51 protein-coding genes and 1 riboswitch (2 of these 52 cut by a window edge) are annotated in these 57671 nt (G+C 59.3%); of the genes, 27 read left to right on the top strand and 24 right to left on the bottom strand.

What is annotated here, in order from left to right; translation table 11 throughout:
• Positions 1–1246: the 5' portion of a transglutaminase domain-containing protein gene (locus H9X86_RS04195; RefSeq protein WP_204900322.1), read on the bottom strand. It extends 989 nt beyond the left edge of the window; the window shows 1246 of its 2235 coding nt (coding positions 1–1246); it begins with the start codon at positions 1244–1246; its stop codon lies beyond the left edge, outside the window.
• Positions 1247–1566: 320 nt separating this feature from the next.
• Here H9X86_RS04195 and rpsU point away from each other — a divergent pair, with 320 nt between their 5' ends.
• Positions 1567–1749, top strand: coding sequence for a 30S ribosomal protein S21 (gene rpsU, locus H9X86_RS04190; protein ID WP_087253080.1), 183 nt, complete (start codon positions 1567–1569; stop codon positions 1747–1749).
• A gap of 43 nt (positions 1750–1792) precedes the next feature.
• On the opposite strand, the gene H9X86_RS04185 is transcribed toward rpsU, so the two are convergent.
• A complete protein-coding gene (locus H9X86_RS04185) occupies positions 1793–2554 on the bottom strand; it encodes a hypothetical protein (RefSeq protein ID WP_204900321.1) in 762 nt (253 codons plus the stop codon).
• Between the two features lie 91 nt (positions 2555–2645).
• Here H9X86_RS04185 and H9X86_RS04180 point away from each other — a divergent pair, with 91 nt between their 5' ends.
• The 5 genes from H9X86_RS04180 to H9X86_RS04160 all read left to right on the top strand — a co-directional run bounded on the left by H9X86_RS04180 (position 2646) and on the right by H9X86_RS04160 (position 6301).
• Positions 2646–3149, top strand: a complete 504-nt coding sequence (locus H9X86_RS04180; protein WP_204900320.1) for a YqeG family HAD IIIA-type phosphatase — start codon at positions 2646–2648, stop codon at positions 3147–3149.
• Positions 3146–3994, top strand: a complete 849-nt coding sequence (locus tag H9X86_RS04175; RefSeq protein ID WP_204900319.1) for a TIM barrel protein — start codon at positions 3146–3148, stop codon at positions 3992–3994. Before H9X86_RS04180 ends, H9X86_RS04175 begins: the two co-directional genes overlap by 4 nt.
• A gap of 16 nt (positions 3995–4010) precedes the next feature.
• Positions 4011–5078, top strand: a complete 1068-nt coding sequence (locus H9X86_RS04170) for a M24 family metallopeptidase (protein WP_204900318.1) — start codon at positions 4011–4013, stop codon at positions 5076–5078.
• 147 nt (positions 5079–5225) lie between these two features.
• Complete coding sequence (gene efp, locus H9X86_RS04165; RefSeq protein ID WP_087253368.1) at positions 5226–5789, top strand: elongation factor P; 564 nt, start codon at positions 5226–5228, stop codon at positions 5787–5789.
• Between the two features lie 50 nt (positions 5790–5839).
• Positions 5840–6301 carry a CD1247 N-terminal domain-containing protein gene (locus H9X86_RS04160; protein WP_204900317.1) on the top strand — a complete coding sequence of 154 codons (462 nt, stop codon included), beginning with the start codon at positions 5840–5842 and terminating at the stop codon, positions 6299–6301.
• Between the two features lie 101 nt (positions 6302–6402).
• On the opposite strand, the gene H9X86_RS04155 is transcribed toward H9X86_RS04160, so the two are convergent.
• Genes H9X86_RS04155 through H9X86_RS04145 form a run of 3 tightly spaced genes read right to left on the bottom strand, consistent with a single transcriptional unit; the run spans position 6403 to position 10888 of the window.
• Positions 6403–9384, bottom strand: coding sequence for an ABC transporter ATP-binding protein/permease (locus tag H9X86_RS04155; protein WP_204900316.1), 2982 nt, complete (start codon positions 9382–9384; stop codon positions 6403–6405).
• Positions 9385–9399: 15 nt separating this feature from the next.
• Positions 9400–9978, bottom strand: coding sequence for a rhomboid family intramembrane serine protease (locus tag H9X86_RS04150; protein WP_204900315.1), 579 nt, complete (start codon positions 9976–9978; stop codon positions 9400–9402).
• Positions 9979–9988: 10 nt separating this feature from the next.
• Entirely contained in the window at positions 9989–10888 is a 900-nt protein-coding gene (locus tag H9X86_RS04145) for an RluA family pseudouridine synthase (RefSeq protein ID WP_204900314.1), read from the bottom strand.
• 274 nt (positions 10889–11162) lie between these two features.
• On the opposite strand from H9X86_RS04145, the gene gdhA reads away from it, so the two are divergent.
• Both gdhA and H9X86_RS04135 read left to right on the top strand, forming a co-directional pair.
• A complete protein-coding gene (gene gdhA, locus H9X86_RS04140) occupies positions 11163–12509 on the top strand; it encodes an NADP-specific glutamate dehydrogenase (RefSeq protein ID WP_204900313.1) in 1347 nt (448 codons plus the stop codon).
• 114 nt (positions 12510–12623) lie between these two features.
• Positions 12624–13433: a hypothetical protein gene (locus tag H9X86_RS04135; RefSeq protein WP_204900312.1), complete on the top strand. Its 810-nt coding sequence runs from the start codon at positions 12624–12626 to the stop codon at positions 13431–13433.
• A 58-nt stretch (positions 13434–13491) separates the two neighbouring features.
• On the opposite strand, the gene H9X86_RS04130 is transcribed toward H9X86_RS04135, so the two are convergent.
• A complete protein-coding gene (locus H9X86_RS04130; protein ID WP_207752598.1) occupies positions 13492–14685 on the bottom strand; it encodes an acetate/propionate family kinase in 1194 nt (397 codons plus the stop codon).
• 171 nt (positions 14686–14856) lie between these two features.
• Here H9X86_RS04130 and H9X86_RS04125 point away from each other — a divergent pair, with 171 nt between their 5' ends.
• The 6 genes from H9X86_RS04125 (at position 14857) to feoB (ending at position 22478) form a co-directional block, all read left to right on the top strand.
• Positions 14857–15978, top strand: a complete 1122-nt coding sequence (locus tag H9X86_RS04125) for a tRNA(Met) cytidine acetate ligase (RefSeq protein ID WP_204900311.1) — start codon at positions 14857–14859, stop codon at positions 15976–15978.
• A gap of 52 nt (positions 15979–16030) precedes the next feature.
• Positions 16031–17266 carry a peptidase T gene (gene pepT / locus H9X86_RS04120; RefSeq protein WP_204900310.1) on the top strand — a complete coding sequence of 412 codons (1236 nt, stop codon included), beginning with the start codon at positions 16031–16033 and terminating at the stop codon, positions 17264–17266.
• Between the two features lie 90 nt (positions 17267–17356).
• The gene (locus tag H9X86_RS04115) at positions 17357–18244 is read left to right on the top strand and encodes a rhomboid family intramembrane serine protease (RefSeq protein WP_243416822.1); all 888 of its coding nucleotides are present in this window, start codon (positions 17357–17359) and stop codon (positions 18242–18244) included.
• 125 nt (positions 18245–18369) lie between these two features.
• Positions 18370–20283, top strand: coding sequence for a bifunctional metallophosphatase/5'-nucleotidase (locus tag H9X86_RS04110; RefSeq protein WP_346011435.1), 1914 nt, complete (start codon positions 18370–18372; stop codon positions 20281–20283).
• A 128-nt stretch (positions 20284–20411) separates the two neighbouring features.
• Entirely contained in the window at positions 20412–20663 is a 252-nt protein-coding gene (locus tag H9X86_RS04105) for a FeoA family protein (RefSeq protein ID WP_204900309.1), read from the top strand.
• A gap of 3 nt (positions 20664–20666) precedes the next feature.
• Positions 20667–22478, top strand: coding sequence for a ferrous iron transporter B (feoB, locus tag H9X86_RS04100; protein ID WP_204900308.1), 1812 nt, complete (start codon positions 20667–20669; stop codon positions 22476–22478).
• 37 nt (positions 22479–22515) lie between these two features.
• On the opposite strand, the gene H9X86_RS04095 is transcribed toward feoB, so the two are convergent.
• A complete protein-coding gene (locus H9X86_RS04095) occupies positions 22516–22992 on the bottom strand; it encodes a hypothetical protein (protein ID WP_204900307.1) in 477 nt (158 codons plus the stop codon).
• A 157-nt stretch (positions 22993–23149) separates the two neighbouring features.
• Between H9X86_RS04095 and H9X86_RS04090 the strand changes: the two genes are divergently transcribed.
• The gene (locus tag H9X86_RS04090; protein ID WP_204900306.1) at positions 23150–23401 is read left to right on the top strand and encodes a helix-turn-helix domain-containing protein; all 252 of its coding nucleotides are present in this window, start codon (positions 23150–23152) and stop codon (positions 23399–23401) included.
• Between the two features lie 151 nt (positions 23402–23552).
• Here H9X86_RS04090 and metK read toward each other — a convergent pair whose 3' ends face one another.
• The 3 genes from metK to spoVAD form a co-directional block, all read right to left on the bottom strand.
• Positions 23553–24740 (bottom strand): methionine adenosyltransferase, encoded by a 1188-nt coding sequence (gene metK / locus H9X86_RS04085; protein WP_204900305.1) that lies wholly within the window; start codon positions 24738–24740, stop codon positions 23553–23555.
• 67 nt (positions 24741–24807) lie between these two features.
• A riboswitch (SAM riboswitch) is annotated at positions 24808–24922 on the bottom strand.
• 66 nt (positions 24923–24988) lie between these two features.
• Positions 24989–25345, bottom strand: coding sequence for a stage V sporulation protein AE (gene spoVAE / locus H9X86_RS04080; protein WP_204900304.1), 357 nt, complete (start codon positions 25343–25345; stop codon positions 24989–24991).
• Positions 25345–26355, bottom strand: coding sequence for a stage V sporulation protein AD (gene spoVAD / locus H9X86_RS04075; protein ID WP_204900303.1), 1011 nt, complete (start codon positions 26353–26355; stop codon positions 25345–25347). The genes spoVAE and spoVAD overlap by 1 nt, the downstream gene beginning before the upstream one ends.
• Positions 26356–26512: 157 nt before the next feature.
• Between spoVAD and H9X86_RS04070 the strand changes: the two genes are divergently transcribed.
• The 3 genes from H9X86_RS04070 to H9X86_RS04060 are packed head-to-tail and all read left to right on the top strand — an operon-like array spanning position 26513 to position 30343.
• Positions 26513–27133 carry a hypothetical protein gene (locus tag H9X86_RS04070; RefSeq protein WP_204900302.1) on the top strand — a complete coding sequence of 207 codons (621 nt, stop codon included), beginning with the start codon at positions 26513–26515 and terminating at the stop codon, positions 27131–27133.
• Complete coding sequence (locus tag H9X86_RS04065) at positions 27130–27870, top strand: acyl-[acyl-carrier-protein] thioesterase (protein ID WP_204900301.1); 741 nt, start codon at positions 27130–27132, stop codon at positions 27868–27870. Before H9X86_RS04070 ends, H9X86_RS04065 begins: the two co-directional genes overlap by 4 nt.
• 28 nt (positions 27871–27898) lie before the next feature.
• Entirely contained in the window at positions 27899–30343 is a 2445-nt protein-coding gene (locus H9X86_RS04060) for a cation-translocating P-type ATPase (protein WP_204900300.1), read from the top strand.
• A gap of 36 nt (positions 30344–30379) precedes the next feature.
• Here the strand turns inward: H9X86_RS04060 and H9X86_RS04055 are convergent, their stop codons facing one another.
• Positions 30380–31027, bottom strand: a complete 648-nt coding sequence (locus tag H9X86_RS04055; RefSeq protein ID WP_204900299.1) for an HAD family hydrolase — start codon at positions 31025–31027, stop codon at positions 30380–30382.
• 177 nt (positions 31028–31204) lie between these two features.
• On the opposite strand from H9X86_RS04055, the gene H9X86_RS04050 reads away from it, so the two are divergent.
• Positions 31205–32593: a sodium-dependent transporter gene (locus tag H9X86_RS04050; RefSeq protein WP_204900298.1), complete on the top strand. Its 1389-nt coding sequence runs from the start codon at positions 31205–31207 to the stop codon at positions 32591–32593.
• Between the two features lie 141 nt (positions 32594–32734).
• On the top strand, positions 32735–33934 hold the full coding sequence (locus H9X86_RS04045) for an NADP-dependent isocitrate dehydrogenase (RefSeq protein ID WP_204900297.1): 1200 nt from the start codon (positions 32735–32737) through the stop codon (positions 33932–33934).
• 312 nt (positions 33935–34246) lie between these two features.
• On the opposite strand, the gene H9X86_RS04040 is transcribed toward H9X86_RS04045, so the two are convergent.
• The 11 genes from H9X86_RS04040 to pheS all read right to left on the bottom strand — a co-directional run bounded on the left by H9X86_RS04040 (position 34247) and on the right by pheS (position 48148).
• Positions 34247–36787 carry an ATP-dependent Clp protease ATP-binding subunit gene (locus tag H9X86_RS04040; protein WP_204900296.1) on the bottom strand — a complete coding sequence of 847 codons (2541 nt, stop codon included), beginning with the start codon at positions 36785–36787 and terminating at the stop codon, positions 34247–34249.
• Between the two features lie 90 nt (positions 36788–36877).
• Entirely contained in the window at positions 36878–37603 is a 726-nt protein-coding gene (locus tag H9X86_RS04035) for a CvpA family protein (protein ID WP_204900295.1), read from the bottom strand.
• Positions 37604–37665: 62 nt separating this feature from the next.
• Entirely contained in the window at positions 37666–38844 is a 1179-nt protein-coding gene (locus H9X86_RS04030; protein WP_204900294.1) for a DUF5711 family protein, read from the bottom strand.
• 51 nt (positions 38845–38895) lie between these two features.
• Entirely contained in the window at positions 38896–39651 is a 756-nt protein-coding gene (gene truA / locus H9X86_RS04025) for a tRNA pseudouridine(38-40) synthase TruA (RefSeq protein ID WP_204900293.1), read from the bottom strand.
• Between the two features lie 25 nt (positions 39652–39676).
• Positions 39677–40483 carry an energy-coupling factor transporter transmembrane component T family protein gene (locus H9X86_RS04020; protein ID WP_204900292.1) on the bottom strand — a complete coding sequence of 269 codons (807 nt, stop codon included), beginning with the start codon at positions 40481–40483 and terminating at the stop codon, positions 39677–39679.
• Entirely contained in the window at positions 40480–41343 is an 864-nt protein-coding gene (locus tag H9X86_RS04015) for an energy-coupling factor transporter ATPase (RefSeq protein WP_204900291.1), read from the bottom strand. Before H9X86_RS04015 ends, H9X86_RS04020 begins: the two co-directional genes overlap by 4 nt.
• A 16-nt stretch (positions 41344–41359) precedes the next feature.
• Entirely contained in the window at positions 41360–42208 is an 849-nt protein-coding gene (locus H9X86_RS04010; protein WP_204900290.1) for an energy-coupling factor transporter ATPase, read from the bottom strand.
• Positions 42201–43088 (bottom strand): class I SAM-dependent methyltransferase, encoded by an 888-nt coding sequence (locus H9X86_RS04005; protein ID WP_204900289.1) that lies wholly within the window; start codon positions 43086–43088, stop codon positions 42201–42203. Before H9X86_RS04005 ends, H9X86_RS04010 begins: the two co-directional genes overlap by 8 nt.
• 115 nt (positions 43089–43203) lie before the next feature.
• The gene (gene purF / locus H9X86_RS04000; protein WP_204900288.1) at positions 43204–44568 is read right to left on the bottom strand and encodes an amidophosphoribosyltransferase; all 1365 of its coding nucleotides are present in this window, start codon (positions 44566–44568) and stop codon (positions 43204–43206) included.
• A 133-nt stretch (positions 44569–44701) separates the two neighbouring features.
• On the bottom strand, positions 44702–47101 hold the full coding sequence (gene pheT, locus H9X86_RS03995; protein WP_204900287.1) for a phenylalanine--tRNA ligase subunit beta: 2400 nt from the start codon (positions 47099–47101) through the stop codon (positions 44702–44704).
• 21 nt (positions 47102–47122) lie between these two features.
• Complete coding sequence (gene pheS / locus H9X86_RS03990) at positions 47123–48148, bottom strand: phenylalanine--tRNA ligase subunit alpha (protein ID WP_204900286.1); 1026 nt, start codon at positions 48146–48148, stop codon at positions 47123–47125.
• Positions 48149–48563: 415 nt separating this feature from the next.
• Between pheS and H9X86_RS03985 the strand changes: the two genes are divergently transcribed.
• The 6 genes from H9X86_RS03985 to H9X86_RS03960 all read left to right on the top strand — a co-directional run bounded on the left by H9X86_RS03985 (position 48564) and on the right by H9X86_RS03960 (position 54365).
• Positions 48564–49220, top strand: coding sequence for a hypothetical protein (locus tag H9X86_RS03985; RefSeq protein WP_204900285.1), 657 nt, complete (start codon positions 48564–48566; stop codon positions 49218–49220).
• Positions 49162–50292 (top strand): alanine racemase, encoded by a 1131-nt coding sequence (alr, locus tag H9X86_RS03980; protein WP_204900284.1) that lies wholly within the window; start codon positions 49162–49164, stop codon positions 50290–50292. The genes H9X86_RS03985 and alr overlap by 59 nt, the downstream gene beginning before the upstream one ends.
• 166 nt (positions 50293–50458) lie before the next feature.
• Positions 50459–50824, top strand: coding sequence for a type II toxin-antitoxin system PemK/MazF family toxin (locus H9X86_RS03975; RefSeq protein ID WP_204900283.1), 366 nt, complete (start codon positions 50459–50461; stop codon positions 50822–50824).
• 389 nt (positions 50825–51213) lie between these two features.
• Entirely contained in the window at positions 51214–51615 is a 402-nt protein-coding gene (locus H9X86_RS03970; protein ID WP_204900282.1) for a Mini-ribonuclease 3, read from the top strand.
• Between the two features lie 3 nt (positions 51616–51618).
• Entirely contained in the window at positions 51619–53358 is a 1740-nt protein-coding gene (locus H9X86_RS03965; RefSeq protein ID WP_204900281.1) for an Rqc2 family fibronectin-binding protein, read from the top strand.
• Positions 53359–53372: 14 nt separating this feature from the next.
• Positions 53373–54365, top strand: a complete 993-nt coding sequence (locus H9X86_RS03960) for an amino acid kinase family protein (RefSeq protein ID WP_204900280.1) — start codon at positions 53373–53375, stop codon at positions 54363–54365.
• 183 nt (positions 54366–54548) lie between these two features.
• Here H9X86_RS03960 and H9X86_RS03955 read toward each other — a convergent pair whose 3' ends face one another.
• Positions 54549–55532 carry a transglutaminase domain-containing protein gene (locus tag H9X86_RS03955; protein ID WP_204900279.1) on the bottom strand — a complete coding sequence of 328 codons (984 nt, stop codon included), beginning with the start codon at positions 55530–55532 and terminating at the stop codon, positions 54549–54551.
• Positions 55533–55795: 263 nt separating this feature from the next.
• Positions 55796–57304: a glutamate--tRNA ligase gene (gene gltX / locus H9X86_RS03950; protein WP_204900278.1), complete on the bottom strand. Its 1509-nt coding sequence runs from the start codon at positions 57302–57304 to the stop codon at positions 55796–55798.
• A 206-nt stretch (positions 57305–57510) separates the two neighbouring features.
• Between gltX and H9X86_RS03945 the strand changes: the two genes are divergently transcribed.
• Positions 57511–57671: the 5' portion of a ribosomal L7Ae/L30e/S12e/Gadd45 family protein gene (locus H9X86_RS03945; RefSeq protein WP_204900277.1), read on the top strand. Its footprint extends 79 nt past the window's final position; the window shows 161 of its 240 coding nt (coding positions 1–161); its start codon is at positions 57511–57513; its stop codon lies beyond the right edge, outside the window.

The following is a 57671-nucleotide window of genomic DNA, read 5'->3' as shown; positions in this document are numbered from 1 at the left end:
TGCAGTACCAGTAGTCAATGTTGCCCTTGACGGTGCAGGTGGAATCCTTTTTGGGTACTGCGGTGAGGTTGTGAATGTGCGTGGGGAATGCATCAGGATCTTTCAAGGTGATGTTGTTGTTCGTCGCATACTGACCGGCGGGGCTAGTAGCAGAAGCGTATACCGTGATGGTGTTATTGTCGTAGAACAACCCACCCTTGGCAGGTACAGCCACCTTGTCGGAAATGAGAACGTGCTTGAGGTTGGCATTTTTCTGGAACACACACTCGCCCAAGGTGGTGACGGTGTCAGGCACCTGGAAGGCTTTGTCTGTCTTTCCAGCGGGATAGACCAACAGCTGAGTCTGATCGCGGTTGTAGAGTACGCCATCCTCAGAGGTGAAGAAGGGGTTGTCTTCGGCCACCTGGAACTCCTCCAGGCTGGTAAAGCTGTTGAAGGCATAGTCAATTTGGTCGATGTTTTTCAGGGTGGCGGGGAAGGAGATGCTTTTGAAAGTGTCGGCATTGGCCCAATTACGTACATCGACATCCAGCGCAGTGGTGGAAACGTCCCGGAACTTGTCGGGAATGTCCAACGTGGTATCGTTACCCAGATAGTCGCGGACAGCCACGCCATTGAAGTAGGTGAAAATGTAGTCTCCCTCTTTTTCCTGGATGCTGTCACAATAATACGGCTGATGACTCTTGCTAAACTCTGCTACATCGGTGCTCACTATATCCCAGCTGTAGGTGGAGTCCACAAAGATCCATCCTTCATTTTCTGTATAGGCCATGTTCCAGGCGTGGCCGCCGCCGGAGGAATTTCCGTTGACCAGGACACAGGGGATGCCCAGATAGGAGAGCATGGCCTTGGTCAGGTTGGAATAGGCCTGGCAGATTCCTTTTTTCTCCGTAAAGGCAGTGTAGGCGTTTTGATCTGCAACATTGGTAGAATACGTGATGTGCCTGTTGACAAAGTCCTCAATAGCGACCACTTTCTGGAAGTCATCAGTAATGCCGTCGGTGACCTCCCGGGCTTTTGCACCGATCTCCTCAAACTGCGGTTGAGTGATGATGATGTCATCGTGGGCCACATAGGTCTTAGGGTTGGTCTGCTCCAGCATAGCCACCAGCTCCTGGTTGGTGCCCAAGGCGTTCACGGGTGGTAACGTTCCGGGCTCGGCATATGCCACACCGGACACGCCAATGGACAGGACCAGTGCACCTGCCAGGGAGAGCGCGATCATGCGTAAGCTGATTGGTTTCATGTGTGTCTCCATTCCTTTCCATAAGAGTGGCTCTATTATATCATAGGCAGATGGTGAGATACAATGGGGAATGAGAAAATTTCACCAAAAATTTGAAGAATATATGCGAATTTTCTGGTTGTGGAACAAAAGATACGGGATGAGGGGATGACTGAGGTTTTTGAGGGAAAAACATACCAAAACAGACCCGTTTTATAAAATAAGAAATAGTGGTTGACAAGTGGAGTTGTTTTTCATATAATACCACTGTTAAAGCCATATCGAATGGCCCTTAAAGCATCCTGGATCAAGCCGGATGCCTCGGAGGGAGGGAAATATAGATGTCCGAAATTCATGTCCGTGAGGGCGAGTCTCTGGAGAACGCTCTGAAGCGTTTCAAGCGCAGCTGCGCCAAGTCCGGCGTGCTGGCTGAGGTGCGTAAGCGCGAGTTCTACGACAGCCCCAGCGTCAAGCGCCGTAAGAAGAGCGAGGCCGCTCGTAAGAACCGCAAGAAGTTCTATTGATGAGCTAAAAGACCGTTGCAGAGGGTTCTGCAACGGTCTTTTTCTATGTTGTCAGGATTTGTTCCAGGCAGCCCTCCACATCAGGGCCGGGGAGGAGAACTGCCCCCAGGTGCATATCCCGGGCCAGCTGTACCTTGGCGTGTACGGATTGGGGGGTGTCATAGAGAACGAAGTGGGCCTGTCCCCCGGCGGCCATGTAGGTGTAGTAGTGCTGGCACATCCCACGGTCATAGAACATCGCCGGTTGCAGGCGCTGGATCTGTCCTTCCAGGTGTTGGCGGGAGATGGGGGTGCCCCGGTGCTGGGCGGGGAGGGGGAAGTCCTCTCTGGCCCACTCCACCGCCAGGGTGGTGCGGGGTGCCCCGTACCGTTCCACTGCTTCCTGGAGCCGCCGCCGCAAAGTGCCGGAGGTGACCACCGAGGAGATGAGCACCCGTCCACCCGGGGCGAAGGAGGAAAATTGGGCCGGCACGTCCAACGTCCACCCCTGGGCCTGACAGTTTCGGTCTAAGATGTGGATGAGGCGGCTCAGGCTGCCCACCGGGGCACCCTCAAAGTCGCAGATGATGCCGGAATACCCCCGGTGGCGGCATTCCCACAGAATTTGGCGGCAGCAGGGGATGGGGTCGCCGCTGCCGTCCCAGTCCCGACAGTCCAGCAGCATCACACCCCCTCGCAGCTGGGGCGGCAGTCGGATGCCCAGCAGCTTGGGGCCTGGCCCGATGCGATAGGCCATGTGTGCGGCGGTGGCCTGGGGATGGGAGAGGTTGGCGGAGGGATGCACCGCCAGGAGCACTTGGGTCATAGTAGGTTTCCCCCTTGTGAGTGAAGTGGTTTTGTGATAACATATCTCATTGGAATTTTATGCTCGGCTTGAGCAGAATAGAAGGTGAGCTATGCCCTTATTTCGAGCCAGCCTGATGGCTGACAATGTATACGAGTTGACGGGGGAGGCTTTGCAGCGCCGGGGCATCCGGCTGCTGCTGGCAGACCTGGACAATACCCTGGTGCCCTACGGGGTGCCTTTACCTGACGAGAAGATGAAGCGGTGGCGGGACGATCTGGCTGCCCATGGCGTGCAGCTGTTTGTGCTGTCCAACAACCGCCATGAGCCCCGTCCCCGCACCTTTGCCCAGGGGCTGGATGTGCCCTACATCGGCCATGCCGGCAAGCCCAAGAGACCCTCCTTTTTCAAAGCTATGGAGCAGATGGGGGTGACGCCTCAGGAGACTGCCATTGTGGGAGATCAGGTGTTCACCGATGTACTGGGGGGCAACCGGGCGGGAGTGACCACCATTTTGGTCAAGCCCATTCGCTTGGCGGGCAACCCGGGGCGCTATGTGCGTTATGCCATTGAGCTGCCCTTCCGGCTTCTGTCCACAGGAGGTGAAACGCTGTGAGTGCCAAATTCGGCCCTGCGGGCAATGCTGAGAGCTTCCCCTATAAGTCTTCGGTGGATGCGCCACGGTGGCTGCAAGAGCTGGGGCTGGACTGCTACGAGTACCAGTGCGGCAAGGGGGTGCGGGTGAAGGAGGACACCGCTGTGGCTCTGGGGCAAAAGGCCCGGGAGCACGGGATTGCCCTGTCCCTCCACGCCCCCTACTTCATCAACCTGGCAAACCCAGACCCGGAGTCTCAGGAGAAGACCATCGGCTATATCACCTCCAGCTGTCTGGTGGCAGACCAGATGGGGGCAACACGGGTGGTGATCCACTCCGGTGCTCTGATGAAACGCACCCGGGAGGAGGCCATGGCCATTGCTCTGCCCTTTTTGAAGGAGATCGTGGCAGTGTGTGAGGATCAGGGCTTTGGCCACATCACTCTGTGCCCGGAGACCATGGGGAAAATCAACCAGCTGGGGGATCTGGACGAGGTGCTGCGGCTGTGCCAGGTACACGAGAGCCTCATTCCCTGCGTGGACTTTGGCCACCTTTACGCCCGCTCTCTGGGAGCCGATGAGGGGGCTGAGGCGGTGGAGCGGATGCTATCCCGCATGGAATCGGAGCTGGGAGCAGACCGAGCCAGCCGCTTCCACAGCCACTTCTCCCACATCGAGTTTACCCCCAACGGCGGGGAGAAGTGCCACCGCACCTTTGACGATGACGGGGGCTATGGCCCAGCCTGGGAGCCGCTGGCCCAAGCAGTGGCCCGTCGGGGGTGGAGCCCCACCTTTATCTGTGAGAGTGCCGGCACCCAGGCGGAGGATGCCGTGACCATGAAACGCATTTATCAAAGTTATTTGTAAGAGAGGAGTCTTTGAGATGAATCACATCAAGAATATTGCCAAGGAGCTGCCCAACCTGGGACTGGATGCCATGCTGGTGACCTCTGAGCCCGGCGAGTTCTACGCCATGGGCTTCCACGGGGAGGGCGTGGCCCTCATCACCCCCCAGGAGTGCTGGTACTACACCGACTCCCGGTACATCGAAGCCGCCAACCAGGAGATCACCGGGGCACACGTGGACGTGCTGCGCTCTGGCCAGACCTATCGCCAGCTGGTGCTGTCCCTGGTGGCCGCCCACAACATCCGCCGCCTGGGCTTTGAGGACGAGGGGATGAATGTGGCTCAGTACAACCTGTGGAGCCAGGCTCTGCCTGGAGTGGAGCTGGTGGCTGCCTCTGACCTGCTGACCCGTCTGCGTATGGTCAAGGACGAGGAGGAGCTGGCCGTCATGCGTGAGGCCCAGCGCATCACCGACGAGGCCTTCACCGAGATTTTGAACTATGTCAAGCCCGGTGTCACCGAGAGCGAGATTGCCGCCCGTCTGACCTACATCATGGCCAGCAAGGGCGCCCAGCGCAATTCCTTCGACCCCATCGTGGCCAGCGGCGCCAATGGCTCCAAGCCCCACGCCGTGCCCGGCCTGTCGGTGATTGAAAAGGGTCAGTTTGTCACCATGGACTTTGGCTGTGTGGTGGGGGGCTACTGCTCCGACATGACCCGCACTGTAGCTGTGGGTGAGCCCACCGACGAGATGCGGCTGGTGTATGACACGGTGCTGAAGGCCCAGCTGGCGGGCATTGCCGCCGCCCACGGCGGTGTCACCGGTGACGTGGTGCACCATGCCGCTGCAAAGGTGATTGCTGATGCCGGTTACGGGGAATACTTCGGACATGGCTTCGGCCACTCCCTGGGCATCGAGATCCACGAAAATCCCCGCTTCTCCCCCCTCTGGACCCAGACCATTCCCGCCGGGGCCACGCTGTCCGCCGAGCCCGGTATCTATCTGCCTGGCAAGTTCGGTGTGCGCATTGAGGATGTGCTCTGGCTCACCGACGAGGGGTGCGTGGACATCACTGCTTCCCCCAAGGAGCTGATCATCCTGTAATCTGGGCAACTGGCACAAGGGAAATTCTCCATTTCCCGACCAGAATTGTGGCCCACCCCCTTGCAAAAAAAGGGGGGATGGGGTATAATACAGTGACTTATATTTGGAATCCCAAACTTTTAATACTGGAGGACGAGACCAATGGCAATGATTACCGCAGGCGATTTCCGCAACGGCGTGACCTTTGAGATGGACGGCAAGGTGATGCAGGTTGTGGAGTTCCAGCACGTCAAGCCCGGCAAGGGCGCCGCTTTCGTGCGTACCAAGATGAAGAACGTCATCACTGGTGCTGTCACCGAGACTTCTTTCAACCCCACTGCTAAGTTTGAGCAGGCTTTCGTGGACCGCAAGGAGATGGAGTACAGCTACAACGACGGCGATCTGTACTACTTCATGGACATGGAGACCTATGACATGATGCCCATCAACAAGGACGTGCTGGGCGACAACTTCAAGTTCGTCAAGGAGAACATGTCCTGCAAGATCATGTCCTACAAGGGCAGCGTGTTCGGCGTGGAGCCCCCCAACTTCGTGGACCTGGAGGTCACCGAGACCGATCCCGGCTTCAAGGGCGACACCGCCACCAACGTGACCAAGCCCGCCACCCTGGAGACTGGTGCTGAGATCAAGGTGCCCCTGTTCATCAACCCCGGCGACCGGATTCGCATCGATACCCGCACCGGCGAGTATATGGAGCGCTGCAAGGGCTAATTGAATCCATTCCAATCCACTCATTTTGCACACTGGAAGGAGATATCATCATGACCATTTCTGAGAAGGTTGCGTATATCCAGGGTATGTTTGACGGCATGGGCCTGGACAAGTCCGAGAACGGCGAGGCCAAGATTTTGGCTGAGATGCTGGATGTCCTCAAGGAGATCGGCGACCAGCTGGACACTGTGGATGCCACTCTGGACGAGTTTGGTGAGGAGATCGACGCCATTTCCGATGACCTGGCCGATGTGGAGGCCATCGTAAGCGACGAGGACGATGAGGACGACTGCTGCTGTGACCACGAGCTGGACGACGACCTGGACGATGAGGACTTCTTCGAGGTGGACTGCCCCAACTGCGGGGAGGGTCTGGTGATCGACGACGAAGTGCTGGAGGCCGGTGTCATCGACTGTCCCAAGTGCGGCCAGAAGTTCGCTCTGGACTTCGACGGCGAGGACGATGAGTGCGGCTGCGGCTGTGACTGCGGCTGCGATCACGACCACGAGTAAGTATTTGAAAACCCCCTGTGGCTGATGCCACAGGGGGTTTTCAATATACAAAAAAGAAGGGCCTGTTTTGCAACAGGCCCTTTTGCAGATGTTGGGTGTGCTTACTCGCTGCGCAGCGCCTCCACGGGGTCTTTCTTAGCGGCCAGCCGGGCGGGAATGAGTCCAGCCAGGATGGTGAGAATGGCGCTGATGGCCACCAGAATGGCGCCGCCCACCGGGGGCAGGGCAGCGGTGAGGTCCACAAGGCCTGTGGCGGCGTGGATGGCGGCATTGATGGGGATGTTCAAGAGAAGGGTCACTACAATGCCCAGCACACCCGCACCCAGACCCACAATGAGGGTCTCGGCGTTAAACACCCGAGACACATCCTTTTTGGAAGCACCCACGGCACGGAGAATGCCGATCTCCTTGGTGCGCTCCAGTACCGAGATATAGGTGATGATGCCGATCATAATGGAGGACACCACCAGGGAGATGGACACAAAGCCAATGAGCAGATAGCTCACACCGCTGATAATATCGGTGATGGAACTCATGAGCAGGGCCACATAGTCGGTGTAGTTGATCTGATCCTCCTCAGCCACCTGCTGGTTGTAGGCGGTGATGAGGTCGGCGATCTCATCCTTTTCCTTAAAGGTATCAGCGTAAAGGCTGATGGTAGAAGGGGAGTCCAAATCCACATACCCCATGAGCTCCAGATTGTCCTGGTAGGTGGAGTCGGAGTGGGTGGGGGGCATATAGTTGTCATAGAGATAGACAAACTGTGTCATCGTCAAGCCCTGGTCGCTGGGCCCCTGATTCACCGCCTGGGTGAGCATGGCGGAGAGCTGAGCGGCGGGAAGAGCGGAGAGCTGGGTTTTCACCGCTGCGGCGTACTGCTCCCGGATCTGGGCGGCCATGGCCTCCTCCACCTGGGCAAACAGCTCCTCGTCACTCATACCTGCAATATACTCGTCCAGGGTTGCGGCATCCACCCCCATCTGGGCGGCGTACTCCTGGGAGATCATGGCCTCAATGTCTTCCCGGGTGATGTTTGCCATCTGGGCGTTCACTGTGTCATCCACATAGGTCTGGCTGGGCTGACTGGCCCCGTCTACATAGGCTTCCGCCTGAGCCTGCTGATCCAGGGTGAGCAGATATTCCCCAATGGCCTGGGCCTTCTCCTGGTCCGTGGGGGTGGCCTCTCCCTCCTGGCGGAAGGGCAGGTTGGAGATCACATCGGTGTCGGGGTTGGCCAGCTGGTCTTTCACCAGATCCGAGTTGGCGGTTTCCTCAATGGCGTACTGGGTCAGGGCGTGGGTATAACCCAGGGAGCCGGACATCATGCCGCCGCTGCTGTCGGAACGGGCTACACCCACTACGTCCAGCACAATGCCGGTCTGGCTGGAGTTGTAGAGCATCTCCAGTCCGGTTTGGGTGGCGGTGAGATCGGTGTAGGTATCGGTGTTTGCATCGTACTGATAGCGCTCGTAGGGCAGAAGCAGCTTGAACTGGGTCTCACACAGCTCCTCATAGCTAAAGCTTTGATCCTCTACTTCCACATCTTCTCCCGCCTGAATGGCAGCCAGGGTCTCGTTCATCTCGTCCACAGACACCAGCCCCAGGGCGTAGAGCATCAGATCGGAGACCTGGTTGTTGCTGTCCACAAAGAGGATGACCTGGTTTTTCTCCTGGGGCCACTGGCCGTAGAGCAGCTCATACTGATCCTTGACCTGAGGGGCAATGAGTTCGTTGCCCTCCCCGGGCAGCAGCTCCTGCCATACGTCAAAGCTCTCATACATGGCCCCCATGGAGTCAAAGTAGGCGGTGTAGTCGCCCCCGTACAGAGAGCCCATGGCGGTCTCCATAGCTGCCATCACGTCGCTTTTTACCACCGTGCCGTCGGGGTCTTTGTTGTAGATATCAAACTGGAAGTCGTAGCCGTAGTACACCTGGGCCAGGTCGGTGATGCCGCCGCCACCCTCCTCCAGGTACTCCTTGAAGGCCTTTAGATTGTTGGTCACTGTCTCGGCGTTCATCATGGAGTCCATCATGTCGTACATGACGGTGGAGGTGTACACCCGGTCTTCCTCCCGGGGTTCTGTGCCCTCCTCCTGGTCATCCACACCCATCAGGGAGGTGAGCATGGAGGTCATATCCACGCTTTCCGCCTGGATGGTGATGGGGTAGCTGGTGAGGGTGTCCTGCTGCACCTTGGTGATATACTTGTTGATGCCCGAGGACAGAGAGAGGATGAGGGCAATGCCGATGATGCCAATGGAGCCGGCAAAGGCAGTGAGGAAGGTGCGTCCCTTCTTGGTCATCAGATTGTTCAGGGACAGAGACAGGGCGGTGGGGAAGGACATGGAGGTCTTTTTCCCTGCCTTGGCCTGCTTGCCCGTGAGGGTGGGGGTCTCCGTCTGACTCTCATAGGGGTCAGAGTCGTGGATCACCTCGCCGTCTTTGAGCTGGATGATGCGGGTGGAATAGGCCTGGGCCAGCTCCGGGTTGTGGGTGACCATGATGACCAGTCGGTCACGGGCCACCTCCCGCAGCAGATCCATCACCTGCACCGAGGTCTCACTGTCCAAAGCTCCCGTGGGCTCGTCGGCCAGAAGAATGTCCGGGTTGTTGATGAGGGCCCGGGCAATGGCCACCCGCTGCATCTGGCCACCGGAGAGCTGGTTGGGCCGCTTGTGCATGTGGTCGCTGAGTCCCACCTGACTGAGGGCCTCCTGGGCCCGGCGGCGGCGCTCGGACTTGGACACCCCGGACAGGGTCAGGGCCAGTTCCACATTGGCCAGGATGGTCTGGTGGGGGATCAGGTTGTAGCTTTGAAAGACAAAGCCCACGGAGTGGTTGCGGTAGGTGTCCCAGTCGCTGTCGGTGTATTCCTTAGTGGAGCGACCGTTGATGATGAGATCGCCGCTGGTGTATCGGTCCAGACCGCCAATGATGTTCAGCGTGGTGGTTTTCCCGCAGCCGGAGGGGCCGAGAATGGAGACAAACTCATTGTCCCGGAACTCCAGGCTTATCCCACGCAGGGCATCCACGGTGAGGTCGCCCACGGTGTAGGTCTTACGGATGTTGGTTAGCTTGAGCATAGAAACCTCCTAATGTTATCGCTTTTTGCCGCTGGACAGGGCAAAGCCGAACACGGTGCCGCACACTCCGCCGATGATGTGAGTGAGCTGAGAGATATTGTCCTGGACAAAGATGCCGTTCCAAATCTCGTCCCCCAGGTAGAAGATGGCCACCAAAATCAGGGTGGTGGGGATGGTGCCGTTGCGCACGCCACCGAAGGAGGAGAGCAGGATCATCATAAACACGATGCCCGAGGCACCCAGCAGGGCGGTGCCGGGGAAGAAAATGAACTGCACCAGCCCCGAGATGAGGGCGGTAACAAGAATGGCCCACAGCACGTTCCAGCTGCCAAACCGGTCCTCCAGGTTGGGGCCCAGCACCAGAATGAGCACCATGTTGCCGATATAGTGGGAGTACCCGCTATGACCCAGCACATGGCCGAAAAAGCGCACCCAGGCCAGAGGGTCTGCCAGAGAGCAGTGGTAGACGGAAAACAGGTGGGCGTTGGTCCAGCCGCCGGTGACCCCGTTGAGAATGAGGGCCAGCAGGGAGAGCAGGGCGAAGGTGAGGGTGACAGGGGCGTTGTAGGAAATCTTTAATGTGGGTCGTTTCATGGTAGACACCTCAGATCGTGTGGGGGAGCAGCGCGGCCATGTCCCCGGGCAGGGGCTGGGTGAAGGCCAGGGGCTCCCCGGTGATGGGATGGGTAAAGCTGAGCTGGTGGGAATGCAGGGCAGGGCGGGCAATTTTGTCCGGCTGCTCCTGCCCATAGAGAAAATCCCCGGTGAGGGGACAGCCAATATGCGCCATGTGTACCCGGATTTGGTGGGTGCGCCCGGTGTCCAGAGTCAGTTCCACCAGAGAGTGTCCCTCCCAGGCGGACACCACCCGGTAGTGGGTGCGGGCGCTCTGGCCCTGGGGACACACCGTTCTTGCCCTGGAGTCCGGGGCCAGGCCAATGGGGGCGTCGATGGTGCCGGAAGGGGCTGGGGGGAGGCCGTCGCAAATGGCCAGATACACCCGGCGGAATTGGGGGGTGTGGAGCTGCTGCTTGAGCTGCTCCTGAGCGTGGGGGTGCTTGGCCACCACCAGCAGCCCGGAAGTTCCCTTGTCCAGCCGATGGACCGGGTGAAAGTCGCACTCCTGTCCGGTTTGCTGGTAGTGGTACATGAGAAAGTTGCCCAGGGTGTCAGAAAAATGTCCATGGCCAGGGTGTACCAGCACACCGGGGGCCTTGTTGACCACCACAACATCCTCGTCCTCCCACACAATATCCAACGGGCCGGGGGTTGGCACGGTGCCCGAGGTGGAAACGGGGTCTGTCAGGCGCACCGATAGCACTTCCCCCACCTGGACTCGATGGCGCACCGTCACCCGCTTTCCGTCCACAGTGATGCCATCGTCCAGCCACTTGATGCGCCGCAGCACTGTTCCAGACAGGTGGAGGGTCCGCCGCAGGATGGTGTTGACCTCCTGGCCGTGGAGCTCTTCTCCAATGGGAATCTGCAAATATCGGGCAGCCATGCCATCCCTCCCCAGGCATATGATTCAATACAGTAGTATAATCTTCCTGCCCCCATCCGTCAAGAATTGCAGGACAAAATGGGATTAAATGGATAATTTCTGTCATGGGATTGGTATAAATGTGCAACTTTTCATTCATATTTTGGCTGAGTAAACGATAATTCCGTTTTTTCTGCAAGTTCAAACATTTAGTGTTGCAAAATCCTTTTGCAAGGTGTACAATACAGTAGCAAGCTAAATCGCACACTTTCAAACAGAAAGGATGTTGGCAAATATGTCTCTGAACAACGCATATCTGAAGTCCGTCATGGAGGGCCTGAAGGCCCGTAACGGTCACGAGAAGGAGTTCCTCCAGGCTGTGGAAGAGGTGCTGGAGTCTCTGGAACCTGTGGTGGAGGCTGATCCCCGCTACGAGCAGCAAAACATCGTGGGCCGCATTGTGGAGCCCGAGCGGGCTGTCATGTTCCGGGTGCCCTGGGTGGACGACAACGGCGTGGTGCAGGTCAACCGTGGCTACCGTGTCCAGTTCAACTCCGCCATCGGCCCCTACAAGGGCGGTCTGCGGTTCCATCCCACCGTCACCCTGTCGGTCATCAAGTTCCTGGGCTTTGAGCAGATCTTTAAGAACGCTCTGACCACCCTGCCCATGGGCGGCGGCAAGGGCGGCTCCGACTTTGACCCCAAGGGCAAGAGTGACGGGGAGATCATGCGTTTCTGCCAGTCCTTTATGAATGAGCTGTACCGCCACATCGGCCCTGACACCGACGTGCCCGCCGGTGACATTGGCGTGGGCGGCCGTGAGATCGGCTACCTGTTCGGCCAGTACAAGAAGCTGCGCAACGAGTGGACTGGCGTTCTCACCGGCAAGGGCCTGTCCTATGGCGGCTCTCTGGCCCGTACCGAGGCCACTGGTTTCGGCCTGTGCTACTTCGCCGATGCCCAGCTCCACGACAACGGCCAGTCCTTTGAGGGCAAGCGTGTGGTGATTTCCGGCTCCGGCAACGTGGCCATCTACGCCAACCAGAAGTGCACCCAGCTGGGCGGCAAGGTCATCGCCATGTCCGACTCCAACGGCTATATTGTAGACGAGAATGGCATTGATTATAAGGTCATCCAGGAGATCAAGGAGGTCAAGCGTGCCCGTATCAAGACCTACCTGGACTATGTGCCCAGCGCCAAGTATGTGGAGGGCTGCTCCGGCATCTGGACCGTGCCCTGCGACATCGCTCTGCCCTGCGCCACTCAGAACGAGGTCAATGAGGAGTCTGCCAAGGCCCTGATTGCCAACGGCTGCATCGGTGTGTTTGAGGGCGCCAACATGCCCTGCACCCCCGAGGCCATCACCGCCATCAAGGGTGCTGGCCTGATGTTCTCCCCCGCCAAGGCCTCCAACGCCGGCGGCGTGGCCACCTCCGGCCTGGAGATGAGCCAGAACTCCGGCCGCATCAGCTGGACCTTCGAGGAAGTGGATGGCAAGCTGAAGAACATCATGGAGGGCATCTACAAGGCCTGTGCCGATGCCGCTGAGAAGTACGGCATGAAGGGCGACATCCAGGCCGGTGCCAACATCGCCGGATTCCTGAAAGTGGCTGACGCCATGCTGTGGCAGGGTGTTTGCTAATAACCGGAAATGCTACAAGGCAACCCCCGTTCGGTGCTCTTGCACCGGGCGGGGGTTGTTTGTTCCTATGCTCTATGGTACAATATGGTCAACCTAAACAAAGGGGGTAGCGCCATGAGTCACACTTACTGTGGAAAAAGCTGTCAAGAGTGCGGGTATCGGGCGGACACCGGCTGCCGGGGCTGTCTGGAGCAGGCCAGCCGGGAGTGTAAGCTGGCCCTGTGCTGTCGGCAGAAGGGACATGAGTCCTGCCAAAGCTGCACCTTCCACGCCCAGTGCGGTGTGTACCGGGGGAAGGATACGGCTCCCCAGTTCCGTCTGGCACAGAAGAAGGCGGTGCTGGAATATCAGCAGGAGATGAAGAGAAAGGGCACCTACATGGCCAAATGGCTGTGGATCTTGTTCTGGATCTTTATTCCCAACACCATTGCCGGAGTGATCGAGCAGTGGATCCCGGCCTGGCAGATGTTTGGACAGTTTTTGGCGGTGGCGTGTACGGTGGTGTACGGTGTGCTCCTGCTGAAACTGACTTGTGAGGAGGAGAAATACCGCACAGCAGGGGTGTTGAATCTGGTCTTGGCCCTTTTCAATGTGGGAGCTATTTTCGTCCAGCATGAGGGGTTTGCGCTGTTGATGTCAGGCGTGGTTGCCGTTGTGGCCATGCTGGGGTGCTACTATGAGTTCAATGCCCACGCCGATGTGCTGGAGGGGACGGACAATGAGCTGAGTGAGAAGTGGAGAAAACTGTGGAAGTGGATGCTGGGTGCCACGGTTGCCCTGGTGATCGGGGTGATTTTCACCGTGATTGTCATTGGACTGCTGGTGGTTCTGGCTGCTGCCATTGCCATGGTGGTCATCAGTGTGATCCATCTGGTGTACCTCTATCGCACCGCCCAGACCTTCCAGGATCTTGCCGCCAGCTGATGAAAACAAAAAATTCCGGTGCAACTGCGGCTGCACCGGAATTTTTTATGCTTGGGACTTAGGCCAGCTCGGCGGTGTCCAGAGCGATCATCAGCTCCTCGTTGGTGGGGATGAGCAGCACCTTGACGGGGGAGTCGGGGGTGGAGACCACGGTCTCCTTGCCACGGACCTTGTTGGCCTCGGGGTCCATGTGGATGCCCATAAACTCCAGGCCGGAGGCGATGGACATACGCTCCTCGGCGGAGTTCTCGCCCACACCGGCGGTGAAGATCACAGCGTCCACACCACCCATGGCGGCAGCATAGGCGCCGATGTACTTCTTCACGGAGTAGCAGAACATATCCAGGGCCAGAGCGGCACGCTCATTGCCCTGCTGGGCAGCGGCGGTGAGGTCACGGAAGTCGGAAGACACGCCAGACACGCCCAGCACGCCGGACTTCTTGTTGAGCACGGTGAGCATCTCGTCCACGCTCATGTTGTGCTTGTTCATCAGGTACTCCAGGATGCCGGCATCCAGGTCGCCGGAACGGGTGCCCATGGGAACGCCGGCCAGGGGGGTGAAGCCCATGGTGGTGTCCACGCTCTTGCCGCCGTCAATGGCGGTGATGGAGGAGCCGTTACCCAGGTGGCAGGAGATGAGCTTCAGCTCTTCCAGGGGCTTGCCCAGCATGGCGGCGGCACGCTGAGCCACATACTTGTGGCTGGTGCCGTGGAAGCCGTAGCGGCGCACCTTATCCTGCTCATAGTACTCATAGGGCAGGGCGTAGGTGTAGGCCTTGGCGGGCATGGTCTGGTGGAAGGCGGTGTCAAACACGCCCACCTGAGGCACGTCCTTACCCATGACAGCCTCACAGGCACGGATGCCGGTGATGTTGGCGGGGTTGTGCAGGGGGGCCAGGGGGATGCACTCCTCCAGGGCGGCCATGACCTTCTCGTCGATCTTCACGGAGCAGGCGAAGGTCTCGCCGCCGTGCACCACACGGTGGCCCACAGCCTCGATCTCCTTCATGGAGGAGATCACGCCGTTGGTCTCATCCACCAGGGCATTGAGCACAGCCTGGATGGCCTCGGAGTGGGTGGGCATGGCCACGTCGGCAGCGTCGATGGTCTCCTTGCCGGGGGCCTTGTAGGTGAACTTGCCGTCGATGCCGATGCGCTCGCACAGGCCCTTGGCCAGAACTTCCTGGTTGTCGGTGTCCAGCAGCTGGTACTTCAGGGAAGAACTGCCGGCGTTGATCACGAGAACTTTCATGATTGACACTCCTTATATTTGTGTAAAATAAAATTGTGTTTGCTTCCCGGCGGGAAGTATAATACAATAAAAACCGCATCTATTATAATGCTGAAAATTGGAATCCGCAAGGGCTTTTCTTTACGATTGGTAAGATATGTGTAAAATTGCACCCAGAGAGAGGGATGAAGCATGGAAATTGTGGGCATCGTGGCAGAGTACAACCCCTTCCACAACGGACATCGGCACCAGATCGCTGCCGCCCGTGGGCAGGCAGGGGAGTGCGCCGTGGTGTGTGCCATGAGTGGAAACTTTGTCCAGCGGGGGGACTGCGCCGTCACCGATAAGTGGGCCAGAGCTAAAATGGCGCTGGAAGGCGGGGCGGATCTGATTCTGGAGATTCCCACCGTATGGGCGGTGTCCTCGGCGGAGACCTTCGCCCGGGGCGGCGTAGGTGTGCTCCAGGCCGCAGGCGCCACCGCCCTCTCCTTTGGCAGTGAGACGGGGGACGGGACAGCCCTGGAGCGGGTGGCTGATGTGTTGGACACCCCCGCCTTTACCCAGGCCCTCCAGCCCTTTTTGGCCCAGGGGCTGCCCTTTGCCCAGTGCCGCCACCTGGCGGCCCGGGAGCTGTTGGGGGAGCAAGGGGCGGCCTGCCTGGGCAACGCCAACGACAACCTGGGGGTGGAGTACCTGCGGGCAGCCAGACACCTGGGGTTGAACGCCCGGATTTACCCTGTACACCGGGTGGGGGCAGGTCACGACGGTGGCCACCACCCCCAGTATCCATCCGCCTCCTATGTACGTCAGCAGATTCGCTCCGGGTCGGTCACGCTGGATAACCCGGCTTTTTTGGAGCACAACCAGCGGGGAATGCTGGCCCGGCTGCGGGAGCTGGAGGTGGCGGACTGGGAACAGATTCCCGACTGCGGGGAGGGGCTGGCCCAGCGGCTGTACCGTGCAGTGCGCCAGGGCACCAGCCTGGAGGAGATCTATGATTTAGCCAAGACCAAGCGCTACGCCCACGCCCGCATTCGCCGGGCGGTGCTGTGGGGGGCTTTGAGACTGCGGGCGGAAGACCGTCCCGCCCAGGTGCCCTATCTGCGGGTGCTGGGGGCCAATGGGCGGGGGCTGGAGGTGCTGCGCCGCCTGGACGGCTCCACCCCAGTCGTCACCAAGCCCACCCATGGCAAGGGCATCCCTCTCATGGAGCTGGAGGCCCGATGCACCGACTTTTATGCCCTTTGCCGCCGAGATGTCACCCCCTGCGGGGCGGAGTGGTGTACCAGTCCGGTTATCTTGCGTGAGGAGTAAAAATGTAGTATGATATGGGGCACTGAAACCGCAAAGGAAAGGAAGTATTGTCATGCGTGCCTATGAACGCTTTTTGAAGTATGCCAAAATTCACACCCAGTCCAGCGAGGACACCGGGGTTACCCCCTCCACCCCCATCCAGTGGGATTTAGCCCGGGTGCTGGAGCAGGAACTTCGAGATCTGGGTGTGCAGGACGTGAAGGCGGATGAACAGTGGTGTATTGTCACTGGACACATTCCCGCCACTCCCGGTCTGGAGCAGGTACCCGCCCTGGGCTTTTTGGCCCACATGGACACCGCCCCTGCTTTCTCCGGGGAGAACGTCAACCCCATCTTCCACGAGAACTATGACGGCGGCGACGTGGTACTGCCCCAGGAGGGCCGGGTGATCCGGGCTGAGGAGTTCCCCTTCCTGGCAGACCTCAAGGGCAAGACCCTCATCACCGCTGACGGTACCACCTTGCTGGGAGCCGACGACAAGGCGGGCATTGCGGAGATCATGACCCTGTGTGAGCGTCTGCTGTCCGGGGAGGTGCCCCACGGCCCCATCTGTGTGGCCTTCACTCCCGACGAGGAAATCGGCGAGGGTCCCAACCACTTCGATGTGGCAGGCTTCGGTGCCCAGTACGCCTACACTGTGGACGGCGGAGCCGCTGGTTCCATTGAATATGAGAACTTCAATGCCGCCTCTGCCAAGGTGGACATCACCGGTGTGTCCGTCCATCCCGGTTCCGCCAAGGACATCATGGTCAATGCCATCCTTCTGGCCCAGGAGCTCAACGGGCTGCTCCCCGCCCAGGAAACCCCCGCCCACACGGAAGGGTATGAGGGCTTCTTCCACCTGGACCGGCTGGAGGGCACCACGGCCTGGGTCCACATGGACTACATCATCCGGGATCACGACCGGGCCAAGTTTGAGCAGCGCAAGACCCAGATGCGCCAGGCGGTGGAGGCCATCCAGGCCAAATATCCCACCGCCCAGGTGGTGCTGACCATGCAGGACAGCTACTATAACATGAAAGAGAAGCTGGAGGGCTGTATGTTCCTCATTGAAAACGCCCAAAAGGCGGCAGAAGAGGCTGGGGTCACTCCAGAGGTGGAGCCCATCCGGGGCGGCACCGACGGGGCTCGGCTGTCCTTTATGGGGCTGCCCTGTCCCAACTTGGGCACCGGCGGGTACAACTTCCACGGCCCCCTGGAGTGCATCACTGTGGAGGACATGGACGCCGTGGTGGACATCCTGGTGCACCTGGCGGAGATTCACGGGAAAACATTTACAAATTGTTGATGTTTTTTCAGCCAGTTACGGTACAATGAAACCCAACCCGGGCGCAGGTGTGCCCGGACAATGATCCCCTGTGGGGAGGAGGACTTTGCGTTGATCTATCGAAATCGTGGCTACGGCCCCATTGATCGCTTTTGTGCCAAGCATCCCAACTTCGGCATACCCAACCTGATGAAAATCATTGTCTTTGCGCAGATTGCTGTGTATCTGGTGGATATGCTTTCCGGACTGATGTTTCGCCAGAGCTGGGTAAACTTCCTGGAGTTTGTCCCCGCCTATATTCTCCAGGGCCAGGTGTGGCGGCTGGTGACTTGGGTGGTGGTGCCCTACGCCTCCAGCCCCTTTATGCTGCTGCTGAGCTGCTATTTCTATTACTGGATCGCCGCCATGCTGGAGCGGGAGTGGGGAACTGCCCGGTTTAGCCTGTTCTATCTCAGCGGTATGGTGTTATCGGTGATCGTGGGTATGGGGATGGGCATCCTTCAGATGAATCTGACCCACTACATTTCTCCCATCAGCCTGGGTTACTACCTGAACCTATCCATTTTCCTGGTGCTGGCGTTGATGTACGGGGAGCTTCAGGTGCTGTTGTTCTTTGTGGTGCCGGTGAAGATGAAGTGGATGGCCCTCATTGATGTGGTGCTGGTGGCGGTGGACATGGTGACCATGGCCCGGTTGGGCTTTTGGATGCTGGCCCTGGTACCTTTGGCCAGCTTCGCCAACTTCTTTATCTTCACCTGGCCCTTCTGGCAGACCAAGCTGGGCATTGTCCGCCACAAGACCAACCCCAAGGTGATCCACTTCAAGCAGGCCCAGAAAAAGGCCCAGGAGACAAAGGGGTACCACCACAAGTGCGCAGTGTGCGGCATCACCGATGCCGACGACCCGGATATGGAGTTCCGCTACTGCTCCAAGTGTGATGGCTACTATTGCTACTGCGCCAACCATATCAATAACCACGTGCACATCCACAAGGATTGACCGTTTGCAAACCAGGCGGGGCGGACGGCGGAGGGTGACCTCGGCTGTTCGCCCCACTTGTGCTTTGAGCAGGAGTACGGTATAATAAGGCAATTAAAAACAGGTTTAGACAGGAGGAATGCACCGTGAGACGGCTGCTTTGCCTGGTGATGCTGCTGGCCTTGGCCCTGTCCCTGAGTGTGTCCCAGGGGTGGGCTGCCACGGAGACGGCGGATCAGATCACCATTTTATATACCCACGATATGCACTCCAGCTTTCTTCCAAAGCAGGGAGAGAATGGACGCTCCAGCGGAGGCTACGCCCGGCTGAAAACCCTCATTGACGGGCAGCGGCAGGAAAACCCTGACGCTCTGGTGCTGGACGGCGGGGATTTCTCCATGGGCAGTCTGTTCCAGACCGCCTATGCCACCTCTGCTTTGGAACTCCGGGCCATGGGCCAGATGGGGTATGATGCCACCACCTTCGGCAACCATGAGTTTGACTACCGAGCCTCCGGCCTGGGGTCCATGCTGTACGCCGCTGTGAATAGCGGGGATCCTCTGCCCGCCATTGTGGAGTCCAATTATCTGCCGCCCCAGGGGGATGACGACACCTGGGATGCGCTGTATACCTACGGGGTGCAGGATTATCTGATCCTGGAGCGGGGCGGGGTGTGCTATGTCATTTTTGGCATCACTGGGTTGGACTCCGACGAGTGTGCCCCCATGTCGGGCATGGAGCTGGCTGACCCGGCGGAAACCGCCCAGCGGGTGGTGAAAGAGGCCACCCAGCAGTGCCAGACCGCCTACGGACAGGATCCGGTGGTGATCTGCCTGTCCCACTCGGGCACCGAAAACGGGAAGGGAGAGGACTACGAGCTGGCCCAAAAGGTGGATGGCATTGACGTGATCATCTCCGGCCATACCCACACCACTCTGGAGCAGCCCATTGAGGTCAACGGCACCTACATCGTCTCTGCCGGAGAGAATGGCCAAAACCTGGGAGTACTCACCCTTACCCGTAGTGGGGGGAAGCTGTCTCTGGAGAGCAATCAACTGCTGGCGGTGGATGAAAGTGTCCCCGAGGATCCGGAGATGGCACAGTGGATCGAGCAGGCCAAAGCCCAGGTGGAGCAGGACTATCTGGCCCAGTTCGGTATGAAGTTTGACCAGGTGCTGGTGAACAACCCCTACCAGTTTGAGTCGGTGGATGAGGTGTACGCCACCCAGCACGAGTCCACCCTGGGGAATTTGCTGTCCGATGCCTACTATTGGGCGGGCAACAGAGCCAGCCAGGACCCTGTGGACGTGGCCCTCACCGCCTCCGGTGTCATTCGGGACACCTTCCCCAAAGGGCAGATCACCGTGTCCCAGGTGTTCAATGTGGCCTCCCTGGGTATCGGAGCAGACGGTGTGCCCGGCTATCCTCTCATCTCGGTATACCTCACTGGGAAGGATTTGAAAAATGCCATTGAGGTGGATGCTTCGGTACCGCCCTTGATGTCGGCAGCCCAGCTGTTCTATTCGGGGGTGAAGTACTCCTTCAACACCAACCGGATGATTTTTGATAAGGTGGACCATGTGGAGTTGGTGCGGAAGGATGGCGTCACCGAGCCCATTGTGGATGACCAGCTCTACCATGTGGTGACGGGTCTGTACATTGGGCAGATGCTGGGAGCGGTGGAGGACACCTCTTTTGGCATCCTCACCGTCACCCCTCGGGATGCCCAGGGCAATCCCATCGCTGTGGACCAGCTGGAGGACTACATTCTCCACGACGCCCAGGGCGCAGAGGTGAAGGAGTGGCAGGCTGTGGCGGGCTATCTCCAGTCCATGGGCGGGGAGATGGACCCCAAGTATGGACAGACTGACGGGCGCAAGCAGGTATACGCCAGCTGGAATCCAGTGAGCCTGCTGAAGAATGCAGGTCTGCCCACAGCGGTGGCCATTCTGGCCCTGGTGCTGGTGTTGGTACTGCTCATCGTTGTGGTGCTTCTGTTGAGAAAATGGATTCTCCGCCGTGTGAGAAAAAACCCGTACCCAGCGGGGGAAAAGATGTAAAATAAAAGGCCCTGTGCCCAGAGACGAGCTCTGGGCACAGGGCCTTTGTCTAACACCCCAGAGACAGGAACCCCATAGGATGAAGTGCCGGAATCCCACCAGGGGAGCCGGGAAAGGAGAGAAATCCTATGGATCAACAATGGAATTTGGCGGAGCTGGAGGAGGGGGAGAGCGGATATGTGGAGTCTGTGTCCACCCACCTGGCCCTCAAGCACCGCTTGCAGGATCTGGGGCTTATCCCAGGAACTCGAGTGACGTGTATGGCCCGCAGTCCGGCGGGGGACCCCTGTGCATATCTCATTCGAGGGGCGCTCATCGCCCTGCGCCAGACAGATGCCCGGGAGATCACGCTGCGCCCGGTGCACCAGCGGGGGGCATAAGCAATGGGCCCCTGTGTTGCCCTGGTGGGCAACCCCAATGTGGGAAAATCCACGGTATTCAATGCCCTTACCGGGCTTCACCAGCATACCGGGAACTGGGCAGGCAAGACGGTGGATGTGGCCAAAGGCACATTCTCGTGGGAGGAGAAGACGGTGACGGTTGTGGATCTGCCTGGTACCTATTCTCTGCAAACCTCCTCCCCGGAGGAGGATGTGGCCCTGGACTATCTGCTCCACGGCCAGGCCCAGGGGGTGGTGGTGGTGTGTGATGCCACCTGTCTGGAGCGCAATCTCATTTTAGCCCTCCAGGTACTGGAGGTGACAGGCAATGTGGTGGTGTGTGTCAACCTCTTGGATGAAGCCGCTCGCCTGGGCGTGAATGTGGATTTGGAAGGACTGGAGCAGCGGCTGGGCGTGCCGGTGGTGGGTATATCGGCTGGTACCGGGGCAGGGATGGATCATCTGCGGGAGGTGATGGCCCGTCTGGCCATGGGAGAGATCACTGGGCAGGCACGCACCCCCCAGCCCCCTATGGAGCGGGTGCACACAGCCCAGGACTATGCTGGGCAGGCGGTGGATACCACCCCCACGTCCGGTGCCCGCCGTCAACAACGGTGGAACAAATGGCTCACCAGCCGGGGCACTGCCATCCCGTTGATGCTGGTGCTGCTCACCGTGGTGATGTGGCTGACGGTGGCTGGAGCGAATCTGCCCTCGTCCCTGCTGTCCCAGGGCTTTGACTGGCTGGGAGGTCAACTGGAGGTGTGGACCCAGGGGTGGCCCATTCAGCTCCGTGCCTTCTTGCTGGATGGGGTGTACGGTGTGACCACATGGGTGGTGTCGGTGATGTTGCCCCCCATGGCGATCTTTTTCCCCCTGTTTACCCTGTTGGAAGACTTGGGCTATTTGCCCCGGGTGGCCTTTGTTCTGGATCATGCCTTCCAAAAGGCCCGGGCCTGCGGGAAACAGGCACTCACCATGTGTATGAGCTTGGGTTGTACAGCCTGCGGGGTGACGGGGTGCCGCATCATCGACAGCCCCCGGGAGCGGCTGGCGGCCATGCTCACCGCCTCCCTGGTGCCCTGCAATGGAAAATTTCCCACCCTGCTGGCCCTCATCACCCTCTTCCTGGTGGGGGAGGGGGGGAGCCTTGCAGGAGCGGCGGCTTTATTGGGGGTCATGCTGCTGGGGGTGGCAGCCACCTTGGGCTGCACACGACTGCTCACCGCCACCGTGCTGAAAGGGACACCCTCCGCCTTTGTGCTGGAGCTGCCACCCTTCCGCCGCCCTCGGGTGGGGCAGGTGGTGGTGCGCTCCCTGTTAGACCGCACGGTGTTTGTGCTGGCCCGGGCAGTGGTCATCGCCGCCCCTGCGGGGGGTGTCATCTGGCTGCTGGCCAACCTCACCGTGGGAGACACTACGATTCTGGCCCACATCACTGGATTTTTGGAGCCAGTGGGGCAGCTGATGGGGCTGGACGGGGTGATTTTGACCGCCTTTATCCTGGGCTGGCCCGCCAACGAAATTGTCATGCCGGTGATGCTCATGGCCTACCTGGCCCAGGGCAGCTTGGTGGAGTGGGATGCGCTGGCCGGGGTACATGGGCTTTTGGTGGAGCAGGGGTGGAATACCACCACTGCGGTGTGTACCCTCCTCTTCGCCCTGTTCCACTGGCCCTGCTCCACCACCTGTCTCACCATCTACCGGGAGAGCAAGAGTGTGAGGTGGACGCTGGTGGCCATTGCGGTGCCCACCCTGTTGGGCATGGGGCTGTGCATTCTGGTCAATGCTGCGGGCAGCTTGCTGGGTGGGTGAAGGTTAGGACTTGTCAGCCTCTTGTTGCAATCCCCTCTTATAGCCTTCCTATGTATGAAATCATGGAGCTGGGTGGATCCAGATTGACCACCCGCTTACCCATCCGTTGCGCCAGCTGCGCAAATTTGGCCGCCTCACCCCAGGGATGTGTCACATATGTCACGACATAATCTGCCCGGTCTAACATCCAACGGTTTCTCCAATCAATGGAAAGTGGTTTGGCAAACTTCTCAATCCCTTCTGGAACTATGGAGCGAGAGTTGCCTGCAGTGTCTGTCTCGGCCACTGGCTGTTTTATGGGTAGACATGGAAAAACAATGCCATAAGTGATGTTGGGATATTCCTGGCAAAGTTTATCCAGGACTGAGGCAACCATGCACTCAAAACTGCCCTGGTTTCCAACATAGAAGGTATGTACGCGCTGAGTCACAATTAAATCTATTAAAACACTTTGTAGTTGGGGTCTTAGCCCAGTAGGACATTGACGATGCCCAAAAAATGTACACGTTGACATATGACGCCCCCCTAAAGATATTACCCCTATTCGGGTATGACTTTATTGTAGAATAAAAATATTCCGAAAGTCAACCCGTATTCGGGTAAAAACTCCCTGGTTTGTTGCTATCATCACATCAACCCGCAAATGGGTAATGATTGCAGGGGGGAGTTTTATGGAATATTACCAGTTGTATGTTCAGCGTATTCGAGGGCTTTGCAAGGAACGAGGAATTTCTATCAACAAGCTGGCCTCCATGAGCAATGTGAAACAGTCCACTTTGGACAACATTGTGCGGGGTGTGACCAAAAATCCACGGGTCAAGACGTTGCATAAATTGGCGCTGGCCTTTAACATGACTGTGGCTGAATTTTTAGATTTTGAACCTCTCAATCAGTATTCCTTCGAGGATGATGAAGAGGATTGATGTGCCTGGGCAGAGGCCTGTTGCCACCTTGGCTTTCAAGGGAAAAGGGAACATTCATGTATGAAAAAACGTGAGTGAGGACCATTAAAGTATGGGCCCTTACTCACGTTTTTTGCCTTATTTAGATAAAATTGTTTAGGACTTCTGGAGATTAGCGGTTGCAGGCGTCCAGCAGAGCCTGGGTCATGTCGGTTTTCTCCCAGGGCAGATCCAGCTCGAGACGGCCGAAGTGGCCGTAGGCGGCGGTCTGGCGGTAGATGGGACGGCGCAGGTCGAGGCGATTGATGATGGCGGTGGGACGCAGGTCAAAGACCTGGTTCACGGCTTGCTCCAGCACCTCGTCAGACACTTTGCCAGTGCCGAAGGTGTCCACCAGCACGGACACGGGACGGGCCACGCCGATGGCGTAGGCCAGCTGCACCTGGCAGCGCTGGGCCAGGCCTGCGGCCACCACGTTCTTGGCCACCCAGCGGGCGGCGTAGGCGGCGGAGCGGTCCACCTTGGTGGGGTCCTTGCCGGAGAAGGCGCCGCCGCCGTGGGGGGCGGAGCCGCCGTAGGTGTCCACAATGATCTTGCGCCCGGTGAGGCCGGAGTCGCCCTGAGGACCGCCCACCACGAAGCGGCCGGTGGGGTTGACGTAGATCTTGGTGTTCTCGTCCATGAGGTGGGCGGGGATGGTGGGACGGATGACGTGCTCCACCATGTCAGCCCGGATCTGCTCCAGGGTGGCCTCGGGGCTGTGCTGGGTGGAGATGACCACGGCATCCACACGCACAGGGTTGCGGTTCTCGTCATACTCCACGGTGACCTGGGACTTGCCGTCGGGACGCAGGTAGTCCAGGGTGCCGTCCTTGCGCACGGCGGTGAGCCGCTGGGCCAGCTTGTGGGACAGGGAGATGGCCAGGGGCATCAGCTCCTCGGTCTCCCGGCAGGCGTAGCCGAACATCATGCCCTGGTCCCCGGCGCCGCCGTCCAGCTCGTCGGTCATCTCGCCCTCCCGGGCCTCCAGAGCCTTGTCCACGCCCATGGCGATGTCGGGGGACTGTTCGTCGATGTTGAGTACCACGCCGCAGGTGTCGCAGTCAAAGCCGTACTTGGCCCGGTCGTAGCCGATGTCCCGGATGACCTCCCGGGCGATCTTGGCGATGTCCACATAGCAGGAGGTGGTGATCTCACCCATGATGTGTACCAGGCCGGTGGACACGGTGGTCTCACAGGCCACACGGGCCATGGGGTCCTGGGCCAGCATAGCGTCCAGAACGGCATCGGAAATCTGGTCGCAGATCTTGTCGGGATGTCCCTCGGTGACAGACTCCGAGGTGAAAAAACGTCTTGCCATAAGTAATCTTCCTTTCAAAGTAAAATGAAACATCCGCCGGACAAACCGGCGGATGGAGACAGCAGCGTCCTCATCTTGCGTGGGAGTGCAGCACCCGCCAAACGCCGGATTTGGCACCTTGCAGCAATGTGCAGGTTGCCGTGGCTTCATTGGGCCGATCCCTCCGCCACTCTCGATAAGGCAGTATTCAATTTCTGTAATATTATATCTGGGGGAACTTCAACTGTCAATGTGAGAAATGTGGAAATTTATTTCTTGGGCCGGGGTCGAAACAGGAAGGATGCCAAAAGGCCCAGGGTGATGGCCAGGGCAATGCCCCCGGCGGTGGCGGTAAGCCCGCCGGTGAGCACACCCAGCCAGCCCTCCTCCTCCACTGCCTTGCGCACACCCTGAGCCAGGGTGTGGCCAAAGCCGGTGAGGGGCACCGTGGCCCCGGCCCCAGCCCAGTCCACCAAGGGCTGGTACAGCCCCAGGCCGCTGAGGATGACCCCGGCTACCACATAGAATACCAGGATGCGAGCGGGGGTGAGGCTGGTTTTGTCCAAAAGCACCTGGCCGATGACGCACAAAATGCCGCCCAACAAAAAGGCGTTGAAGTATTCCATCAGTTTGTACCTCCTTCCAGGACGATGGCGTGGCAGATACCGGGGATGGACTCTCCCTGCATGGTGGACACCGGGGAGAGCAGCGCCCCGGTGGGGCAGAACAGCACCCGTTTCCACCGACCTGACAGCAGGCCGGGAATGACCATGGTGGTAAGCACGGCGGCGCTGCATCCACACCCAGAGCCGCCGCAGTGGACATCCTGTGCCTTCTGTTCAAAGAGGATCAGACCGCAGTCGTTGTAGTTGGACAGGGGAATCCCGTCCCGGGAGAAGAAATCGGACACGATCTGCCACCCCAGCTGACCCAAGTCTCCGGTGAGGATGAGGTCGTAGTCCTCCGGGCCTCGCCCGGTATCCCGAAAGTGGGCCCGGAGGGTGTCGTAGGCGGCCGGGGCCATGGCGGCTCCCATGTTGGCGGGGTCTTTGATGCCCTTGTCCATCACCTTGCCGATGGTGACGGCGGTGACGGCGGGACCTTTGCCTCCGTCAGCGGCAAGAATCACTGCCCCGGCGGCGGTGGCAGTCCACTGGGCCGTGGGGGGACGCTGGCAGCCGTACTCCAAGGGGGTGCGGTACTGCCGCTCGGCGGAGCAGAAGTGGGAGGAGGTCATGGCGGCGGCATGCTTGCCCCAGCCCCCGGAGAGGAGCAGGCTGGCCAGAGCCAGGCTCTCCCCCATGGTGGAGCAGGCTCCATAGAGCCCCAGATAGGGCACTTCAGCCCACCGGGCGGCAAAGGCGGAGCTGATGCACTGATTGAGCAGGTCGCCTGCCAGCAGGAGATCCAGATCCTGGGGGGACAGCTGGGCCCTTTTCAAGGCACTTTGCAGGGCCAGCTGCTGCATGGTGGTCTCCGCCATCTCCCAGCTGGACTGCTGGAAGGTGTCGTCCTGACAGGTGTGATCAAAAAAGCGGCCCAGAGGGCCCTCGGACTCCTTGCGTCCTCCGGCGCTGCCGTAGCCTACGATCACAGGAGGGCGGGAGAGCAAATAGGTTTGGGATGTGCGGGGCATGGACAGGACTCCTTTGAGATAGTGTCTTGCCTCTAGTATGCACCCCTATCAAGGAATTTATCACAAAAGCTGGTACGCCCTAGAAAAATTCACAAAGGGGTGGTATAATGCACACTGTTGGACAAAGATTGGAAAAACTTATGGGAGGAATCCTTTTATGTCGGAACAGACCAGATATATCGGTTACATCTGTCCCGTGTGCGGCAAGGCTGTGGTGGTGGAGCGCACCGCCTTTGCCCTGGCCGCCGGGGACCAGACCATTCCCTGTCCCTGCGGAAAGTCCCAGCTGGAGTTTCACCAGCAGGGAGAGCACTGCCAGGTGACAGTGCCCTGCCTTTTCTGCGCCAAAGACCACCACACCGTGTGCGCCACCCGGGCCATGATGGAGGAGAAGCTGCTGGTGCTCTCCTGCTCTGCCTCGGGGCTGGGCTGCTGCTTCATCGGTGAGGAGGAAGCGGTGTTCGGGGAGATGGAAAAGCTGGAGCGTGCGGTGGACAAGCTGCGCATGGACGATCAGGAGGAGACCCGTGGCACCTTCCTGGACGAGATCGTCATGGGCGAGGTGCTGGCGGAGCTCAAGGACATTGCGGGCCGGGGCGGCATCTCCTGCGGCTGCGGCTGTGACAAGTATGGCATCAAGGTGGGGTATTCCTCGGTGGATGTGGTGTGTGCTGGGTGCGGAGCCACCCTGCGCCTGCCTGCTGCCACCCTGGACGACGTGGACGAGATCTGCGCACGTTACACCCTCACCATCCCTGGAAAGAAGGAAGAAGCATGAGCACCATTTGTGAGACGACCTTCCGGGTGGACTCCCGGGACGTGGATATGTTCAACCAGTGCCGCCCCTCGGCGCTGCTGGGCTATTTGCAGGAGGCGGCCACCCAGGCCGCCATTGAGCTGGGAGCCTCGGGGCCGGAGATTTTGGAGAAGTATAACTGCCTGTGGATGGTGTCCCGGAACTGGGTGGAGCTGGACGCTCCTCTGCGTTGGAATGAGAAAGTGACCATCCAGACCTGGCACCGGGGCGGCACCGGTGTGGCCACCTACCGGGACTTCGACATCTTCCGGGACGGAAAGCCCATCGGCCAGGGGGTAGCCCAATGGGTGATGGTGGATGCCGACACCCATAAGCTCTACCGCCTGCGGGACGTGCCCGAGTTCCAGGGCACCGACGGTGGGGAGCGGAAAAAGTCCATCAAGCTCCACCGGGTGCCTATGCCCCAGGAGTTCCAAGTTACAGGCAACCGCTATCTGGGGTACTCGGACACCGACATCAACGGGCATATCAACAACATCCACTACGCCGACTTTGCCTGCGATGCACTGCACCTGGAGCGCCATGGACAGGGGAAATTTGTCCGCCAGTTCCAGATCTCCTACATCGGTGAGTGCCGGGCTGGTGAGCAGCTGGCCATGGAGACCGCCATGGAGGGGGAGCACCTCTACGCCCGGGGCATGGGGCCGGAAGGCGAGGCCCGCTTTGAATATGCCATGACCTTGGCCAATTTGGACTGACTAGGTGAATAAACCGAGGAGTTTAGGCATGAAGCGACAAAAGAGACAAAAACATGCCCTGGGCCAGGGACAGCCCAGGCAAATGGAGCGCTATTTTCCCAATCCCCAGCAGGGGCTGAGCAATGAACAGGTGTCCCAGCTTGCCGCTGCGGGGTGGCACAACGCCGTGGAGGAGACCAACCTGAAATCCACCGGTGAGATCATCCGTGAGAATACCCTGACCTTCTTCAACCTGGTGTTTGTGGTGCTGGCAGCGCTGCTGGTGCTGGCAGGCAATTTCCGGGACATGTTTTTCCTGGTGATTGCCGCCATCAACTCCCTCATCGGCATTGTCCAGCAGCTGCGCTCCCGGGCCACCTTGAGCAAGCTCTCCCTGGTGGCCCAGGCCCGGGTGAAGGTGGTGCGGGGCGGCCAGCTGGGCACCGTGCCGGTGGACAAGCTGGTGCGGGAGGACATCGTGGAGCTGGGAGCGGGAGATCAGATTCCCGCTGACGGCCCGGTGATGGAGGGCCAGGTGACAGTGAATGAGGCCCTCATCACCGGCGAGGCAGACCCCATTGTGAAAAATCCCGGGGATGACCTGCTCTCAGGCAGCTTTGTCATTTCCGGCCGGTGCCGGGCCCGCATGGACCATGTGGGGGCGGCCAGCTACGCTGCCCGGCTGGCCCACGAGGCCAAGGCAGACCGGGGAGTGGGTCAGTCGGAGATGATGAAGTCCCTGGACAGGCTCATCCACGTCATTGGCTTCGCCCTCATCCCCATGGGCATTGCCCTGTTTTGCAATGAATTTCTGGTGCAGGAGCAAGATTTTGCCACCGCCATCACCTCCATGGTGGCCGCCCTCATCGGCATGATCCCCGAGGGACTGTACCTGCTCACCAGTGTGGCTCTGGCGGTATCGGTGGCCCGCCTTGCCCAGCGCAAGACCCTGGTGCACCGGATGAGCGCCATTGAGACCCTGGCCCGGGTGGACGTGCTGTGCGTGGATAAAACGGGCACCGTCACCCAGCCCGAGATGTCGGTGCAGGAGCTGGTGTGCCTGGATGAGCAGGCCTTTCCTGCCGCCCAGGTGGAGCAGGTGCTGGGGGCATACTACCAAGTGATGGATGCCGACAACGATACCGCCCGGGCTTTGGCCAGTCGGTTCCGTACAGAAACCAGATGGCAGGCCCAGGAGATCATTCCCTTCACCTCCGCCAACAAGTGGTCAGCGGTGGTGTTCCGGGACCGGGGCGCCTATGTGGTGGGGGCGCCGGAATTTATCCTGAAAGAAGATTATAAGGCCATTGAAGAACAGGTAGCTCCCTATCAGCAGGCGGGTTGCCGGGTGTTGTTGCTGGCCCAGTGCGACACGCCCCCCACCCAGGAAGGCGGCTTGCAGGGCATTGTCATTCCCGTGGCTCTGGTGGTGGTGGCCAACCCCATCCGGCCTGAGGCCCCTGAGACCTTCCGTTACTTCGCCAAGTACGGGGTGCAGGTGAAGGTGATTTCCGGAGACAACCCTCAGACCGTGTCCAACGTGGCCAAGCAGGCGGGAATCGCCGGGGCGGAGAACTTTGTGGATGCCGCTACCCTGAAAGAGCCGGGTGACTATGCCCGGGCGGTGGAGGAATACACCGTCTTTGGCCGAGTGACCCCGGATCAGAAGCGCAAGCTGGTAAAGGCCCTGCAAAAAGCAGGGCATACCGTAGCCATGACGGGAGACGGCGTCAACGACGTGTTGGCGCTGAAGGATGCCGACTGCGGCATTGCCATGGCCTCCGGGGCGGAGGCTGCCTGCCAGGTGGCGGAGCTGGTGCTGTTGGACTCCGACTTTTCCGCCATGCCCCAGGTGGTGGAGGAGGGCAGACGGGTCATCAACAACATCCAGCGGGCTGCGGCTTTGTACCTGGTGAAGAATATCATGTCGGTGTTCTTATCCCTGATTACTCTCTTTGCCGGATTCCCGTACCCCTTTGTGCCCATTCAGCTTACCCTTATCAGTGCCCTGACCATCGGCATCCCATCCTTTGTGCTGGCTCTGGAGCCCAACCATGAGCTGGTGCGGGGACGGTTTATGCACAACGTGCTCCGCCGGGCCCTGCCCGGTGGCCTGACCAACATTGTGCTCATTGTGGGTTTGGAGCTATTTACCTATGCCTTTACCTTCCAGCGGGCTACCCTGTCCACCTTGTCCACCGTCACCATCGGGGCGGTGGGACTGCTGGTGATCTACTATGTGGCCCGGCCCCTGGACAAAAAACGGTGGGCGCTGCTGGGTTGCATGACCGTGGGAATGGTGATTGCTGTGCTGAGATTTGGCCGGGTCTTTGAACTTACCGCTCTGGATCTCCAGTCCGCCCTGGTCATCACCGTGTTTCTCCTGCTCACCCCCTCGGTGATCTACGCCTTTGAGACTGCCTTTGAAGTGGGCAGTCGGGTGGTGACCCGGTGGAAGAAGGAGCATGGGGGCAGACGAGCAGACTCTAAATGATAAAAAATCCTCTGAGGAACACCTCAGAGGATTTTTTCACCCCAACAGCTGGGTCAATTCTTCAAATGTATGGACAATGTGGGTGGCGCCCGCCTGGGAAAGCTCTTCCTGGCTGCCGTAGCCGAAGGTGACGCCAATGGAGTCCAGCCCGTTTTCCCGAGCACCCACGATGTCGTGGAGCCGGTCACCCACCATGACACACATTGCTTTGTCCGGGCAGGCGTCTCCCAGGCGGGTGAACACCTCGGCAATGACCTCGCCCTTTTTTGTGCGCTTGCCGTCCAGGCAGCTGCCCACGATCTGGTCAAAGTAACCGTCAATGTGGAAGTGCTCCAAAATCTGCCGGGCAAACACTTCCGGCTTGGAGGTGGCCAGGCACACGGTTTTCCCCGCCTCCTTCAGCTGGGCCAGCAGGGGCTGAGAGCCGGAGAACACCCGGTTTTCAAAGATCCCCCGGCGGGAGAAATACTCCCGATACTTTTCCACCGCTTTCTGGGCGGTAGGGAGGTCAAAGTGGTAGAACTCCATGAAAGAGTCAATGAGGGGCGGGCCGATGAAGGGGGTGAGCCGATTCGGATCCTCCTGAATGCCAAAGGAGGCCAGGGCGTAGGCAACCGAGTTGGTAATACCCTCCTTTGGATCGGTGAGCGTCCCGTCCAGGTCAAAGAAAATGTGGGTGTACATGGTGTGCTCCCTCTCTTATGTGTGATGGCTCCATTATACGAGACTTCCACGCCCAGGACAAGTGGAAACAGCGATTATTTAGCACGGTACTGTGTTTGACGAAGAAAGGAAAAACGTGTAAAATATCGAATTGCGCCCCAAAGAGGGGACGAGAAGAAAAAGAGGGAGTTTATAACCATGAAACAACGAGAGAGTTTTTCCTCCCGGCTGGGCTTTTTACTCATATCCGCCGGGTGCGCCATTGGTCTGGGCAACGTGTGGCGCTTTCCCTACATCACAGGCCAGTACGGCGGTGCCGCCTTTGTGGTGGTCTATCTGATCTTCCTGATTATCATGGGCCTGCCTGTGATGGTGATGGAGTTTTCCGTGGGTCGTGCCAGCCAGAAGAGCATGGCCGGGTCCTTCCAGGCCCTGGAGCCTAAGGGCACCCGCTGGCACTGGTACAGCTGGTTTGGCCTGGCGGGCAACTACCTGCTGATGATGTTCTACACCTCCGTGTCAGGCTGGCTCATTTTGTACTGCATCAAGATGGCCAAGGGCGATTTCCATGGCCTGGATACCGCCGGGGTGAGTCAGGAGTTTGGCAATATGCTCTCCCAGCCTGGCCTCATGACCGTGTTCATGGTGCTGGTGGTGGTGGGCAGCATGCTGGTGGTGTCCCGGGGTCTGCAAAATGGCGTGGAGAAGATCAATAAGGCCATGATGCTGTGCCTGCTGGCGGTGATGGTGCTGCTGGCGGTGCGCTCTCTGACATTGGAGGGTGGCTTGGAGGGCCTTGCCTTTTACCTCATGCCCAACTTCCACAACCTGGTCTATGATGCCAAAGGCAACTTCATTCTCTGGCAGGCCATCTATGCTGCCATGGGACAGGCTTTCTTTACCCTGTCTCTGGGCATCGGTGCGCTGGCCATTTTCGGCAGCTACATCGGCAAGGAGCACACCCTGCCCGGTGAGGCTCTGCGGGTGGGTATTCTGGACACCTGCGTGGCTTTCACCGCCGGTCTTATCATTTTCCCTGCCTGCTCTGCCTTTGGCGTGGCAGCGGACAGCGGCAGCGATCTGATCTTCATTACCTTGCCCAACGTATTCAACTCCATGAGCGGCGGACGGCTGTGGGGCGCTCTGTTCTTCGTGTTCATGTCCTTTGCCGCCCTGTCCACCGTCATTGCCGTGTTTGAAAACATCGTCTGTTTCTATATGGACAAGTGGGGCTGGAGCCGGAAGAAGGCGGTGCTGGTGAATACCGTGGCCATTCTGGTGCTGTCCATGCCCTGCGTGCTGGGCTTCAACCTGTGGAGCAGCTTCCAGCCTCTGGGTGCAGGCACCACCATCATGGATCTGGAGGACTTCTTGGTCAGTGACAACATTCTGCCTCTGGGCTCTCTGGTGTACCTGCTGTTCTGCGTCACCCGCAAGGGCTGGGGCTGGGAGAACTTCCTGGCTGAGGCCAACACCGGGTCGGGCCTGCGCTTCCCCCGCAACGTGCGCTTCTATGTCACCTATCTGCTGCCCATCATCATGCTTATCATTTTTGTCATGGGCTACTGGAACCGCTTCTTTGCATAAAGAAAAATGACCGGGGTTTCCCGGTCATTTTTGTGCAAACTTTTCCCTCGCTAGCGTGCGAAAGTGGTTGAAATTTTTATGGCTCTGGGGTAAAATGAGAAGCACGAGTATACCCGAAGGAAGGGAAAAGGAGCGATATCCATGAGTAAAATTCAGATGAAAACGCCCCTGGTGGAGATGGACGGGGACGAGATGACCCGCATTCTCTGGCAGCAGATCAAGGAGGAGCTGCTGGAGCCGTTCATCGACCTGAAAACCGAGTATTATGACCTGGGGCTGCGCCACCGGGAGGAGACGGGGGATCAGGTGACGGTGGATGCTGCCCAGGCCACCAAGAAATATGGCGTGGCGGTGAAGTGTGCCACCATCACCCCCAACGCCCAGCGGGTGGAGGAGTATAATCTGTCCCAGATGTGGAAGTCCCCCAACGGCACCATCCGTGCCATTCTGGACGGCACCGTGTTCCGTGCCCCCATTATGGTGGAGGGCATCAACCCGGTGGTAAAGAACTGGGAAAAGCCCATCACCATCGCCCGTCACGCCTTTGGCGATGTGTATAAGGCCACCGAGATGCGGCTTACCGGCCCCGGTAAGGCAGAACTGGTGTTCACCGCTGCCGACGGCAGTGTGCAGCGTCAGACCATCCAGGACTTTAAGGGCCCCGGCGTGGTGCAGGGGCAGTTTAATGTGGATGCCTCCATCACCTCCTTTGCCCACTCCTGCTTCCAGTATGCTCTGGACGTGAAGCAGGACCTGTGGTTCTCCACCAAGGACACCATCTCCAAGCAGTATGACCACACCTTCAAGGATATCTTCCAGGAAATCTACGAGGCGGAGTACAAGGAGAAGTTTGAGCAGGCGGGCATCACTTACTTCTACACCCTCATTGACGACGCTGTGGCCCGTGTCATCCGCTCCAAGGGCGGGTTCATCTGGGCCTGTAAGAACTACGACGGCGACGTCATGAGCGACATGGTGTCCACCGCCTTCGGCTCCCTGGCCATGATGACCTCGGTGCTGGTGTCCCCCGAGGGCTACTATGAGTACGAGGCCGCCCACGGCACCGTCACCCAGCACTACTACCGCCACCTGCGGGGTGAGCAGGTGTCCACCAACCCCATGGCCACCATTTTCGCCTGGACGGGCGCTCTGGCCAAGCGGGGCGAGCTGGACGAGCTGCCTGAGCTCACTGACTTCGCCCACCGCCTGGAAAAGGCCGCCATTGACACCATCGAGTCCGGTGTCATGACCGGAGACCTGGTGGGCCTGTGGGAGGGCAAAGCCCCCGCCCAGAAGGTCACCGGCCTGGAGTTTATGCGGGCCATCGCCGCCAAGCTGTAAGGTGAAGAGGCAGACGTAGCGGAGCAAAGCTTGAATCACTAAGGTGTTAACGCAAAGGAGGATGACAATCTTCCAGCGTCACAAAGAATTGGTAAAAAAGGAGGAATAATTGTGCCGACTGAGTGCGAGTATTGTGGCTGGTCTTTAGAGGGGGGCGATTATACTGCCCCGTGGGAAGATGATGACAACGCAAATGGTTATATCATTTGTCCTCATTGCAAACGAAAAAATTATGATTATAGTGACGATGATTAAAGTCCAACAAATGGTGAAAACTGCGTGCAGCGATTCCGCTGCACGCAGTTTTTTGCTTTATTGGAACGTAGGATTCAACTCCACCTTGCCCTCCACGCACTTGGCGTCCAGGGCCACAATGGGCTGGGCGTAGTGGTCGATGAGCAGGGTGGCGATGGCATCCTCCAAATCCTTCTGAATCTGGCGGCGCAGGTTGCGGGCGCCGTAGAGGGGGGAGTAGGAGGTGTCCACCAGGTAGTCCAGCACACTCTCGTCATAGGAGAAGGTGATGCCCTTATTGCGCAGCACCTGGCTGAGCTCGCCCAGCATGATCTTGGCAATCTCCTTGAAGTTGTCCTGGGTCAGCTGGTTGAAGCAGATGATCTCGTCTACCCGGTTGATAAACTCCGGGCGCAGGAAGGACTCCAGGCCCTTCATGGCCTTCTCCTTGGCCAGCTGGGTGGGGGAACGGTCAAAGCCCAGGGAGCCGCCCTTGATGTTGCTGCCAGCGTTGGAGGTCATGACAATGACGGTGTTCTCAAAGTTGACCACCTTGCCGTGGGCATCCGAGATGTGGCCGTCGTCCAGAATTTGCAGCAGCACATTGAGCACGTCGGGGTGGGCCTTCTCGATTTCGTCAAAGAGAATGACGGAATAGGGCTTGCGGCGAATTTTTTCCGTGAGCTGTCCGGCGTCGTCGTAGCCCACATAGCCCGGAGGAGAGCCGATGATGCGGGACACGGCGTGCTTTTCCATAAACTCCGACATATCCAGCCGGATGAGGGACTCGGGGGAGTCGAAGAGGTCGGCGGCCAGCTGTTTGACCAGTTCGGTCTTACCCACGCCCGTGGAGCCCACGAAGATGAAGGACACGGGCTTGTGCTTGGCGGAGATGCCCACTCGGCCCCGGCGAATGGCCCGGGCCACCGCAGAAACTGCCTCGTCCTGGCCCACAATGTGGGTTTTCAGACGCTCCTCCAGCTTGGCCAGGCGCTCGAACTCCTGCTCCTGGATCTGGCTGGCGGGGATCTTGGTCCACAGCTCCACCACCTGGGCCAGATGGGCAGGGGTGAGCATGGGGTCGCCTTTGGCTTTCAGCTCCTCCAGCTCACCGTTCAGCTGGGCCTGACGGCTCTTAAGCTCTGCCAGTCGCTGATAGGCCTTCTGGCTGCACTGCTCCTGGAGGCTGTGCTTTTCCTGGGAGACCTGGGCAAGTTGCTGTTGCAGCTCGTGGAGCTGTCCACGGCGGCTCCCCTGCCGCTCCTGGAAGGCGGGGTCTTCCCGGTTGGGGGCCTCGTTGTCGTCTCGGCTGATGGCCATTTCCAGGCTGTCCCGCTGGCGCTGGAGCTTCTGCTCCTGCTGTTGCAGCTGATGCACCTGGGGATCGTCAGAGCCGGAGGTGGCGGCCAGCACAATGTCCATTTCCTTGGCGTAGTCAGCCAGCTCCTTTTCAATCTCTGCCATACGGGCCAGTGCCTTGTTGTGGAGGTTTACCTCCGAGGCGGCCTCGTCAATGAGGTCAATGGCCTTATCCGGCAGATACCGATCGGTGATATACCGCTCACTCATGGACACAGCCATGCGGCAGATGTCGGGAGTGATGACCACATGGTGATAGCTCTCGTAATAGGGGGCGATGCCCTGGAGGATCTGGGTGGCCTCGTCTATGGAGGGCTCCTCCACCATCACAGGCTGGAAGCGACGCTCCAGAGCCGAGTCCTTCTCGATATACTTGCGGTACTCGGTGAGGGTGGTGGCGCCGATGACCTGGATCTCACCCCGGGACAGGGCGGGTTTGAGAATGTTGGCGGCGTTCATAGACCCCTCTGCATCCCCGGCGCCCACAATGGAGTGCACCTCGTCGATGACCAGGATGATGTTGCCCAGCTTCTTGATCTCCTCAATGAGGCCCTTCATGCGGCTCTCAAACTGGCCCCGGAACTGGGTGCCTGCCACCAGAGCGGTGAGATCCAGCAGGTACACCTCCTTGTCCAGCAGCTTGTAGGGCACCTGGCGGTCGTGGATTTTCTGAGCCAGGCCCTCGGCAATGGCGGTTTTACCCACGCCGGGCTCGCCGATGAGACAGGGGTTGTTCTTCTGGCGGCGGTTGAGAATCTGGATGGTGCGCTGAATCTCGTCCTCCCGGCCCACGATCCGATCCAGCTTGCCCTCCTGGGCCTTGCGGGTCAGGGACATGCAGTAGTTTTCCAAAAACTTTCGCTTGGGGGGCTTGGGAGGCGCATTTTTGTCCTCCTTACCGCCGCCCCGGTGGGCAGGCCCCTCAGGGCCGGGCTGGGCGCCGAAGAGCTTGCTGAGGAAGGGGAAGGTGGCGGTGCGTCCCTCGTCCTCCTCCTCATCCTGGGGCGGCTCCGGGGTGTTCTCGGCCAGGTTCTCCAGCCCCTCCACCCCGCCAAAGGCGGACATCATGTCACGGGAGATGGAGTCCAGATCCTCGTCGGAGATGCCCATTTTCTGCATCATGTCGTCCACGGGCTTCAAGCCCAGCTCCCGGGCGCATTTCAGGCACAGACCTTCGTTTTTGGTCTCGCCGTTTTCAATTTTCGTAATGAAGATCACTGCCACGTTTTTATGGCAGCGGGTACACAGTGTCGGCTGCATGGTTAAACTCCTTTCGGAAGGTATCTTTTTGAGGTACCCTACCAGAAGAATGTGAACTGGCCGTGAAGAAATGGTAATTTCTTATTGGAATCAGACCAGAAGCTGATCCAGGAAGGCAGCCAGTCCCTTGGGGGTGAACAGGGTGAGGATGGGGGTGGTGGGCTGCTGGGGTATGAGGTTGGCCAGCTGCCCCAGCCACACCAGGACAAAGACGATGAGCACGGCCTTCAAAAGGCCCGCTGCCAGTCCGCCCACGGTGTTCACCGCAGACAGAATGGGCAGGTGGAAGGCCAGATCCAGGATGTGGCTGACCAGGAACCAGACCAGCAAAATCAGCAGGAAGGACAGGGCAAACAGTCCGGCCTTCGCCACCAGGTTGGCCAGATAATTGGCCAGGGCACTGGCCACGGTGAGACCGCCTTCGCTGGGCACGTTGCCCTCTTCCTGGGCTTGATCCAGGAAGTAAGAGAAGCCCACAAACAGGCCCTTTTCCTTCATGGAATCCAGCAGCTCCTCCAGGGTGTAGGTGGGAGCCTCCTCCTGGGGCAGAGAGCCGGGAATGGAGATGGAAGGGGACTGATTTTCGCCCTCCTGGGTTTGGGCAGGCTCAGCGCCCCGGATGGTCTGGTAAATGGCGGGCTGGATGATGTGGGCCACGGGCCCATGGAACTGGCTGGAGATCAGTTGTGCACCGAAGAAGGCGACAAAAAGGCCCAGCAATCCGCACAAAGTGAGGATGAGTCCATTTTTCGCTCCTCTCCAGGCAAAAAACGCTAAAATTACAACGATTGCCACGTCAAAGATATATGCGGCCATAGAATCCTCCTTATCTATACGCCCCTGAGGGCATTCTCATTCATTTCAGCAGCACCGTATGATTAAGGCACATAAAAGCTGGCGCTGTCGGCAGAGATGAGAATGGCGGAGCCATCCTCCAGCAGCAGCACATTTCGTGCGCCCTGGGTGCTGTCCAGAGAGGCGTACAGCTGTAAATCCTTGGTGTAGATGTCCAGTTGATTGCCGGTGAGTACGGCGATGTATCGCCCGGCAGCGGAGATAGACAGCACCTGCTGGTCGATATCCAGGCTCTGGTATGTGCCGTCCTCCTGGATGACCCACAGCTGGCCTTGGCTGCCTGCCCGATACTTGGCCAGCAGAGCCACGGCAAAGCCATCCCCTGCCAGGGAGTACCGTTTCAGGTGCATCTCCTTCCAGTCCACAGAGCTGGAGTTGCCCTTGTGGTCGGTGATGGTCAGGCCGTTGTCTGCCATAGACCAGACATGGGACTGGGTGTGTCGGGTCTCCAGTACCACCGAGGAGCCCAGAGAACAGGTGAGGTCGGGTTGGAAGTCGCCGCTGTCCCCGGTGTTCAGGGAGTACAGGGACAGGGTGGAGTTGAAAGCTCCCTCCACCTGTCCCACGTTGAGAATGGACAGGGTTTTGCCGTCATCGGAGAGGGCGGCATCCATGACGTAGGCAGAGGAGAGGTTGACGTTCATGAGCTTTTCATAGGAGCTGCTGTATACAGACACGGTGCCCTTGTAGCCCGTGGACTGGCTGACCACGGTGAGCTGCCCGTTCTTATTGAGATGGGCAGAGAGGATGGAGTCGAAGTCGGTGGCAGACCAGATGACCTCCCGCTGGCCCAGCACATACAGGGAGGAGCCGCCGGCATCATACACCACGGCCAGAGAGCCATTGGTGTTGACCACCGGGGTCTCCATGTCCACGGACAGGTCTACGTACTGGGTGCCGCTGCCAGAGAACAGGGAGATGGAGGTGGTGGAGCACACCAGCAGATCTCCGTCCAGCACCGCAAAGGTGTCCTCCAGACTGCCGCCGTAGAGGAAGGAGTCGGCCTGGCCGCTGTCATTGAGCACCAGGGAGCGGTAGTGGATCCACCGCTTGATGTTGTCCAGGGACAGTCTGTCCCGGAATACCACCACAGCCACAGCGCCCAATACCACGGCTAGGGCCAGGAAAAAGAGCAGCACCCGCACCAGAAATTTGGGCTTTTTGGGCTGGGGGGCGGATGGATTGACCTTTGTTTCTTCCATAATGTAACACCTCAAACAGGGACAGCGCATGGCTGCGCTGGAAAAATGGTGTCAGAGCACGTCCTCTTCGTACCAGAGATTGGTCATGTACAGCCCATCAGGGGGCGCAGTTGGCCCGGCCAATGTGCGGTTGCGGGAGGACAGGATCTGGGGAATATCGTCAGGGGAGAGCTTTCCTTCGGCAGCGTAAATGCAAGTACCCACCATGGCCCGTACCATATTGTACAAAAAGCCGTCAGCACATACCCGGCAGTCAATGATCTGCCCCTTACGTTCAATGTCAAAGTAGTGGACGGTGCGCACGGTGGTGCGGGTCTCGGTGCCCACCGAGCGCACAGCTGCAAAGTCATGGGTGCCCACAAACTGGGCGGCAGCCGCCGCCATGATGGACTCGTCCAGATGGCGGGGGTAGAACCACACCCGGTTGACGTAAAAGGGATCCCGGATGCGGGAGTTGTAAATGCGGTAGGTGTACTCCTTTTTGAGACAGGAGCCGATGGCGTTGAAGTGGTCGGGCACCAGAGTGGCCTTGGACACCACAATATCGTCGGGCAGACGGGTGTTCACCGCCAGGGGCAGCCGCTCCAGGGGGATGGCGGAGGTGGTGCGGAAGTTGGCCACATAGGTGCGGGCGTGTACCCCGGCATCGGTGCGTCCCGCCCCGGTGACCTTCACCGGGTGGTTGACCACAAAGGACAGGGCTTCTTCCAAGGTCTCCGCCACGGAGACGGCATTTTTCTGCACCTGCCAGCCGTGGTAGGCGGTGCCGGTATAGCTCAGACGCAGGGCAATGTTACGCTCTTGCATGAAAACACCTCGTAGGTAGGATAGGTTACAGCCCACGCCCCGCCAGCAGGCCGATGGCCACTGCCAGCACCACCATACACACCAGAAACACCCAGTCGGAGGGACGCAGGCGCAACTGATTCATCCGGGTGCGGCCCTGTCCGCCGTGGTAGCAGCGGCACTCCATGGCGGTGGCCAGTTCCTCGGCCCGGCGCAGGGCGGAGATGAACAGAGGCACCAGCAGAGGGATGAGGGCCTTGGCCTTGCGGATGAGGCCGCCGGAGTCGAAGTCTGCGCCCCGGGCCCGCTGGGCAGACATGATCTTGTCTGTCTCCTCGATGAGAGTGGGGATGAAGCGCAGGGCGATGGACATGATCATGGCCAGCTCGTGGACCGGCACCCGCACCTTTTTCAAGGGGGAGAGCAGGCTCTCCAAAGCGTCGGTAAGGGCCAGGGGTGAGGTGGTGTAGGTGAGCAGGAAGGTGGCGCAGATGAGCATCATAATGCGCACCACCATGAAAAAGGCGTGGAGCACACCCTCATAGGTGATGGTAAAGATCCAGAAAGACACCCAGGGCGTGCCGGGGGTATAGAACATATTGAGGACGGCGGTAAAAACCAGCAGAAAAATCACGGGTTTCAAGCCGCCCAACAGAGTTTTGGGGCGAATGTGGGCCACGGCGCAGCCACACACCAGCAAAGCCAGCATCACGGCGTAGGTGACAAACCAGTTGGCCAGAAACAGGGCCACCAGGTAGCAGATGAGCCCCAGGAGCTTCATTCGGGGGTCCAGGCGGTGGAGAAAGGAGTTTCCGGGGAAGAATTGCCCCAGGGTGATATCCTTCAAGTTCATGCCTTTGCCCCCTTTCGGGCCAGCAAAATGGCGTCCCGGGCCTGCTCCACGGTGTACACCGAGGCAGGTACATCATAGCCCATGGCCCGCAGGCGGGCAAACACCCGGGTCATTTCAGGTACACCCAGGCCCATCTGCTCCAATTCAGTCCCGTGGGAAAAGACCTCTTGGGGCGTGCCGGAGTAGGGAATGGTGCCCTCCCGGAACACCACCAGGCGTTGGGCTTCCCGGGCCACCTCGTTCATGGAGTGGGAGACCAAAATGATGGCGGCCTTTTTCTCCCGGTGATAGGCCCGGATGTTGCCCAAAATCTGGGCCGCTCCCGCTGGATCAAGTCCAGCAGTGGGCTCGTCTAAAATGAGCACTTTCGGCTCCATGGCAATGACTCCCGCAATGGCCACCCGGCGCTTTTGACCGCCGGACAGGTCAAAGGGGGACTTGTCCAGGGTATGGCTGTCCAGGCCCACAAAGCGGGCGGCCTGGCGCACCCGGCGGTCCACCTCGTCCTTGTCCAGCCCCATGTTGGTGGGGCCGAAGGCAATGTCCTGGTACACCGTCTCCTCAAAAAGCTGGTACTCCGGGTACTGGAACACCAGCCCCACCTGGAAGCGCACCTGACGGGTGCGCTCCTTGGAGCTCCAAATGTCCTCCCCGTCAAAGAGCACCTGGCCTGAGGTGGGGCGCAAAAGCCCGTTGAGGTGCTGGATGAGGGTGGATTTTCCCGAACCTGTGCGGCCGATGATGGCCAGATATTCTCCCTCAGCTACCGACAGGTCAATGCCCTTCAAAGCGGCGTGCTCAAAGGGGGTGCCCTGGCTGTATATATGAGTCAGCTGTTTGGTTTCAATGATAGGCGTCATAGATAACGGGCCTCTCTTATCGGGGTAAAATTTGGGCCAACACCTGGGCGCAGTCCTCAGGCGTGAGTACGTCCAGGGGGACATCCAGCCCTGTCCGGCGCAGCTCATAGAGCAGGGCCACCGAGTCGGGCACTTCCAGCCCCAGGCGGCGCAGCTCTTCCACGTGCTGGAACACCTGGCCGGGAGGGCCGTCCATGACCACACGGCCGCTGTCCATCACCACCAGACGCTGGGCCCGTGCGGCCTCGTCCATGTGGTGGGTGATGAGCACCACCGTCATGCCCAGTTCCCGGTTGAGGGTGCAGATGGTGTCCAGCACCTCACGCCGTCCCACCGGGTCCAGCATGGCGGTGGGCTCGTCCAGCACGATGCACCGGGGGCGCATGGCCAGCACTCCGGCAATGGCCACCCGCTGTTTTTGACCCCCGGAGAGCAGGTGTGGGGCGTGGCGGGCGTATTCGGTCATACCCACTGCCTCCAGCGCTTCATTCACCCGGCGGCGAATTTCCTCCGAGGGCACACCCAGATTTTCCGGGGCGAAAGCCACATCCTCCTCCACCACGCTGGCCACGATCTGGTTGTCCGGATTCTGGAACACCATGCCCACGGTGCGTCGAATGTCCAGCAGCAGTTCCTCGTCGGTGGTGTCCATGCCGTCCACATACACCTGCCCCCCGGAGGGGAGCAGGATGGCGTTGAGGTGCTTGGCAAAGGTGGACTTGCCCGAGCCGTTGTGGCCCAAAACCGCCACGAAGGAGCCGGGTTCAATGGTCAAATTCACATGATCCAGTACCGTAGGGGCCACCCCTTCGGCGGTGGTATACCGGAAGGTCAGGTCTTGGGCGTGAAGGATGGGGTTAGCCATGGCGGACGTTCTCCACGGAAGCTGCCACCCAGCGCCCGGTGGCACCGCAGGGCAGGGCCAGTCCGGTCTGTGTCACCGGCAGGCCCAGCTCGTCGGACACGGTATGGCCGCCAAACTTGCCGCCAATAACGGTTTGCAGAATATAGGTCAGCACCGAGGGGGCCAGGCCGGTGGTGTAGGAGTTGAGGATGACAAACAGGGGGTCATCACTGAGCACCCCGGACACCAGATCCACAAAGGGGTACAGATTTTCCTCCAGCTTCCACACCTCGCCGGAGGGGCCACGGCCATAGGAGGGGGGATCCATGATGATGGCGTCGTAGCGGCGGCCACGGCGGATCTCCCGTTCCACAAACTTGGCGCAGTCATCAATGATCCAGCGAATGGGCTTGTCCTCCAGGCCAGAGGACTTGGCGTTCTCCCGGGCCCACTGCACCATGCCCCGGGCGGCATCCACATGACACACGCTGGCGCCCGCAGCGGCGCAGGCCACAGTGGCCCCGCCGGTGTAGGCAAACAGGTTCAGCACGCTGATGGGACGGCCTGCCCGGCGGATGAGATCCTGGGCAAAATCCCAGTTTGCCGCCTGCTCGGGGAATACCCCGGTGTGCTTGAAGTTCATCAGGCCCACATTCAGGGTCAGTTCTTTATAGTGAATTTGCCAGCGCTCAGGCACCTGCTTGCTGGCCCACTGGCCGCCCCCGGTGTGGGAACGGGCATAGCGGGCATGGGCGGTTTTCCAGCCCTTGTGCTGGCGGGGAGTATTCCAAATGGCCTGAGGGTCGGGACGCACCAGGACATGGCTCCCCCAACGCTCCAGCTTTTCTCCACGGCCGCAGTCCAGCAGCTCATAATCTTTCCAATTTTTGGCCAACCACATGAGCACATTCTCCTCATTATATAATCACGTTATTATACTACACAGGTGGGAATTAGTCAAACCCAGGGGGAAAAAACACCCCACGGAAACGGCTGGGTTCCGTGGGGTGAGAGGGTCATACTTCCAGGGGATATTTCCCGGTGAAGCAGCCGTCGCAGAAGCCGCAACTGGCCTGGGGAGCAATTTGGTGCAGGGATTCCAGGGAGAGAAAATGAAGGGAGTCGGCGCCGATCATCGCCCGGATCTCCTCCTGGGAGTAGTGGCAGGCGATGAGGGAGTCCTTGTCAGGAATGTCGGTGCCGAAGTAGCAGGGGGAGATGAAGGGCGGGGCGGAGGAGTACATGTGCACCTGGGTGGCTCCCGCCTCCCGGAGCATGGCCACGATCTGCTTGGAGGTGGTGCCTCGGACGATGGAGTCGTCCACCATCACCACCCGTTTGCCTGCCACGCAGCTGCCCAATGCGCCCAGCTTTATGCGCACCGCCTGTTCCCGGCTCTCTTGGTTGGGGGTGATGAAGGTGCGGCCAATGTAGCGGTTTTTTACCAGGCCTACCCCGTAGGGGATGCCGGACTCTTCCGCAAAGCCCATGGCGGCATCCAATCCCGAGTCGGGCACGCCGATGACCACGTCCGCCTCCACGGGAAACTCACGGGCCAGCAGTCGGCCTGCGTTGCGCCGAGCCAGGTGCACCGACTGCCCGCACAGCACCGAGTCAGGTCGGGCGAAGTAGATGTATTCGAAGATGCACATGTGGCTGGTGGCATTGGTGCAATTCTCCCGGATGGAACGCACCTCGGTTCCCTCCACCACCACGATCTCGCCGGGATCCAGCTCCCGCTCAAATTCGGCGCCCACAGCGTGGAGGGCGCAGCTCTCCGAGGCGAAGATCACCGCATCCCCCCGGCGGCCCATGCACAGGGGGCGAAAGCCCCAGGGGTCACGGGCGGCGATGAGCTTTTGGGGGGACATCACCAGCAGGGAGAAGGCGCCCCGCAGACCCTTCACCGCCCGACACACCGCCTCCTCAGCGCAGGAGCAGCGCAGCCGCTCCTGGGCGATGGCGTAGGCGATGAGCTCCGAGTCGGTGGTGGTCTGGAAGATGGCGCCCCGGTACTCAAAGAAAGTGCGCAGCTCGTCGGTGTTCACCAGGTTGCCGTTGTGGGCCACCGCCAGGGTGCCTTTGACGTATTTCAGGGTGAGGGGCTGGGCGTTTTCCCGCCGACCGCCCCCGGTGGTGGCGTAGCGCACATGGCCCACCGCCATGGTGCCCCCCAGCTGGTCCAGCACATGGGGGTGGAACACTTCTCCCACCAGACCTACGTCTTTGTGAAAGGACAGCTCTCGCTGGTTGATGGTGGCGATGCCGCAGGCCTCTTGGCCCCGGTGCTGGAGGGCGTACAGGCCGTAGTAGGTGGTGCGGGCACAGTCCCCGTGGGGGTCGCTGATGCCAAAGACACCGCACTCTTCGTGAATGGACATGGTGATTCCTCCCTGAAACGAAAAATAGGCGCTGTGACCCCTGGGGTCACAGCGCCTTTGCTGCTTTCATACCCCGTCATTATAACGGAGTAAAGAAAAATATGTCAATCTGTAAATTGCCGAAAAATGGTGCTCAGCGCAGGGTGGCTCCCAGCTTTTCAGCCAGAGCGGTGAGAATGGCCTGTACCTCGGCCTCGGCCTCCTCGCCGGTGAGGGAGCGATCGTCCGCCCGAAGGGTCAGGTTGAAGGCCACGGACTTCTTGCCGTCCTCTACGCCCTTGCCACGGTAGATGTCAAAGAGGGTCACGTTTTTCAGCAGGCCATGGGCAGCCTCCTGGATGCAGGCCTCCAGAGCACCCACGGTGATGGCCTCGTCGCACACCACGGCGATGTCACGGGTGACAGCGGGGAACTTGGGCAGGGGGGTGTATTCGGGGATAGAACAATCCATATCCAGCAGCTGGTTGAAGTCCAGCTCGGCGCAGTACAGTTCTCCGTCCACACCATAATTCTGAGCCACCAGGGGGTGAATCTGGCCCAGCACACCGATGCGGCGGGAACCCACATACACGTCGGCGACTCGACCGGGATGATAGGAGGGGTTGGACACACAGGGGACCATGAATTGGATGTCCGTGGCCCGCAGATTCTTCAAAATGGCCTCCACACAGCCCTTCAGGGTGTAGAAGTCCATATCGGAGCCATAAGCGCCCAGGGTGAGCACCTTGTTTTCCACAGCCAGACCGTCGTCTCCGCCCTCCAGGTAGATGCGGCCCACCTCGTACAGGCGTACATTCTGGTTGCGGTAGTTGAAGTTGCGGGTGAGGATCTCCAGCATGGAGGGGAGTGTGGTGGTGCGCATGATGGAGGTGTCCTCGCCCAGGGGATTCAAGATCTTAAAGGACTTACGCCGGGGGTCGTCCTGGGGCCAGTTGATCTTGTCGTAGCAGGTGGGGGAGATGAAGGAGTAGGTGATGATCTCATCGTAGCCCATGGAGCGGCACATGCTGCCCACCTGGCGCTCCAGCAGCTCCTGGTCGGAGTAACCGCCCAGGGTGGTCTGGCCCCGCATGAGGGTGCAGGGGATGTTGTTGTAGCCATAGAACCGGGCCACTTCCTCGGCAAGGTCGGCCATGCCGATGACATCGCCACGCCAGGAGGGGACGGTGACCTGACCTGCCTCCACCTGGAAGTCCAGGCTGCGCAGGATGCGTACCATCTCGTCCTCGGCCACGTCGGTGCCCAGCAGGGCGTTGATCTTGTCAGGCTCCAGGGGGAGTACCCGGGGCTGGGGCACATAGTTGAGGATGTCGATGATGCCGTCCACCACTTCGCCGGCGCCCAGCAGCTCCACCAGCTCGCAGGCCCGCTGCACGGCGGGGAGGGTGTTCATGGGATCCAGGCCTTTTTCAAACTTGGCGCTGGCCTCGGTGCGCATGCCCAGGGCCAGAGCGCCCTTGCGGATGGTGGCCCCATCAAAGCAGGCGGACTCGAAGACCACATCCACGGTGTCGTCTACGATCTCGCTGTTCTCGCCGCCCATGATACCGGCCAGGCCCACAGCCCGGGTCTCGTCGGCGATGACCAGCATGTTGGGGGTCAGGTTGCGCACGTTACCGTCCAGGGTGGTGAGGGTCTCACCCTCGTGGGCCTGACGGACGATGATCTTGCCGCCGTGGACATAGCGGTAGTCAAAGGCGTGCATGGGCTGGCCGTACTCCAGCATCACATAGTTGGTGATGTCCACAATGTTGTTGATGGGGCGCACACCCATGGCACGCAGCCGCTCCCGCATCCACTTGGGGGAGGGGGCGATCTTCACGTTGCGTACCATGCGGGCGGTGTACCGGGGGCACAGGTGGGCAGCCTCGGTCTCCACGTCCAGCAGCTCGGTGAGGTTGCCCTCAGCGCCGCCCTTCACCTCAGGGGTGTGCAGGCGCAACTCTGCGCCGAAGGTGGCGGCAGCCTCCCGGGCCAGACCGATGACGGACAGGCAGTCGGGGCGGTTGGGGGTGATCTCAAACTCCACCACGTGGTCGGTGAGTCCCACGGCGTCACGGATGTCGTCACCGGGCTTGCAGTCAGCCAGTTCGGGGTCGTCGGACAGGATCCAGATGCCTTCCTCATAGGCCAGAGGGAAGTCCCGCTGATCCAGACCCAGTTCCTTAAAGGAGCAGAGCATACCGTTGGACACCTCGCCCCGCAGTTTGCCCTTCTCGATTTTTACGCCCCCAGGCAGGGTGGACTTGTGGAGCGCCACAGGCACCAGGTCCCCGGCCTTCACGTTCTGAGCGCCGGTGACGATCTGAACCGGCTCGCCCTGGCCCACATCCACCTGGCAGATCCACATGTGGTCGGAGTTCTCGTGGCGGACGATGGAAACCACCTGGCCCACCACCACGTTGGTGATCTCGCTGCCCAGCACCTCAGTGGTTTCCACCTTGGATCCGGACAGGGTCATGGCCTCGGCAAAATCATGGTCATTGGCTTCCACAGTGACAAACTCATTCAGCCAGTTTCTGCTTAAATTCATGGTTATGTTCCCCCTCTTTCCTTAAAACTGCTCCAGGAAGCGCACGTCGTTCTCGAAAATGAGACGCAGGTCGGCGATCTTGAACCGACGCATGGCGGTGCGCTCCAGGCCGATGCCGAAGGCCCAGCCGGAGTACTCGTTGGGGTCGATGCCGCTCATTTCCAGCACCCGGGGATGGATCATACCAGCACCCAGCAGCTCGATCCAACCCTCGCCCTTACAGGTGGGGCAGCCCACACCGCCGCACTTGTGGCACTGCACATCCATCTCGCAGGAGGGCTCAGTGAAGGGGAAGTGGTGGGGACGGAACCGGGTCTTGGTGCCCTTGCCGTAGAGTTTCTCCACCACAGTGTTCAGAGTGCCCTTCAGGTCGGCCATGGTGACGCCCTTGTCGATGACCATGCCCTCTACCTGATGGAACATGGGGGAGTGGGTGGCATCTACCTCGTCCTTGCGGTACACCCGGCCGGGGGCGATGATGCGGATGGGCAGTTCCATGGAGTCCATGGCCCGCACCTGCATGGGGGAGGTCTGGGAGCGGAGCATCACCCGGCTGTCCTCGTCGAAGTAGAAGGTGTCGGACCAGTCCCGGGAGGGGTGATTCTCCTCGGCATTGAGGCGGTCGAAGTTCAGCTCGGCCAGCTCGATCTCGGGGCCGTCCAGCACGGTGAAGCCCATGCCGATGAAGATGTCCTTGATCTCATCCAGGGCGATGTACATGGGGTGGCGGTGCCCGGCCTTGACGGGCTTGCCGGGGATGGTCACGTCCAGAGCCTCGTCTTTCAGACGCTGCTCCATGGCCTGCGCCTCCAGCTTCTTGCCCTGGGCCTCCAGAGCGGCCTCCAGATCAGCCCGCACCTGGTTGGCCAGCTGACCCATGACGGGGCGCTCCTCAGCGGAGAGTTTGCCCATCTGCTTAAGAACTCCGGTCAGTTCGCCCTTTTTGCCCAGGTACTGCACCCGCAGAGCGTCCAGAGCGGCCAGGTCAGCGGCAGAGTCGAAGGCGGCAAGGGCCTGCACACGAATGTCGTTTAATTGCTGCTTCATCTATTCTCTTCCTTTCGGGTAAAATACAAAAAGACCTTCCATCCCCCAAACAGGGACGAAAGGCCAGCCTTCCGCGGTACCACCCGCATTTGTGCGCCAAGCGCACACACTCATTGCCCCATAACGGAGGGCACACCGTCCTGCTCTCACAGGCCGCTCCCGGGCGAACCAAGCGACACACACCAAGGCGGCTTTCAGCCGGTGACCGCCTATCTCTGAGATGTGCCAGCACGCTATTTTCCCGTTCAACGCATTTGCACTAAAAACTTTTATATCACAATATAGGTTGAAAAGCAAGAGGGAAAACTTTATAATGGGGCGTACCCCATCTGACATACCCCCACCTGTGTGACATATATATGATGTCAGGGACGGCTTCGGCGGCCCAACGGACACGGGAGAGGGGGAAGAAATTTTGCAAAGAGAATTGGCCTGTGGGGCGTTGATGCTGACAGTTTTGCTCACAGGCTGTGGGAACAAGGATCAGCAGGCCCAGCAGCAGGGTGTGCTGCTGCGGGGCCAGTATCAGGCCATGGCAGGCTGGCAGGGCACCTTCCAGGTGTGCGCCCAGCTGGGGGAACAGGTGTATGAGTTCACCCTGGAGGGCAGCGGACAGCGGGAGGGGGAGACGGTGCTCACCGTAGCCCAGCCGGACTGGATGGCAGGGATCACCGCCCGCATGGGCCAGGAGGAGACCATCCTGGAGTATGACGGGGCGGGCATGAGCCTGGGCACCCTCAACGGGGACGGCCTGAGCCCCATAGCCGCTGTGCCTGCCATGCTGGATCAGATCACCCAAGGCTACATAGCCCAGTGCAGCTGGGAGCGGGAGGGAGAGGAGACGCTGCTGGAGCTTCTCTGCCGGGACCCGGAGAAAGAGGCGGGAGAGGGTACAGAGTATGTCATGTGGTTCCAGCCGGACACCTTTGCCCTGCGGGGCGGAGAGGTGCAAGTGGAGGGAGTCACTGTGCTCACCGTGACAAGTGATGATTTTACCATGGAGATGAATGACAATGAATCAACAGACCATGAGGACCTGGGCGGAGATCCGTCTGGACAATCTGGAGCATAACTATCATGTGCTGCGTGCATGTGCCCCCCAGAGCAAGTTTCTGGGCGTGGTAAAAGCCAACGCTTACGGACACGGGGCGGTGGAAGTGGCCACCAAGCTGCAGCAGCTGGGCGCAGATTATTTGGCAGTGGCCTGCCTCAACGAGGCCATCGAGCTGCGGGGGGCGGGCATCACCATGCCCATCCTCATTTTAGGTGCAACCCCGGCGGAATTTGCCCCTCAGGTGGTGGAGCATGACCTGACCCAGGCGGTGTTTACCGCTGAGCTGGCCCAGGCTCTGTCCCAGGCCGCCCAGGCCCAGGGGAAGAAGGCCCTGGTCCACATCAAGCTGGACACCGGCATGAGCCGTCTGGGCATTTTGACCCACGATCCCGCCCAGGCTGCCCGGGAAGTGGATGCCCTGTGTGCCCTGCCGGGGCTGGAGGCAGAGGGGATCTTTACCCACTTTGCCAACGCCGACGGGGACGAAGGGTACACCATGGAGCAGTTCACCCGCTTCTTGGACACCCTGAACCTGCTGGAGCACACCTATGGCCGCACCTTTGCTGTGCGCCACTGCGCCGCCAGTGCGGCGGTACTCAATTTCCCCTGCACCCATCTGGACATGGTGCGCCCGGGCATCGCCCTGTACGGGCACTTGCCCGACCCCTCCTGCCAGGGGCTGGACGACGGAGAACTGCGCCCGGTGATGACGCTGAAAACCCGGGTGGCAGCGGTGCGGGAGCTGCCGGGAGATACCCCGGTGAGCTACGGCTGCACCCAGAAGGTGGGGCAGGCCGGAGGCCGGGTGGCGGTGCTGCCTGTGGGCTACGCCGACGGCCTGCACCGGGTACTCTCCGGCCAGGGCACGGTGCTGGTGGGGGGGAAGCCCCGCCACATCCTGGGCCGAGTGTGCATGGATATGTGTATGGTGGCGCTCCAGCCGGGAGATGAAGTGTCTGTGGGAGATGAGGTGGAGCTGTTTGGTGTCCACCTGCCCGTGGAGGACATGGCCCAGCTGGCAGGCACCATCCCCTATGAGCTGCTGTGTGCTGTCTCGCCCCGGGTGCCCAGACTGTACACCGGCGCATAAGATAGAACGGGGGTCGCCCAGGATTGGCGGCGAGAGACGGAGCGGCACAGGTGGAGAAGGAAAGATTTCCACCCGGTATAAGATCCGCCCCACCGTGGGAGAATGATAGTACCCGGGCCACATGATGTTGGCCGGGCACTATAAATCCGGCGGAGTGTGAAATCCTGTGGACAACAGTGTCAAACGTGGCGATATTTATTACGCCGACCTCAGTCCGGTGGTGGGCAGCGAACAAGGGGGCGTTCGTCCTGTCCTGATCGTGCAAAACGATACCGGAAACAAACACAGCCCCACGGTCATTGCGGCGGCCATCACCTCTCAGACAGGGAAGGCCCGCCTGCCCACCCACATCACCTTGGCGGCCCATAGCTTTGGCCTGCCCAAGGACTCCATCGTGCTCTTGGAGCAGATCCGTACCCTGGACAAACGGCGGCTCCGGGAACATATGGGACGGGTGGATGAACAAGTGATGAAAAAGGTGGACGGAGCCATTGCAGTGAGCTTCGGCCTGTCCAATCAGCAGTTGGTGTAAGGTTATGGCCTGCCCCGATGTTCGGGGCAGGCCATGCGTTTTAGGGGTTTACAAAAGATTCACAACTGGTTCCCAAATTGTCTATCATTCGACAGGGCAACTCTGGTATCATCATCCATGTCAGGAAGGAACGTCCAGGCAAGTGAGACGATCCCCTGTCAGCGACGAACGCTTAACCGGGGCTGCTCGGGCAGAAGTCTGAGCCCCCCGGACAAACAACTCCAGAGATACCCTCTCTGTTATTCGTGGAAAAAGACCGAGGTCTTTTTCCACATTTTTTGTACCCAAATGTGGAAAACACTTGCCAATGATTCGCTGGCGGGGTAGACTATGGGGAGATGCCGAATGTCCGGGGACGCCCGGGCCAACCTAGAGAATGGAGAAATACTATGGATTACTTTCACCTGTCGGTGGGACAGGATGTGCTCCACCCCATGAGCAGCCTGGCTCTGGCTCACCTGGGGGACGGAGTGTATGAACTTATGGTACGCACCTGGCTGTGTCTCCAGGGCAAGTCCACCAACAAGGGACTGCACAAGGCGGCGGTGAGCTATGTCTCCGCTCCCGCTCAGGCCAAGCGGGTGAAGAAGATTTTGCCCATCCTCACCGACGAGGAACAGGATGTGTACCGAAGAGCACGCAACAGCCACACCGCCGCCATCCCCAAGGGAGCCAGCGTGGGGGAATACCACGCCGCCACCGGGCTGGAGGCCCTGTTTGGCTGGCTGTATTTACAGGGACGGCTGGAGCGGCTCAATGAGCTGTTTGAGCTGATGATGACGGAGGAATGAGCCATGCCCTTAGATGCAATCGTCATGACCGCCCTGGCTGGGGAACTGCGGGATCGCATCACCGGCGGCAAGGTGGACAAAATCTATCAGCCCACCCGGGATGAGGTGGTGCTGCATATGCGCACGGGGCAGGGGAATGTGAAGCTGCTGCTCTCGGCAAACCCCGCCCACCCCAGGGCCCAGCTCACCACCGTCACCCGGGAGAACCCGGAGACGCCCCCCATGTTCTGTATGCTTCTGCGCAAGTACTTTTTAGGCGGGCGCATTCTGGAAATCAAACAGCCCCCCATGGAGCGGCTGCTGGAGTTCCGCTTTGAGACCCTTAGCGAGCTGGGGGACCGGGTGGAGCGGGCCCTGGTGCTGGAGTGTATTGGACGTAAGTCCAACCTCATTATGTTGGACGGGGCAGGGCGCATCACCGACAGTATGCGCCGGGTGGACGCCGATATCTCCGCCCAGCGTCCGGTGATGCCCGGGCTCTTTTACCAGTACCCCATCCCCACGGGCAAGCTGGACTTCACTGCCATGGCAGAGGAAGAACTGGAGCAGCTGGTGGTAGCCCAGGCGCCCCAGGAAGAGGGACAGGATAAGTGGCTGCTGGACACCTTCAGCGGGATCTCCCCTCTGGTGGCCCGGGAACTGGCCTTCCGCAGCGACGGCACGGCCCAGGGACTGGCCCGGGAAATGCTGCGTCTGCGCTCCACCATCCTGGAGGGCAAGTATGAGCCTGTGGTGCTGAAAAAAGAGGGCAAGGAGATGGATTTCTCCTTCTTGCCTATCCTGCAATACGGCCCCAGCGTGGAACTGACCCGATGTGAGACCTTCTCCCAGCTGCTGGACGACTACTATGCGGCCCGGGAGGCCCAGGAGCGGGTAAAGCAGCGGGGGGCGGACTTCATCCGCTCTGTCACCCAGGCCCGCAACCGCACTGCCAAGAAGATCGCCAACCAGGAGGAAGACCTGCGCCGGGCGGGCAACCGGGAGCAGCTGCGGGAGTACGGTGACATCATCACCACCAACTTCTATCAGATGCAGCGGGGCCAGTCAGTGCTGGTGGCCCAGAACTACTATGACCCGGCGTGCAGAGAGGTGGAAATTCCTCTTGACCCTCTGCTCACCCCTCAGCAAAACGCCGCCAAGTACTATAAGGACTACAAAAAGGCCCAGAAGGCGGAGGAGATGCTGGCCATTCAGCTGGAGAAAAACCGCACCGAGCTGGAGTATCTGGACAGCGTGCTGCAAATGATTACCCTCTCCGAGGGAGACCGGGATTTGCAGGAGATCCGCCAGGAGCTGATGGACAACGGCTACTTGCGCCAGCACAAGCGGAAGATGACGGGGAAGGGCAAGGTGAAGATCATCCACGCCAAGCCCATGGAGTTTCGCTCCTCTGCTGGCCTCACCATTCTGGTGGGCAAGAACAACAGCCAGAATGACCGGCTGACCTTGAAGGACTCGGACAAGCGGGATCTGTGGTTCCATGTGCAAAAGCTCCATGGCTCCCACGTGATTTTGAAAACCGGGGGTGTCCAGCCAGATGATGAGTCGGTGACGGAAGCTGCCATGCTGGCCGCCTGGTTCTCCCAGGCCAAGGACTCCGCCCAGGTGCCGGTGGATGTGACCCCTGTGAAAGCCATTAAGAAGCCTGCGGGGGCCAAGCCCGGTTTTGTCATCTACAACACCTATAACACGGTGTATGTGACACCGGAGGAATCTTTGGTGAAGAAACTCCGGGTGAAGTAAGGAGAAAAGGGAAAATGAACATCTTTTTGTTGGAACTGTTCTCGTTTTTGCTGATTCCGTGGTATCTGTACTGTACGGTCTGGATTGGCCGTGAGCTGTTTGCCCTGTCTGGGATGACGTTTTGGGAGTTTGTCCAGAAGGGGCAGGACCGGGTGCCTACGGCCACCTCGAGCCACCATTCCAGAAGCCGGAGAAATCGGGCCGTTCTGGCCCTGCTGATGGAGACCAGCTCTGACCCGGAGGAGACACGGCGGCTCTTCCGCCGCTACTGTTACAGCACCCTGCCTGCATTTTTGGCCTTTGTCCCCAGTTTGATTCCCGGTATGTGGGGGAATTGGCAGGTTTTTCTGGTGTGGGACGTGGTGCTCTTCCTGGCAGGGTTGGTCATCAAGGCCCAGGGGAAAGGGTACCGGGAAAAGCACCACCTCGACCCGCTCCAGGAGGAGAAACTGGAGGACAGACAGCGCCGACAGAACAAGACCTTTCTCACGGGGAAAAGTCTGGTGGTCTATGGCCTGGTAGGTTTGTTTTTCCTGGGAATGTTTGTGGTGATCGTCACCGGCGGGGGACAAATGTTCTCCATATGGTCCAACCAGCAGAGTGTTGCGCCGGACTTTTACGATGTGCACGAGGTGGTGTATGAAGCGGGATTTGAGACCGCCAACATCCCCACCACCTACTGGCGGTATGAGGAGCAAAAGCTGGGGAATGTGGTGTCCGGCCTGAAAGATGGAGCGGGATTTGAGTACTACGAGTACTACGATGATGAGACGGTGGATCTGGTCTACAACCAGATCTGTTCTGACATCGCCCCGGAGATGACCGCCCAGCCCCGGGAGGAATGGTCCCAGTCCCTCCCCAATGGAGGAGAGAGATGCACCCTGACCCGGGACGGGGTGACCTACGAAGTACTCTACTGGGGAAATACCGTGGTCTACGCCTACGCCCCGGAGGGCAGCGAGGAGATTACCGATCTTCTGGTGGAACTCAACTACATCCGGCCGTAATCACAATAAAGAACAATACCCCTGCAGTGACCAAGTGTGTCACAGCAGGGGTGGTTCTTTTGGGTGCAAAACCCGCCAGACTGGCAAGTTTGCTTGAAGATACTGGAGAAGAACAGACGATGCACTCTGGAGCATGCGAGATGGCCAAGTTATATCCAAAGACCATTCGTTATTCCCTTCGGACTAAAAGAGTTCTGGATAGGCCGGAGCCATATAGGCCTTGGCTTTCTGCTGGGTCATATAATTGATGAAATTCGCATTGCGCAGTTCGCTCACATCGACGTAGAACCCCTCGTCACCAAAATAGATTTTGTTGATGGCGTGCCCTCCCTGGTTGGTGCGGCGAGTGCCCAGAACAATATCACAACGTATCCCGGCCTTCTCACACAAGTACTGGAACACCTTTGCATACCCCAGGCACAATGAGTCCTTATTTGATACGCAGAGCAAGCTGGACGGACTTTGATAATGGATTGCCATATCGTTGAAATCCAGATACGGTTCCCTCTGTAAGGGAATTGGATTCAAATTTTGGCTCGTCCATGTGACGAAATGCTTTACCGCTTCCATCTGGGAAAATGTCTCCGGCAGTTCCGAAACCACCTGATCCAATTTCTCGGTGGCAGTTTCATATTTGGTCAGGGTTTCCTCTTTGATTTCTGGATCTACTTCTTCCAGGGATTGCTTACACTGCTCCACATTTTGCAGCTGGTTGTTCTCAACTGCCATATCGTCCGGAGAGAACGCAGAGCCATACACCCATAGAATACACTGCTCCGCCATGGCTGCATCCTCTTGACTCCCCTGCGTGGCAGTAAACACGTAGTTTGCTGTCATCGGGAAAAACACTATGGTATAGCCTCCGTATGGGGAATCCGCCAAAAATGCGTCTTGAATGTTCTGAAATGAAGCCATATTGATGGCCTCTGGAAACTGAATGAACCCTGCCGTATAGTTTTTCGCATGTTCACACAACGTATCATAAATTTTCTGCTCTGTCTCAGAGAGCGAAGTGTAATAGATTGGATCCTGACTCAACTCCTCTCTGGAGACCACGCGATCTGTGGGCCCCACCTCTGTGGGCGTGTTGTAGCACAACTGAAAGACAACTGCGGTGAGAAAAACCAACAGTGCACCAATTACAATGACTATGCTGCTCCTCTTCATTTTCGTCTCCCTCCACATTTTGTTTGCATAGCGTATAATCGCAGATTGCCTTCTTATAATACTCGGAAATATAATGTAAAAAATATACAGGAGAGATATATGTCGGCGTCTCTTTTCACAGTAGCTAGGGCGTGTCTTAAAACTAAGAAATCGACGAATGTTCCACAAGCAACAGACAGATACAAGGGGAAAAGCGGGGATCCTGAATGGGCCGCAAAACTTTCGTTTTGCGGCCCATCTAGCCATTCAGTATTTGAGGAGAATCAGCCTTTCAGCTTCTGGATGCCCAGCTCCATGCGGCGCAGGGTCTCTTCCTTGCCCAGAATGTAGCACAATTCCACGGCGCCGCCGGGGGTGACAGTCTTGCCGGCAATGGAAATGCGCAGGGGCCACATGAGGGTAGCGTTTTTCACGCCCAGGCTCTCAGCCAGGCCAATGAGGGTATCGTGAATGCTCTCCTGGCTCCAGTTCTCCAGAGCGGAGAGGACGGGCACCGTCTTCTCCAGCATGTCCAGGGACACCTCAGAGTTGGTCTTGGACTTCTTATTGGTGAACAGCTCCACGCCGTACTCAGGGAGTACATCGAAGAAGTCTACCTTCTCGGGGATGTCGGTGAGACGCTCGCACCGGGCCTGGAGCAGGGAGGCGATGACATCGGCGTCATAGGCCTCGTTGGTCACAGCCTGGCGGATGTAGGGGCGGGCCACCTGGGCGAAAGCCTCGGGGGTCATGGAGCGCAGATAGGTGGCGTTGAAGTAGTTGAGCTTGTCCATGTCAAAGGCGGAGGGGGACTTGGAGATGCCGGAGATCTCGAAAGCCTTCACCAGCTCCTCCAGGGTGAAGAACTCCTGCTCGCTCAGCTCGCCGTGGGGGGCCCAGCCCAGCAGGGAGACGTAGTTCACCACGGCCTGGGACAGGTAGCCCATCTGGATGAGATCTTCATAGGAGGGGTCGCCCTTGCGCTTGGACATCTTGCGCACGGCTCCGGTCTCGGGATCGGTAATCATCACAGAGGAGCAGTGGACGTAGGTGGGAATCTCCCAGCCGAAGGCCTGGTACAGCAGGTTGTATTTGGGGGCAGAGGAGAGGTACTCGGCGCCTCGCACCACGTGGGTGATGCCCATGAGGTGGTCGTCCACCACATTGGCAAAGTTGTAGGTGGGCAGGCCGTCCCGCTTCAGCAGCACCTGGTCGTCCAGGGAGTCGTTGTCCACGGTGATGGCCCCGTACACGGCATCCATAAAGGTGGTCTGACCCTCGTGGGGGATGCGCTGGCGGATGACATAGGGGTCGCCGTTCGCCAGGCGCTGGGCCACTTCCTCGGCGGAGAGGTTACGGCAGGGGTCCTCTTCCTTCTGGAAGTTTTCCTCTTCCTCCTCGGCCTCCTCGTGCTTATCGCAGAAGCAGTAGTAGGCGTGGCCACGCTCCACCAGCAGCTTGGCGTACTCGGCGTAGAAGGAGCGGCGCTGGGTCTGAATATAGGGGCCCACGGGGCCGCCCACATCGGGGCCTTCGTCCCAGGTCAGACCGCAGGAGCGCATGGTGTTGTAGATGATCTCGGTGGCATCCTCCACCAGACGGCCCTGGTCGGTGTCCTCGATGCGGAGGATGAACTTGCCGCCGGCGTGGCGGGCAATGAGATAGGTGTACAGGGCGGTGCGAAGATTACCCACGTGCATATAGCCGGTGGGAGAGGGGGCAAAGCGGGTGCGCACCCCGTCGTGGGGGATGCGGGCCTCCATATCGTCAAACCATTGCTGATTGAGAGCCATGTCAATCAAAACCTCCAGTTTACAGTGTAATCCTCATTATAGCCTCCAGGGGGCGGTTTGGCAAGAGGGGGACAGATTGCACAAGGAAATGACGGGAAAAGAGTGAAAAATAGATGTAGGAATATGGGGCATTTGCCTTGACGGGGGAACAATTTTGTGTTACAATCCCAAATTGTGCTGATATGCCAAAAAGGAGGTCTGCTTGGATGCTGACCAAACTGGAACAAGCCGGCAAGGTTGTGGGCGTCAAGCAGGTTCGCCGGGCCCTGAAAGAGGGGCGGGCGACGGGAATTTATCTGGCACGCAATGCCGATCCCGCCCTCACCCAGCCGCTGGAGCAGCAGGCCCAGGAGCAAGGGGTGGAAGT

The sequence above is a fragment of the Pseudoflavonifractor capillosus genome (assembly GCF_016902575.1).
Taxonomy (GTDB): Bacteria; Bacillota; Clostridia; order Oscillospirales; family Oscillospiraceae; genus Enterenecus; species Enterenecus capillosus_A.
This window is presented reverse-complemented; position numbering and strand designations above follow the sequence as displayed.

Excerpts from the sequence above, each read along its gene's own strand:
- alr (WP_204900284.1), top strand. The coding sequence starts at position 49,162 with ATGAATCAACAGACCATGAGGACCTGGGCGGAGATCCGTCTGGACAAT.
- H9X86_RS04130 (WP_207752598.1), bottom strand. The coding sequence starts at position 14,685 with ATGAAAGTTCTCGTGATCAACGCCGGCAGTTCTTCCCTGAAGTACCAG.
- H9X86_RS04065 (WP_204900301.1), top strand. The coding sequence starts at position 27,130 with ATGAGCACCATTTGTGAGACGACCTTCCGGGTGGACTCCCGGGACGTG.
- H9X86_RS04155 (WP_204900316.1), bottom strand. The coding sequence starts at position 9,384 with ATGCTCAAGCTAACCAACATCCGTAAGACCTACACCGTGGGCGACCTC.
- pepT (WP_204900310.1), top strand. The coding sequence starts at position 16,031 with ATGCGTGCCTATGAACGCTTTTTGAAGTATGCCAAAATTCACACCCAG.
- H9X86_RS04040 (WP_204900296.1), bottom strand. The coding sequence starts at position 36,787 with ATGCAGCCGACACTGTGTACCCGCTGCCATAAAAACGTGGCAGTGATC.
- H9X86_RS04050 (WP_204900298.1), top strand. The coding sequence starts at position 31,205 with ATGAAACAACGAGAGAGTTTTTCCTCCCGGCTGGGCTTTTTACTCATA.
- spoVAE (WP_204900304.1), bottom strand. The coding sequence starts at position 25,345 with ATGGAATACTTCAACGCCTTTTTGTTGGGCGGCATTTTGTGCGTCATC.
- H9X86_RS04105 (WP_204900309.1), top strand. The coding sequence starts at position 20,412 with ATGGATCAACAATGGAATTTGGCGGAGCTGGAGGAGGGGGAGAGCGGA.
- efp (WP_087253368.1), top strand. The coding sequence starts at position 5,226 with ATGATTACCGCAGGCGATTTCCGCAACGGCGTGACCTTTGAGATGGAC.
- H9X86_RS04010 (WP_204900290.1), bottom strand. The coding sequence starts at position 42,208 with ATGGCTAACCCCATCCTTCACGCCCAAGACCTGACCTTCCGGTATACC.
- H9X86_RS03955 (WP_204900279.1), bottom strand. The coding sequence starts at position 55,532 with ATGAAGAGGAGCAGCATAGTCATTGTAATTGGTGCACTGTTGGTTTTT.
- H9X86_RS03965 (WP_204900281.1), top strand. The coding sequence starts at position 51,619 with ATGCCCTTAGATGCAATCGTCATGACCGCCCTGGCTGGGGAACTGCGG.
- H9X86_RS04015 (WP_204900291.1), bottom strand. The coding sequence starts at position 41,343 with ATGACGCCTATCATTGAAACCAAACAGCTGACTCATATATACAGCCAG.
- metK (WP_204900305.1), bottom strand. The coding sequence starts at position 24,740 with ATGGCAAGACGTTTTTTCACCTCGGAGTCTGTCACCGAGGGACATCCC.
- truA (WP_204900293.1), bottom strand. The coding sequence starts at position 39,651 with ATGCAAGAGCGTAACATTGCCCTGCGTCTGAGCTATACCGGCACCGCC.
- H9X86_RS04055 (WP_204900299.1), bottom strand. The coding sequence starts at position 31,027 with ATGTACACCCACATTTTCTTTGACCTGGACGGGACGCTCACCGATCCA.
- rpsU (WP_087253080.1), top strand. The coding sequence starts at position 1,567 with ATGTCCGAAATTCATGTCCGTGAGGGCGAGTCTCTGGAGAACGCTCTG.
- H9X86_RS04150 (WP_204900315.1), bottom strand. The coding sequence starts at position 9,978 with ATGAAACGACCCACATTAAAGATTTCCTACAACGCCCCTGTCACCCTC.
- H9X86_RS04060 (WP_204900300.1), top strand. The coding sequence starts at position 27,899 with ATGAAGCGACAAAAGAGACAAAAACATGCCCTGGGCCAGGGACAGCCC.
- gdhA (WP_204900313.1), top strand. The coding sequence starts at position 11,163 with ATGTCTCTGAACAACGCATATCTGAAGTCCGTCATGGAGGGCCTGAAG.
- H9X86_RS03960 (WP_204900280.1), top strand. The coding sequence starts at position 53,373 with ATGAACATCTTTTTGTTGGAACTGTTCTCGTTTTTGCTGATTCCGTGG.
- H9X86_RS04180 (WP_204900320.1), top strand. The coding sequence starts at position 2,646 with ATGCCCTTATTTCGAGCCAGCCTGATGGCTGACAATGTATACGAGTTG.
- H9X86_RS04090 (WP_204900306.1), top strand. The coding sequence starts at position 23,150 with ATGGAATATTACCAGTTGTATGTTCAGCGTATTCGAGGGCTTTGCAAG.
- H9X86_RS04030 (WP_204900294.1), bottom strand. The coding sequence starts at position 38,844 with ATGGAAGAAACAAAGGTCAATCCATCCGCCCCCCAGCCCAAAAAGCCC.
- gltX (WP_204900278.1), bottom strand. The coding sequence starts at position 57,304 with ATGGCTCTCAATCAGCAATGGTTTGACGATATGGAGGCCCGCATCCCC.
- H9X86_RS04160 (WP_204900317.1), top strand. The coding sequence starts at position 5,840 with ATGACCATTTCTGAGAAGGTTGCGTATATCCAGGGTATGTTTGACGGC.
- H9X86_RS04125 (WP_204900311.1), top strand. The coding sequence starts at position 14,857 with ATGGAAATTGTGGGCATCGTGGCAGAGTACAACCCCTTCCACAACGGA.
- H9X86_RS04005 (WP_204900289.1), bottom strand. The coding sequence starts at position 43,088 with ATGTGGTTGGCCAAAAATTGGAAAGATTATGAGCTGCTGGACTGCGGC.
- H9X86_RS04185 (WP_204900321.1), bottom strand. The coding sequence starts at position 2,554 with ATGACCCAAGTGCTCCTGGCGGTGCATCCCTCCGCCAACCTCTCCCAT.
- H9X86_RS04145 (WP_204900314.1), bottom strand. The coding sequence starts at position 10,888 with ATGGCTGCCCGATATTTGCAGATTCCCATTGGAGAAGAGCTCCACGGC.
- pheS (WP_204900286.1), bottom strand. The coding sequence starts at position 48,148 with ATGAAGCAGCAATTAAACGACATTCGTGTGCAGGCCCTTGCCGCCTTC.
- H9X86_RS04020 (WP_204900292.1), bottom strand. The coding sequence starts at position 40,483 with ATGAACTTGAAGGATATCACCCTGGGGCAATTCTTCCCCGGAAACTCC.
- pheT (WP_204900287.1), bottom strand. The coding sequence starts at position 47,101 with ATGAATTTAAGCAGAAACTGGCTGAATGAGTTTGTCACTGTGGAAGCC.
- purF (WP_204900288.1), bottom strand. The coding sequence starts at position 44,568 with ATGTCCATTCACGAAGAGTGCGGTGTCTTTGGCATCAGCGACCCCCAC.
- spoVAD (WP_204900303.1), bottom strand. The coding sequence starts at position 26,355 with ATGCCCCGCACATCCCAAACCTATTTGCTCTCCCGCCCTCCTGTGATC.
- H9X86_RS03970 (WP_204900282.1), top strand. The coding sequence starts at position 51,214 with ATGGATTACTTTCACCTGTCGGTGGGACAGGATGTGCTCCACCCCATG.
- H9X86_RS04135 (WP_204900312.1), top strand. The coding sequence starts at position 12,624 with ATGAGTCACACTTACTGTGGAAAAAGCTGTCAAGAGTGCGGGTATCGG.
- H9X86_RS04045 (WP_204900297.1), top strand. The coding sequence starts at position 32,735 with ATGAGTAAAATTCAGATGAAAACGCCCCTGGTGGAGATGGACGGGGAC.
- feoB (WP_204900308.1), top strand. The coding sequence starts at position 20,667 with ATGGGCCCCTGTGTTGCCCTGGTGGGCAACCCCAATGTGGGAAAATCC.
- H9X86_RS04070 (WP_204900302.1), top strand. The coding sequence starts at position 26,513 with ATGTCGGAACAGACCAGATATATCGGTTACATCTGTCCCGTGTGCGGC.
- H9X86_RS04095 (WP_204900307.1), bottom strand. The coding sequence starts at position 22,992 with ATGTCAACGTGTACATTTTTTGGGCATCGTCAATGTCCTACTGGGCTA.
- H9X86_RS04035 (WP_204900295.1), bottom strand. The coding sequence starts at position 37,603 with ATGGCCGCATATATCTTTGACGTGGCAATCGTTGTAATTTTAGCGTTT.
- H9X86_RS04170 (WP_204900318.1), top strand. The coding sequence starts at position 4,011 with ATGAATCACATCAAGAATATTGCCAAGGAGCTGCCCAACCTGGGACTG.